Origin of the sequence: Escherichia sp. KTE114 (assembly GCF_000407765.1) — a bacterium.
Taxonomy (GTDB): Bacteria; Pseudomonadota; Gammaproteobacteria; order Enterobacterales; family Enterobacteriaceae; genus Escherichia; species Escherichia ruysiae.
The window spans coordinates 1,401,598-1,459,268 of record NZ_KE136626.1; the positions used below are offsets into that span (position 1 = coordinate 1,401,598).

At 51.4% G+C, this 57,671-nt stretch carries 47 protein-coding genes, 1 tRNA gene and 1 other RNA gene (2 of these 49 only partly in view); 33 read left to right on the forward strand and 16 right to left on the reverse strand.

Going from position 1 to position 57,671, the window contains the following annotated elements:
- Positions 1-887, reverse strand: partial view of a D-xylose ABC transporter ATP-binding protein gene (gene xylG, locus WC5_RS14135; RefSeq protein WP_016160044.1) — the 5' portion only. 655 nt of this gene lie to the left of the window's left edge; only the first 887 of its 1,542 coding nucleotides appear in the window; its start codon is at positions 885-887; its stop codon lies beyond the left edge, outside the window.
- Positions 888-963: 76 nt separating this feature from the next.
- Positions 964-1,956, reverse strand: coding sequence for a D-xylose ABC transporter substrate-binding protein (xylF, locus tag WC5_RS14130; RefSeq protein ID WP_000694881.1), 993 nt, complete (start codon positions 1,954-1,956; stop codon positions 964-966).
- Positions 1,957-2,322: 366 nt separating this feature from the next.
- On the opposite strand from xylF, the gene xylA reads away from it, so the two are divergent.
- The 4 genes from xylA to yiaA all read left to right on the forward strand — a co-directional run bounded on the left by xylA (position 2,323) and on the right by yiaA (position 6,163).
- Positions 2,323-3,645: a xylose isomerase gene (gene xylA / locus WC5_RS14125; RefSeq protein WP_001149552.1), complete on the forward strand. Its 1,323-nt coding sequence runs from the start codon at positions 2,323-2,325 to the stop codon at positions 3,643-3,645.
- Positions 3,646-3,716: 71 nt separating this feature from the next.
- A complete protein-coding gene (gene xylB / locus WC5_RS14120) occupies positions 3,717-5,171 on the forward strand; it encodes a xylulokinase (protein WP_000275355.1) in 1,455 nt (484 codons plus the stop codon).
- A gap of 167 nt (positions 5,172-5,338) precedes the next feature.
- Complete coding sequence (yiaB, locus tag WC5_RS14115; protein ID WP_010349691.1) at positions 5,339-5,680, forward strand: inner membrane protein YiaB; 342 nt, start codon at positions 5,339-5,341, stop codon at positions 5,678-5,680.
- A 45-nt stretch (positions 5,681-5,725) separates the two neighbouring features.
- Positions 5,726-6,163 carry an inner membrane protein YiaA gene (gene yiaA, locus WC5_RS14110; protein ID WP_010349690.1) on the forward strand — a complete coding sequence of 146 codons (438 nt, stop codon included), beginning with the start codon at positions 5,726-5,728 and terminating at the stop codon, positions 6,161-6,163.
- 41 nt (positions 6,164-6,204) lie between these two features.
- Here the strand turns inward: yiaA and WC5_RS14105 are convergent, their stop codons facing one another.
- Entirely contained in the window at positions 6,205-7,200 is a 996-nt protein-coding gene (locus tag WC5_RS14105) for an acyltransferase (RefSeq protein ID WP_001182629.1), read from the reverse strand.
- A gap of 174 nt (positions 7,201-7,374) precedes the next feature.
- On the opposite strand from WC5_RS14105, the gene WC5_RS14100 reads away from it, so the two are divergent.
- The 4 genes from WC5_RS14100 to hokA all read left to right on the forward strand — a co-directional run bounded on the left by WC5_RS14100 (position 7,375) and on the right by hokA (position 11,235).
- Positions 7,375-7,674, forward strand: a complete 300-nt coding sequence (locus WC5_RS14100) for a YsaB family lipoprotein (RefSeq protein ID WP_000980218.1) — start codon at positions 7,375-7,377, stop codon at positions 7,672-7,674.
- A gap of 94 nt (positions 7,675-7,768) precedes the next feature.
- Positions 7,769-8,680 (forward strand): glycine--tRNA ligase subunit alpha, encoded by a 912-nt coding sequence (glyQ, locus tag WC5_RS14095; RefSeq protein ID WP_001168544.1) that lies wholly within the window; start codon positions 7,769-7,771, stop codon positions 8,678-8,680.
- Between the two features lie 9 nt (positions 8,681-8,689).
- Entirely contained in the window at positions 8,690-10,759 is a 2,070-nt protein-coding gene (gene glyS, locus WC5_RS14090) for a glycine--tRNA ligase subunit beta (protein ID WP_016231534.1), read from the forward strand.
- Positions 10,760-11,082: 323 nt separating this feature from the next.
- Positions 11,083-11,235, forward strand: a complete 153-nt coding sequence (gene hokA, locus WC5_RS0122080) for a type I toxin-antitoxin system toxin HokA (RefSeq protein WP_001135738.1) — start codon at positions 11,083-11,085, stop codon at positions 11,233-11,235.
- Here the strand turns inward: hokA and WC5_RS25645 are convergent.
- The 3 genes from WC5_RS25645 to WC5_RS14080 all read right to left on the reverse strand — a co-directional run bounded on the left by WC5_RS25645 (position 11,212) and on the right by WC5_RS14080 (position 12,206).
- A complete protein-coding gene (locus WC5_RS25645) occupies positions 11,212-11,283 on the reverse strand; it encodes a hypothetical protein (RefSeq protein ID WP_219906482.1) in 72 nt (23 codons plus the stop codon). The two genes, hokA and WC5_RS25645, sit on opposite strands and share 24 nt — an antisense overlap.
- A 139-nt stretch (positions 11,284-11,422) precedes the next feature.
- Positions 11,423-11,635: a transcription antiterminator/RNA stability regulator CspE gene (gene cspE, locus WC5_RS14085; RefSeq protein ID WP_000014594.1), complete on the reverse strand. Its 213-nt coding sequence runs from the start codon at positions 11,633-11,635 to the stop codon at positions 11,423-11,425.
- 280 nt (positions 11,636-11,915) lie between these two features.
- Positions 11,916-12,206, reverse strand: coding sequence for an HTH-type transcriptional regulator (locus WC5_RS14080; RefSeq protein ID WP_010344962.1), 291 nt, complete (start codon positions 12,204-12,206; stop codon positions 11,916-11,918).
- Between the two features lie 431 nt (positions 12,207-12,637).
- Between WC5_RS14080 and WC5_RS14075 the strand changes: the two genes are divergently transcribed.
- On the forward strand, positions 12,638-13,348 hold the full coding sequence (locus WC5_RS14075) for a DUF3053 domain-containing protein (protein ID WP_000190517.1): 711 nt from the start codon (positions 12,638-12,640) through the stop codon (positions 13,346-13,348).
- Between the two features lie 49 nt (positions 13,349-13,397).
- Here the strand turns inward: WC5_RS14075 and ghrB are convergent, their stop codons facing one another.
- Together ghrB and WC5_RS14065 are read right to left on the reverse strand one after the other, a co-directional pair.
- A complete protein-coding gene (gene ghrB / locus WC5_RS14070; protein ID WP_000805002.1) occupies positions 13,398-14,372 on the reverse strand; it encodes a glyoxylate/hydroxypyruvate reductase GhrB in 975 nt (324 codons plus the stop codon).
- 103 nt (positions 14,373-14,475) lie between these two features.
- Entirely contained in the window at positions 14,476-15,135 is a 660-nt protein-coding gene (locus tag WC5_RS14065) for an OmpA family lipoprotein (RefSeq protein WP_000747625.1), read from the reverse strand.
- Positions 15,136-15,287: 152 nt separating this feature from the next.
- Between WC5_RS14065 and bisC the strand changes: the two genes are divergently transcribed.
- On the forward strand, positions 15,288-17,621 hold the full coding sequence (bisC, locus tag WC5_RS14060; RefSeq protein WP_010349683.1) for a biotin sulfoxide reductase: 2,334 nt from the start codon (positions 15,288-15,290) through the stop codon (positions 17,619-17,621).
- On the opposite strand, the gene WC5_RS14055 is transcribed toward bisC, so the two are convergent.
- Together WC5_RS14055 and tag are read right to left on the reverse strand one after the other, a co-directional pair.
- On the reverse strand, positions 17,590-18,030 hold the full coding sequence (locus WC5_RS14055) for an N-acetyltransferase (protein ID WP_000617463.1): 441 nt from the start codon (positions 18,028-18,030) through the stop codon (positions 17,590-17,592). The two genes, bisC and WC5_RS14055, sit on opposite strands and share 32 nt — an antisense overlap.
- Complete coding sequence (tag, locus tag WC5_RS14050) at positions 18,027-18,590, reverse strand: DNA-3-methyladenine glycosylase I (protein WP_016231536.1); 564 nt, start codon at positions 18,588-18,590, stop codon at positions 18,027-18,029. Before tag ends, WC5_RS14055 begins: the two co-directional genes overlap by 4 nt.
- A gap of 157 nt (positions 18,591-18,747) precedes the next feature.
- Here tag and WC5_RS14045 point away from each other — a divergent pair, with 157 nt between their 5' ends.
- The 10 genes from WC5_RS14045 (at position 18,748) to dppF (ending at position 29,919) form a co-directional block, all read left to right on the forward strand.
- Entirely contained in the window at positions 18,748-19,446 is a 699-nt protein-coding gene (locus tag WC5_RS14045; RefSeq protein WP_000584409.1) for an autotransporter outer membrane beta-barrel domain-containing protein, read from the forward strand.
- 228 nt (positions 19,447-19,674) lie between these two features.
- Positions 19,675-20,877, forward strand: coding sequence for an L-lactate MFS transporter (locus tag WC5_RS14040; RefSeq protein ID WP_000189031.1), 1,203 nt, complete (start codon positions 19,675-19,677; stop codon positions 20,875-20,877).
- A gap of 341 nt (positions 20,878-21,218) precedes the next feature.
- Positions 21,219-22,910, forward strand: a complete 1,692-nt coding sequence (gene eptB, locus WC5_RS14035; RefSeq protein ID WP_001269271.1) for a kdo(2)-lipid A phosphoethanolamine 7''-transferase — start codon at positions 21,219-21,221, stop codon at positions 22,908-22,910.
- A gap of 91 nt (positions 22,911-23,001) precedes the next feature.
- Positions 23,002-23,078, forward strand: a tRNA-Pro gene (locus tag WC5_RS14030).
- A gap of 33 nt (positions 23,079-23,111) precedes the next feature.
- Positions 23,112-23,246, forward strand: a non-coding RNA gene (locus tag WC5_RS23815) — RtT sRNA.
- Between the two features lie 831 nt (positions 23,247-24,077).
- Positions 24,078-25,685 (forward strand): dipeptide ABC transporter substrate-binding protein DppA, encoded by a 1,608-nt coding sequence (dppA, locus tag WC5_RS14025; protein ID WP_001222867.1) that lies wholly within the window; start codon positions 24,078-24,080, stop codon positions 25,683-25,685.
- A 307-nt stretch (positions 25,686-25,992) separates the two neighbouring features.
- The gene (gene dppB, locus WC5_RS14020) at positions 25,993-27,012 is read left to right on the forward strand and encodes a dipeptide ABC transporter permease DppB (protein WP_000938857.1); all 1,020 of its coding nucleotides are present in this window, start codon (positions 25,993-25,995) and stop codon (positions 27,010-27,012) included.
- Positions 27,013-27,021: 9 nt separating this feature from the next.
- Positions 27,022-27,924, forward strand: coding sequence for a dipeptide ABC transporter permease DppC (gene dppC, locus WC5_RS14015; RefSeq protein WP_000084683.1), 903 nt, complete (start codon positions 27,022-27,024; stop codon positions 27,922-27,924).
- 10 nt (positions 27,925-27,934) lie between these two features.
- On the forward strand, positions 27,935-28,918 hold the full coding sequence (gene dppD / locus WC5_RS14010) for a dipeptide ABC transporter ATP-binding protein (protein WP_001196445.1): 984 nt from the start codon (positions 27,935-27,937) through the stop codon (positions 28,916-28,918).
- Positions 28,915-29,919: a dipeptide ABC transporter ATP-binding subunit DppF gene (gene dppF / locus WC5_RS14005; RefSeq protein ID WP_000107036.1), complete on the forward strand. Its 1,005-nt coding sequence runs from the start codon at positions 28,915-28,917 to the stop codon at positions 29,917-29,919. Before dppD ends, dppF begins: the two co-directional genes overlap by 4 nt.
- Before the next feature lie 29 nt (positions 29,920-29,948).
- Here the strand turns inward: dppF and WC5_RS14000 are convergent, their stop codons facing one another.
- Complete coding sequence (locus tag WC5_RS14000) at positions 29,949-31,220, reverse strand: SLC5/6 family protein (protein ID WP_001153784.1); 1,272 nt, start codon at positions 31,218-31,220, stop codon at positions 29,949-29,951.
- A 480-nt stretch (positions 31,221-31,700) separates the two neighbouring features.
- On the opposite strand from WC5_RS14000, the gene WC5_RS13995 reads away from it, so the two are divergent.
- Positions 31,701-31,808 carry a type I toxin-antitoxin system toxin Ldr family protein gene (locus WC5_RS13995; protein WP_000170974.1) on the forward strand — a complete coding sequence of 36 codons (108 nt, stop codon included), beginning with the start codon at positions 31,701-31,703 and terminating at the stop codon, positions 31,806-31,808.
- Positions 31,809-31,894: 86 nt separating this feature from the next.
- Here WC5_RS13995 and bcsG read toward each other — a convergent pair whose 3' ends face one another.
- Genes bcsG through bcsE form a run of 3 tightly spaced genes read right to left on the reverse strand, consistent with a single transcriptional unit; the run spans position 31,895 to position 35,330 of the window.
- On the reverse strand, positions 31,895-33,574 hold the full coding sequence (gene bcsG / locus WC5_RS13990; RefSeq protein ID WP_000191630.1) for a cellulose biosynthesis protein BcsG: 1,680 nt from the start codon (positions 33,572-33,574) through the stop codon (positions 31,895-31,897).
- Complete coding sequence (bcsF, locus tag WC5_RS13985; protein WP_000988301.1) at positions 33,571-33,762, reverse strand: cellulose biosynthesis protein BcsF; 192 nt, start codon at positions 33,760-33,762, stop codon at positions 33,571-33,573. Before bcsF ends, bcsG begins: the two co-directional genes overlap by 4 nt.
- On the reverse strand, positions 33,759-35,330 hold the full coding sequence (gene bcsE / locus WC5_RS13980; RefSeq protein ID WP_001205752.1) for a cellulose biosynthesis c-di-GMP-binding protein BcsE: 1,572 nt from the start codon (positions 35,328-35,330) through the stop codon (positions 33,759-33,761). Before bcsE ends, bcsF begins: the two co-directional genes overlap by 4 nt.
- Before the next feature lie 258 nt (positions 35,331-35,588).
- Between bcsE and bcsR the strand changes: the two genes are divergently transcribed.
- The 9 genes from bcsR (at position 35,589) to WC5_RS13935 (ending at position 51,329) form a co-directional block, all read left to right on the forward strand.
- Positions 35,589-35,777 (forward strand): cellulose biosynthesis protein BcsR, encoded by a 189-nt coding sequence (gene bcsR / locus WC5_RS13975; RefSeq protein ID WP_001063311.1) that lies wholly within the window; start codon positions 35,589-35,591, stop codon positions 35,775-35,777.
- Positions 35,778-35,788: 11 nt separating this feature from the next.
- On the forward strand, positions 35,789-36,541 hold the full coding sequence (bcsQ, locus tag WC5_RS13970; RefSeq protein ID WP_000279495.1) for a cellulose biosynthesis protein BcsQ: 753 nt from the start codon (positions 35,789-35,791) through the stop codon (positions 36,539-36,541).
- The gene (bcsA, locus tag WC5_RS13965) at positions 36,538-39,156 is read left to right on the forward strand and encodes a UDP-forming cellulose synthase catalytic subunit (RefSeq protein ID WP_000025927.1); all 2,619 of its coding nucleotides are present in this window, start codon (positions 36,538-36,540) and stop codon (positions 39,154-39,156) included. The genes bcsQ and bcsA overlap by 4 nt, the downstream gene beginning before the upstream one ends.
- A 10-nt stretch (positions 39,157-39,166) precedes the next feature.
- Positions 39,167-41,506 carry a cellulose biosynthesis cyclic di-GMP-binding regulatory protein BcsB gene (gene bcsB, locus WC5_RS13960; RefSeq protein ID WP_024192197.1) on the forward strand — a complete coding sequence of 780 codons (2,340 nt, stop codon included), beginning with the start codon at positions 39,167-39,169 and terminating at the stop codon, positions 41,504-41,506.
- Between the two features lie 6 nt (positions 41,507-41,512).
- Positions 41,513-42,619 (forward strand): cellulose synthase complex periplasmic endoglucanase BcsZ, encoded by a 1,107-nt coding sequence (gene bcsZ, locus WC5_RS13955; RefSeq protein ID WP_024192198.1) that lies wholly within the window; start codon positions 41,513-41,515, stop codon positions 42,617-42,619.
- A complete protein-coding gene (bcsC, locus tag WC5_RS13950; RefSeq protein WP_016231540.1) occupies positions 42,601-46,074 on the forward strand; it encodes a cellulose synthase complex outer membrane protein BcsC in 3,474 nt (1,157 codons plus the stop codon). Before bcsZ ends, bcsC begins: the two co-directional genes overlap by 19 nt.
- Before the next feature lie 81 nt (positions 46,075-46,155).
- On the forward strand, positions 46,156-48,144 hold the full coding sequence (gene hmsP, locus WC5_RS13945) for a biofilm formation regulator HmsP (protein WP_001266371.1): 1,989 nt from the start codon (positions 46,156-46,158) through the stop codon (positions 48,142-48,144).
- Positions 48,145-48,326: 182 nt separating this feature from the next.
- Complete coding sequence (dctA, locus tag WC5_RS13940) at positions 48,327-49,613, forward strand: C4-dicarboxylate transporter DctC (RefSeq protein WP_000858209.1); 1,287 nt, start codon at positions 48,327-48,329, stop codon at positions 49,611-49,613.
- 219 nt (positions 49,614-49,832) lie between these two features.
- Entirely contained in the window at positions 49,833-51,329 is a 1,497-nt protein-coding gene (locus WC5_RS13935; RefSeq protein WP_001163168.1) for a M16 family metallopeptidase, read from the forward strand.
- A 95-nt stretch (positions 51,330-51,424) separates the two neighbouring features.
- Here the strand turns inward: WC5_RS13935 and kdgK are convergent, their stop codons facing one another.
- The gene (gene kdgK / locus WC5_RS13930) at positions 51,425-52,354 is read right to left on the reverse strand and encodes a 2-dehydro-3-deoxygluconokinase (RefSeq protein WP_000037563.1); all 930 of its coding nucleotides are present in this window, start codon (positions 52,352-52,354) and stop codon (positions 51,425-51,427) included.
- Between the two features lie 231 nt (positions 52,355-52,585).
- Here kdgK and pdeH point away from each other — a divergent pair, with 231 nt between their 5' ends.
- Together pdeH and WC5_RS13920 are read left to right on the forward strand one after the other, a co-directional pair.
- Positions 52,586-53,353, forward strand: a complete 768-nt coding sequence (gene pdeH, locus WC5_RS13925) for a cyclic-guanylate-specific phosphodiesterase (protein WP_000621120.1) — start codon at positions 52,586-52,588, stop codon at positions 53,351-53,353.
- A 69-nt stretch (positions 53,354-53,422) separates the two neighbouring features.
- Entirely contained in the window at positions 53,423-55,483 is a 2,061-nt protein-coding gene (locus WC5_RS13920) for an AsmA family protein (protein ID WP_010352115.1), read from the forward strand.
- A 296-nt stretch (positions 55,484-55,779) separates the two neighbouring features.
- On the opposite strand, the gene WC5_RS13915 is transcribed toward WC5_RS13920, so the two are convergent.
- The gene (locus tag WC5_RS13915; protein WP_001149024.1) at positions 55,780-57,102 is read right to left on the reverse strand and encodes an MFS transporter; all 1,323 of its coding nucleotides are present in this window, start codon (positions 57,100-57,102) and stop codon (positions 55,780-55,782) included.
- Positions 57,103-57,542: 440 nt separating this feature from the next.
- Between WC5_RS13915 and WC5_RS13910 the strand changes: the two genes are divergently transcribed.
- Positions 57,543-57,671 carry the 5' end (the start) of an IS110 family RNA-guided transposase gene (locus tag WC5_RS13910; protein WP_001022583.1) on the forward strand. The gene runs 894 nt beyond the window's last position, so 129 of the gene's 1,023 nt are visible here — the first part of the coding sequence; the start codon lies at positions 57,543-57,545; the stop codon falls past the right edge of the window.

Consider the following 57,671-nt stretch of genomic DNA (forward strand, 5'->3'; position numbering starts at 1 on the left):
ACCAGTCCGGCAATACCCAGTATTTCACCGCGTTTCAGAGAAAAAGAGACATCGTTAACCCGTTTAATATGACGATTAACCGGATGCCACGCCGTCAAGTGCTCAATACGTAATATTTCATCACCAGTGATATGCGGTTCGTTAGGGTAAAGTGCCGTTAATTCTCGCCCTACCATCATAGTGATAATATCGTCTTCGCTCATTCCGGCTGCATCACGTGTTCCTATATGCTGACCGTCGCGAATAACGCAAATCGTATCGGAAATTGCTTTAACTTCGTTGAGTTTGTGCGAAATATAGATACAGGCGATACCGTGTTGTTGCAGATCGCGAATAATATCCAGTAAAACCGTGGTTTCCAGCTCGGTTAATGAGGCTGTCGGTTCATCAAGAATTAATAAACGCACCTGCTTATTAAGCGCCTTGGCAATTTCAACCAGTTGTTGTTGCCCAAGCCCTAAATCGCCAACGCGGGCATCTGGTGAAATGGATAAACTGACCTGCGCTAATAGCTTCTGGCAGCGTAGCGTCATCTGGTCATAATCCATAATCCCATTGTGGGTTATTTCGTTACCCAGGAAGATATTTTCCAGCACGGTCAATTCTTTCACCAGGGCCAATTCCTGGTGAATGATGGCGATACCTTTGCGTTCGGTATCGCGGATGTGACTTGCCTGAATCTCTTCGCCAGCAAAAATAATTTCGCCTTCGTAGGAACCATGAGGATAAATTCCACACAGCACTTTCATCAGCGTTGATTTACCAGACCCATTTTCCCCACAGAGTGAGACGATTTCGCCAGCGTTTAGCCGCAAGCTGACGTTATCTATCGCCTTCACGGTGCCGAAGGTTTTGGTAATGTTCTTCATTTCAAGTAGATAAGACATAACGACTCCACCTAAGCCAATCAGTTCACGCGGCATGGAGAGAAATCACGCCCCAGTCAGCGCCGGGGCGTGACGCTTAAAGCTCGCTCTCTTTGTGGAATCCGTCTTTAATTACCGTATCTTTGATGTTGTTTTTATTAACATCGATTGGTGTCAGCAGGCGGGATGGAACATCTTTCAGACCATTATTCAGTGTGGTATCTGCTTTTGGTTCCTGACCATTGCCCAACTCAACGGCAATTTCTGCGGCAGTATTTGCCAACAACGTAATAGGTTTATACACCGTCATAGTTTGCGTACCGGCAGCAATACGTTTTATGCCCGCGAGATCCGCATCCTGACCGGAAATTGCCACTTTGCCTGATAAACCTTGAGCACTTAATGCCTGAATCGCCCCGCCAGCGGTAGCATCGTTTGAGGCAACAACCGCATCAATTTTGTTATTGTTGGCAGTTAGCGCATTTTCCATAATTTTCAGCGCATTTTCTGGTAACCAACCATCAACCCATTGGTCGCCAACGACTTTAATTTTTCCTGAGTCAACATAAGGTTTTAATACTTTCATTTGCCCGGCGCGAAATAGCTTGGCGTTGTTATCGACCGGGGAGCCACCCATCAGGAAATAATTGCCCTGTGGGACGATATCAACTAGGGCTTTTGCTTGCAGTTCGCCGACTTTTTCATTATCGAAAGAAATATAAAAATCTATATCTGCATCATTAATCATGCGGTCGTAAGCTAATACTTTTATACCTTCTTGTTTGGCTTCTTTTACAACGTTACTTAATACCTGACCGTTATATGGAATAATGACAAGAACGTCGACGCCCCGGTTAATCATGTTTTCAATCTGCGACATTTGGGTTTCTTCATTGCCATTCGCAGATTGCACAAATACTTTCGCACCGAGAGATTCTGCTTTTTTAACAAAGATATCCCGATCTTTTTGCCAGCGTTCAAGACGGAGATCATCAATCGCCATTCCTATTTTTACTTCTTTGGCGTGCGCTGCGACGTTAGTAAGCAGGAGTGAGGTGCAAAGGGTGAGTAAGATGTTCTTTATTTTCATGATTCAGAGGCCTTCTGTTGTTAGAGGTCAGCTTAAAAAGTAACAATCACCGCGATAAACGTAACCAATTTTTAGCAACTAAACAGGGGAAAACAATTACAGATTTTTATCTTTCGATTACGATTTTTGGTTTATTTCTTGATTTATGACAGAGATCTTACTTTTATTGATTAATTGTACTTGTTGCATTTTTCTATTCGAGAAATCACCCAATTTCATCATTCCATATTATTTTTGCGAGCGAGCGCACACTTGTGAATTATCTCAATAGCAGTGTGAAATAACATAATTGAGCAACTGAAAGGGAGTGCCCAATATTACGACATCATCCATCACACGCGGCATTACCTGATTATGGAGTTCATTATGCAAGCCTATTTTGACCAGCTCGATCGCGTTCGTTATGAAGGTCCGAAATCCTCTAACCCGTTAGCATTCCGTCATTACAATCCCGACGAACTGGTGTTGGGCAAGCGTATGGAAGACCACTTGCGTTTTGCCGCCTGCTACTGGCACACCTTCTGCTGGAACGGGGCGGACATGTTTGGTGTGGGCGCTTTTAATCGTCCGTGGCAGCAGCCTGGCGAAGCTCTGGCGCTGGCGAAGCGTAAAGCCGATGTCGCATTCGAGTTTTTCCACAAATTACATGTGCCGTTTTATTGCTTCCATGACGTGGATGTTTCCCCGGAAGGCACATCGTTAAAAGAGTACATCAATAACTTTGCGCAAATGGTCGATGTGCTGGCTGGCAAGCAAGAAGAGAGCGGTGTGAAACTGTTGTGGGGAACCGCTAACTGCTTTACTAACCCTCGCTATGGCGCGGGCGCGGCGACGAACCCAGATCCCGAGGTCTTTAGCTGGGCAGCTACACAAGTTGTTACCGCGATGGAAGCAACGCATAAACTGGGTGGTGAAAACTATGTGCTGTGGGGCGGTCGTGAAGGTTACGAAACTCTGTTGAATACCGATCTTCGTCAGGAGCGTGAACAGCTTGGTCGCTTTATGCAGATGGTGGTTGAGCATAAACATAAAATCGGTTTCCAGGGCACGCTGCTTATCGAACCGAAACCGCAAGAACCGACCAAACATCAATATGATTACGATGCCGCAACGGTTTACGGTTTCCTGAAACAGTTTGGCCTGGAAAAAGAGATTAAACTGAATATTGAAGCGAACCACGCGACGCTTGCGGGTCACTCTTTCTACCATGAAATTGCCACAGCCATTGCGCTTGGTCTGTTCGGTTCTGTCGATGCTAACCGTGGCGACGCGCAATTGGGCTGGGATACTGACCAGTTCCCGAACAGCGTGGAAGAGAACGCGCTGGTAATGTATGAAATCCTCAAAGCAGGTGGTTTCACGACCGGTGGTCTGAACTTTGATGCCAAAGTACGTCGTCAGAGCACTGATAAATACGATCTGTTCTACGGTCATATTGGGGCGATGGATACGATGGCGCTGTCACTGAAAATTGCAGCACGCATGATTGAAGACGGCGAACTGGATAAACGCGTAGCGCAGCGTTATTCCGGCTGGAATAGCGAACTGGGTCAGCAAATCCTGAAAGGCCAAATGTCATTGGCTGATTTAGCAAAATATGCTCAGGACAACAATCTGGCGCCGGTGCATCAGAGTGGACGCCAGGAGCAACTGGAAAATCTGGTAAATCATTATCTGTTCGACAAATAAAGGCTAATTGTGCAGTCCGCAAGCCCGGTTATCGGTAGCGATACCGGGCATTTTTTTAAGGAACAATCGCTATGTATATCGGGATAGATCTTGGCACATCGGGCGTAAAAGTTATTTTGCTCAACGAGCAAGGTGAAGTGGTCGCTTCGCAAACGGAAAAACTAACCGTTTCGCGTCCGCATCCACTCTGGTCGGAGCAAGATCCGGAACAGTGGTGGCTGGCGACTGGTCGCGCGATGAAAACCCTGGGTGAACAGCATTCTCTGCGAGACGTTAAAGCATTGGGTATTGCCGGGCAAATGCATGGTGCAACTTTACTTGATGCTCAGCAGCGGGTGCTACGTCCCGCCATTTTGTGGAACGACGGGCGCTGCGCGGAGGAGTGTGCTTTGCTGGAAGCGCGAGTTCCGCAGTCGCGGGATATTACAGGCAACCTGATGATGCCCGGATTTACCGCGCCTAAATTGCTGTGGATTCAGCGAAATGAGCCAGAGATATTCCTTCAGGTAGACAAAGTATTATTGCCGAAAGATTATTTGCGTCTGCGGATGACGGGAGAATTCGCCAGTGATATGTCTGATGCAGCTGGCACCATGTGGCTGGATGTCGCAAAGCGTGACTGGAGTGATGTTATGCTGGAGGCTTGCCAGTTATCTCGAGATCAGATGCCAGCATTATACGAAGGCAGCGAAATTACCGGCACTTTGCTACCTGAGGTTGCAAAAGCGTGGGGAATGAATGCAGTGCCGGTTGTTGCGGGCGGCGGCGATAATGCGGCTGGCGCGGTTGGTGTGGGTATGGTTGATGCCAACCAGGCAATGTTATCGCTGGGGACTTCAGGCGTTTATTTTGCGGTGAGCGAAGGTTTCCTAAGTAAGCCGGAAAGTGCCGTACATAGCTTTTGTCATGCATTGCCGCAGCGTTGGCATTTAATGTCTGTGATGTTGAGTGCGGCGTCGTGTCTGGACTGGGCGACGAAATTAACCGGTCTGAGTGATGTCCCTGTTTTAATTGCCGCAGCCCAGCAGGCCGATGAGAGCGTCGATCCTGTCTGGTTTTTGCCTTATCTTTCTGGCGAGCGTACGCCGCACAATAATCCACAGGCAAAGGGCGTTTTCTTCGGCCTCACCCATCAACACGGCCCCGCAGAACTGGCACGCGCGGTACTGGAAGGCGTGGGGTATGCGTTGGCGGATGGCATGGATGTCGTACATGCCTGTGGCATTCAACCGCAAAGCATTACACTGATTGGTGGCGGAGCGCGTAGCGAGTACTGGCGTCAGATGCTGGCGGATATTAGCGGTCAGCAACTGGATTACCGCACGGGGGGGGATGTGGGGCCAGCATTAGGCGCAGCAAGGCTGGCACAGATTGCGGTAAATCCAGATAAATCTCTCATTGAGTTGTTGCCGCAACTTCCTTTAGAACAGTCGCATCTGCCGAACGCGCAGCGTTATGCTGCTTATCAGCCACGGCGTGAAACGTTCCGTCGTCTCTATCAGCAACTTCTGCCGCTAATGGCATAATATTTCCCCCTGCCTTATGTGGCGGGGGATAATTTCCATCTATATATATTTAGAATGTATTAATTTTTTATATGGATTTATTCTGAAAATCATTTGTTAATGGTGTTTTTCAGTTTTGTCTTTCGTTGGTTACTCGTAATGTATCACCGGTAGATACGGAGATCGTTATGAAAACCTCAAAGACTGTGGCAAAACTATTATTTGTGGTCGGGGCGCTGGTTTATCTGATTGGATTATGGATCTCATGTCCATTGTTAAGTGGCAAAGGCTATTTTCTTGGCGTGTTAATGACGGGGACTTTTGGCAACTATGCCTATCTGCGCGCAGAGAAACTCGGGCAACTGGATGATTTCTTTATTCGCATTTGCCAGTTAGTTGCGTTAATCACTATCGGCCTTTTGTTTATTGGCGTTTTAAACGCACCCATTAACGCTTATGAAATGGTGATCTACCCGATTGCCTTTTTTGTTTGCTTGTTTGGTCAAATGCACTTGTTTCGCTCGGCATGATCGCCATAAAGCTCTTAATAGTTCAGGAATGAAAGGAAATCTGTGATGGAAAACAAAATATCAACCTATTCTCCGGCATTCAGTATTGTGTCATGGGTAGCTCTTGCTGGTGGTATCGTTACCTATCTGTTGGGGCTATGGAATGCAGAGATGCAGTTAAATGAAAAGGGATATTATTTTGCCGTATTGGTGTTAGGGCTGTTTTCGGCAGCTTCCTATCAAAAGACCGTTCGGGATAAGTATGAAGGTATTCCTACCACATCTATTTATTATATGACCTGCCTGGTGGTATTTATCATCTCTGTCGCGTTACTGATGGTAGGTCTGTGGAATGCAACGTTATTACTCAGTGAAAAAGGCTTTTATGGTCTGGCCTTCTTTTTAAGCTTGTTTGGTGCAGTAGCGGTGCAGAAAAATATCCGTGATGCCGGAATCAACGCCCCAAAAGAAACGATGGCTGCGCAGGAAGAATATAGCGAATAATCCAGGTAAGCCCGGTCAGCCCAGTGTGACCGGGTTTTTACTTAACTCACTAATCTGTTTTTATCGATTCGTTGCACCAGCACAGAAAGTAACAAGCTTGCTGCCAGCGTCGCGCAAAAGATCCAAATAATATCCAGTATTGGCCAGCTTTTAAGCTCAATACCACTGGTGCGCAGCGCATGGATAATCAACGCGTGGAACCCGTATATACCCAGAGAATGACGGGATATCAGTCCAAGCCCGCTAACAGTACGCGTATCCAGTGTATTTTTTACCAGAGTCAGTAACGCAATTGCGCAGATAAAAACCATCGGCCCACAGTAAAGATACCAGGTATCGGCAAAATTTCCGCGCCACCGTAATTCATATAATGTCCCACGAGAGATAATAAATACCCCGGCTATAAACAGTGCGGCGCTCATCCACGACAGTGGCTTATGTTGCGTGTCCATCATCCCAATGGCGCGGCCCAACATGCCATACAGGATGTAGTAAAAGGTATCGCCATTGATATATAAGTTAATTGGTAGCCATTCAAAACCGTCGATCTTCTGTGGCACAGTGTTTGGGTTGGCGATGATGCCAATCACCACCATTAGCACCAACAACATTTTACCGCCGACGTGCTTTACCTGAATCAGCGGCGAAACCAGATAAATCACCGCAATCGCGAAGAAAAACCATAAGTGATAAAACACCGGCTTTTGCAGAAGATTTTTCAGCGATAACTCCACATTGATGGAAGTAAACAGTGCAATGTAGAGCAGTGCGACAGTGCTATAAAACAGCAGGCATAAGCCGATACGTAAGAAATGACGCAGCTGGGCGCTACGTTCGCCAAAAAAGAGATAGCCGGAAATCATGAAAAATAGCGGTACGCTGACACGAGAGGCAGAATTTAGAATATTCGCGATATCCCAAGTGATGGGGTTAACACTATGGGCATTGGTCACATACCAGGTAGTGGTGTGAATCATCACCACCATTAAACACGCTATCCCTCGCAGGTTATCAATCCAGTAAATTTTGGGCTGCATCTGTGTCTCTGTATCTGGTTAAAAAAAGTCTGACCGATAAATCATTCGGTTGGCGCACTGGAATAATCTGAGTTTTATCACTACAGCTTATAGAGGCTTGAGGAAATTCGTAAGATATCAGCCACTATACCGATATAAATAATAAGACTCACCTGCAAACCAGACGGTAATTTAATGATGATGAACTATTTCTTTCCGGCAATGGTGCTTATGGTGTTAGTGGGATGCTCGACACCGCCACCCGTACAGAAAGCACAACGGATAAAAGTTGATCCTCTGCGTTCGTTGAATATGGAAGCCTTGTGCAAGGATCAGGCAGCAAAACGTTATAACACCGGCGAGCAAAAAATCGACGTCACCGCATTTGAACAGTTCCAGGGGAGTTACGAAATGCGCGGCTATACCTTTCGGAAAGAGCAGTTTGTCTGTTCTTTTGACGCAGATGGCCATTTTTTGCATCTTTCCATGCGTTAAGCCCTGCTTTTTCCCGTTTCGTACTGTATATCTTCCATCCAGCGGGTATACTGATCCCTTCCTTTAAATCCACACGTATCCAGCACGAAATAATATGCAAAAGTTTGATACCAGGACCTTCCAGGGCTTGATCCTGACCTTACAGGATTACTGGGCTCGCCAGGGCTGCACCATTGTTCAACCATTGGACATGGAAGTCGGCGCGGGAACCTCTCACCCAATGACCTGTCTGCGCGCGCTGGGGCCAGAACCGATGGCGGCTGCTTATGTCCAGCCTTCTCGTCGCCCGACCGATGGTCGCTACGGCGAAAACCCCAACCGCTTACAGCATTACTATCAGTTCCAGGTGGTGATTAAGCCATCGCCGGACAATATCCAGGAGCTGTACCTCGGTTCTCTGAAAGAGCTGGGCATGGATCCGACTATCCACGATATTCGTTTCGTGGAAGATAACTGGGAAAACCCGACGCTGGGTGCCTGGGGTCTGGGCTGGGAAGTGTGGCTGAACGGCATGGAAGTGACTCAGTTCACTTACTTCCAGCAGGTTGGTGGTCTGGAGTGTAAACCGGTTACCGGCGAGATCACCTATGGTCTGGAACGTCTGGCGATGTACATTCAGGGCGTAGACAGTGTTTATGACCTGGTCTGGAGCGACGGCCCGCTGGGTAAAACCACTTATGGCGACGTGTTCCATCAGAACGAAGTGGAGCAGTCCACTTATAACTTCGAATACGCGGACGTGGACTTCCTGTTCACCTGCTTCGAGCAGTACGAGAAAGAAGCGCAGCAGCTACTGGCACTGGAAAATCCGCTGCCGCTGCCTGCCTACGAGCGTATTCTGAAAGCCGCCCACAGCTTCAACCTGCTGGATGCGCGTAAAGCCATCTCCGTCACCGAGCGTCAGCGTTATATTTTGCGCATTCGCACCCTGACCAAAGCAGTGGCAGAAGCATACTACGCTTCCCGTGAAGCCCTCGGCTTCCCGATGTGCAACAAAGATAAGTAAGAGGCGGCTATGTCTGAGAAAACTTTTCTGGTGGAAATCGGCACTGAAGAGCTGCCACCAAAAGCACTGCGCAGCCTGGCTGAGTTCTTTGCTGCGAACTTTACTGCGGAGCTGGATAACGCTGGCCTCGCTCATGGCACCGTTCAATGGTTTGCTGCTCCGCGTCGTCTGGCGCTGAAAGTAGCTAACCTGGCGGAAGCGCAACCGGATCGTGAAATCGAAAAACGCGGCCCGGCGATTGCCCAGGCTTTCGACGCCGAAGGCAAACCGAGTAAAGCAGCAGAAGGCTGGGCGCGTGGCTGCGGGATCTCCGTTGACCAGGCCGAGCGTCTGACTACTGACAAAGGTGAATGGTTGCTGTATCGCGCTCACGTGAAGGGCGAAAGCACCGAGGCGCTTGTACCGAACATGGTAGCCACTTCGCTGGCGAAACTACCGATCCCGAAACTGATGCGCTGGGGCGCGTCTGACGTGCACTTTGTGCGTCCGGTGCACACCGTAACTTTGCTGCTGGGCGATAAAGTCATTCCGGCAACTATTCTGGGTATTCAGTCCGATCGCGTAATTCGCGGACATCGCTTTATGGGTGAGCCGGAAATTACCATCGACAATGCCGATCAGTATCCGGAAATTCTGCGTGAGCGCGGTAAAGTCATTGCCGATTACGAAGAGCGTAAAGCGAAGATTAAAGCCGATGCTGAAGAAGCGGCGCGTAAGATTGGTGGTAATGCTGACTTAAGCGAAAGCCTGCTGGAAGAAGTGGCTTCGCTGGTTGAATGGCCGGTTGTTCTGACCGCGAAATTCGAAGAAAAATTCCTCGCTGTACCGTCTGAAGCACTGGTTTATACCATGAAAGGTGACCAGAAATACTTCCCGGTGTATGCGAATGACGGCAAACTGCTGCCGAACTTTATCTTCGTTGCCAACATTGAGTCGAAAGATCCGCAGCAGATCATTTCCGGTAACGAGAAAGTCGTTCGTCCGCGTCTGGCGGATGCCGAGTTCTTCTTCAACACCGACCGTAAAAAACGTCTGGAAGATAACCTGCCGCGCCTGCAAACCGTACTGTTCCAGCAACAGTTGGGGACACTGCGCGATAAAACTGACCGCATTCAGGCTCTGGCTGGCTGGATCGCTGAACAGATTGGCGCTGACGTTAACCACGCAACTCGTGCGGGGCTGCTGTCCAAGTGTGACCTGATGACTAACATGGTCTTTGAGTTCACCGACACCCAGGGCGTTATGGGTATGCACTACGCGCGTCATGATGGTGAAGCGGAAGATGTCGCGGTGGCGCTGAACGAGCAGTATCAACCGCGCTTTGCTGGTGATTCCCTGCCGTCTAACCCGGTAGCCTGTGCGCTGGCGATTGCTGACAAGATGGATACCCTGGCGGGCATCTTCGGTATTGGTCAGCATCCAAAAGGTGATAAAGACCCGTTTGCACTGCGTCGTGCGGCGCTGGGCGTGCTGCGTATTATCGTTGAGAAGAACCTCAATCTTGATCTGCAAACGCTGACCGAAGAAGCGGTGCGCTTGTACGGTGATAAGCTGACTAACGCCAATGTGGTTGATGACGTTATCGACTTTATGCTCGGTCGCTTCCGCGCCTGGTATCAGGACGAAGGTTACACCGTCGACACCATCCAGGCGGTACTGGCGCGTCGTCCGACCCGTCCGGCTGATTTCGATGCCCGTATGAAGGCGGTATCGCACTTCCGTACGCTGGATGCAGCGGCAGCACTGGCGGCGGCGAACAAGCGTGTATCTAACATTCTGGCGAAATCAGACGAAGTGCTGAGCGATCGCGTGAATGCCTCCACCCTGAAAGAGCCGGAAGAAATTAAACTGGCGATGCAGGTGGTTGTATTGCGCGACAAGCTGGAACCGTACTTCGCTGAAGGTCGTTACCAGGATGCGTTGGTCGAGCTGGCTGAGCTGCGTGAACCGGTTGATGCCTTCTTCGATAAAGTGATGGTTATGGTTGATGATAAAGATCTGCGTATCAACCGCCTGACCATGCTGGAAAAACTGCGCGAACTGTTCCTGCGGGTTGCGGATATTTCTTTACTGCAGTAATAACTCCTTTATTAAAAAGTCTGCCAGATGGCAGACTTTTTTTATCACTAAATAATACAGCTACCTGTAATAATCTTCTGCTGAATAAAAATTATCTCATATATTAATTTCATGAGATTTTTTTTCGGAATTTATTAAGGAGAGGAAAAGAGGTTATTACGCTAAAATAAGTCTGGGTGCTTGAGACTGTTTGTCTCAGGTATTCACCAAAAGGCAGACAGAGAAAAGCCCCACCTGACTATAAATCAAAGTGAGGCTGCCCTATGCCTGAACACCATAAGGTTAGCCTCTTACTCGTTGGAAATCAACACAGGAGGCTGGGAATGCCGCAGAAATATAGATTGCTTTCTTTAATAGTGATTTGTTTCACGCTTTTATTTTTCACCTGGATGATAAGAGATTCACTGTGTGAATTGCATATTAAACAGGGAAGCTATGAGCTGGCGGCATTTTTAGCCTGCAATTTGAAAGAGTAAGAGTCTTCGGCGGGAAATTATTCCCGCCTTTCTTACGGCGTTGCGCATTCTCATTGCACCCAAATTTATTCTTTATAAAAATAATAATAGATTATATTACGCGATCGATTATTCATTTCCTGAAAAACAAATAAAAAAATCCCCGCCAATTGGCAGGGATCTTAGATTCTGTGCTTTTAAGCAGAGATTACAGGCTGGTTACGTTACCAGCTGCCGGGCCTTTAGCGCCGCTTTCGATGGTGAAGGACACTTTCTGACCTTCGTCCAGAGATTTGTAACCATCGTTCTGGATAGCAGAGAAGTGTACGAACACGTCTTTAGAGCCATCGTCAGGAGTGATGAAGCCGAAGCCTTTGTCAGCGTTGAACCATTTTACGATACCAGTCATTTTACCGGACATAGTGTATTACCTTTAATAATTAAGTGTGCCTTTCGGCGATATGGCGTGCTTTACAGATTTTGAAGCGTTAAAGGAATGTGCACTACGAGGGGTATCAACGATAACTCTTGAAGGGACTTGCCTTACTACACTGCTTTAATGGTCTGTACGTCAAACCGTTGATGTGCATTAAGCCACGCATTGAATGGTGATGCAACAATTATTTTCCATATTTATGATTAATTGGTCGGAAAACGGTCCTGTCATCAGGACCGTAAACATCAATACAGTGGATAAAAGTCTATTCCATCAACTGTTTACTTAATGCTGGGTTGGCCTGGATCAGGCGCATCAATTTTAGTTCGGCACTGGAAGGCTTTACGCGTCTGGACTCCCATTCTTTCACCATGGCTACTGATACGCCCAAAACCCGGGCGAAATCATCAATTTTTAACCCTGTCCCTTTACGTAATTGCTCAATTTCGGTACAAGGCGTTGTTCTGTGCGTCAGGGTAATCTTTTGCGTTTCATCTTTAAAAACAATTTGTTCCAGGCTACTCAACAGCTCATGCATTGGATCTTTATATTCCATTGAAAACTCCTCAAATCACACTGCGGGATCGTGAATTTCATCGAAGCTCATTAAGAATAGTCGGGAAAAGCAGACACAGCGGGGAGAAACCCGTGAGTGATTTAAGTATGATTCGATTCAGCTGCTAAGTTGCCGTGACTTATAGTCGCCTAACAATATGATTAATGCCGATATATTTCGTTGCGTCCTGGGATTGTAAAGATTCCGAAAATTTGGCTACCAAGAGAAGGGAGGGGCTGGCCACAAAAACGCAATAGTAATGCCTGTTTTTAACAATAAAACAACAAATTAACTCTTCTTCATTTTCTACATCATTTTCCCAGGAAGATTATGCATAAAGGGTATCCTGTAAGCCTGTCCTGGACTATCCTTGTCAGCGTCAGACACGCGTGTGTCGTTGTGCGCTTTTTTTGGGTGAAAGGAGTAAGAAAATGGCGACAGGAAAGTCCTGCTCTCGCTGGTTTGCGCCTCTTGCGGCGTTATTAATGGTAGTTAGCCTGAGTGGGTGTTTTGATAAAGAAGGCGATCAGCGTAAAGCGTTTATCGACTTCCTGCAGAATACAGTGATGCGTAGCGGTGAACGTCTACCAACCCTGACTGCCGATCAGAAAAAACAGTTTGGTCCTTTTGTCTCTGATTACGCGATCCTGTATGGCTATTCCCAACAGGTTAATCAGGCGATGGATTCCGGTCTGCGTCCGGTTGTAGACAGCGTTAACGCGATTCGCGTACCACAGGATTATGTCACGCAAAGTGGTCCACTGCGTGAAATGAACGGATCTCTGGGCGTACTGGCGCAACAATTGCAAAATGCGAAGTTGCAGGCCGATGCCGCACACTCTGCGCTAAAACAGACCGATGACCTGAAACCGGTCTTTGATCAGGCATTCACTAAAGTAGTGACGACCCCAGCTGATGCGTTGCAACCGCTGATTCCGGCGGCTCAAACGTTTACGCAGCAACTGGTGATGGTGGGGGACTACATCGCTCAACAAGGTACTCAGGTGAGCTTTGTCGCGAATGGCATCCAGTTCCCGACTTCACAGCAGGCGAGTGAATATAACAAACTGATTGCGCCATTACCGGCACAGCATCAGGCGTTTAATCAGGCCTGGACTACGGCAGTTACTGCAACCCAATAAAGAGTAAAAGCCCGAGCGATTATCGGGCTTTACTCCACGCAGTCGCGGCTTAGTCCGCGACGTGCGGATTCACACAGTTCTTCTCAACCTTCCCCTGCAACGCATTAATCAAATTATCCACGGCACAGGCAGCCATGCCATAACGCGTCTCATGAGTGGCTGAACCAATATGCGGTACTGCAACGACATTTGCCATTGAGAGCAACGGCGAATCTACTGGCAATGGCTCTTGTTCGAAGACATCCAGACCAGCGGCGTGAATTTCCCCTTTCTGCAACGCTGCAATCAGCGCATTTTCGTCAACTACCGGGCCACGCCCTGCATTAATGAAAATAGCGGAGGATTTCATTTTGGCGAATTGTTCCGCGCCAAACAGGTGATGAGTTTCTTCAGTTAGCGGCAGGATCAGGCAAACGAAATCTGATTCTTGTAACAGCGTATCCAGATCGCAGTAGCGGGCGTTAAAGCGTTCTTCTGCTTCTTTATGGTGGCGGCGAGCGTTATAGAGAATTGGCATGTTGAAGCCAAAATGCGCGCGCTGTGCCAGCGCCATGCCGATCCGTCCCATCCCGACAATGCCCAGTGTTTTATGGTGAACATCAATGCCGTACCAGTCCGGGCCGATATTGGCGGTCCATTCACCTGCTTTTACGCGTTCTGCTACCTCCACAACCCGGCGAGCGGTAGATAACACCAGCGCCATCAGCGTATCGGCGACGGTTTCTGTTAATACGGTTGGCGTATGCATCAGCAGGATTTTTCGGGCGTTAAGCGCGTCGACATCGAAATTGTCATAGCCGACGGAGATAGTTGATGTGGCACGCAGTTTTGGCATCTTTTCCAGCAATGCGGCATCAACATTCTCGTTTGAACCCAGTAAACCTTCAGCTTCGGCAAAAATCGCCGCGTTTTGTTCGATGGTTTGTGGATTGAGGTTTGCTACCTGGTGAACGGTGAAATGCTCTTGCAGGCGTTGCAGTAGATCATCAGGTAAGGCTTTGTAGAGGATAACGGACGGCTTCATTCTTCTCTCCATTCACTGATAAGGCGATCACCTTAGCCTGAAACATGATGAAGGAAAACTGAAGAATGCCAGGTGATTTCTGCATCACCCGGCATGAAAGGGATTAGAGCGGGCTTAAAGTGATTTCTACGCGGCGGTTTTGCGCTTTTCCTTCTGCGGTGCTGTTGCTGGCGATCGGATTAGCCGGGCCAAGACCCTGAGTACGGATGCGGCTGGCGTCCACGCCCTGGGTGATCAACGCGCTGGCAACGGAATCCGCACGCTGCTGGGAGAGACGCATGTTCAGGTCGTGACCACCCGTGCTGTCGGTGTAACCAATCACGTTAACCGCTGTTTTCGGATACTCTTTCAGCACCATTGCCACGCCAGTCAGCGTGTTAGCACCAGCCGGTTTCAGAGTTGCGCTGCTGCTGTCAAAGGTCACATTGTTCGGCATGTTAAGGATAATGTTGTCCCCGCTACGGGTTACGCTAACGCCGGTGCCGCGCATTTTGTCACGCAGCTTCGCTTCCTGCACATCCATGTAATAACCAACGCCGCCGCCCAGGGCCGCGCCAGCGGCTGCGCCAATAAGCGCACCTTTACCGCGATCTTTCTTCGAAGAAGAGAGTGCGCCAATACCCGCGCCAACGAGAGAGCCCAGACCTGCACCGATAGCAGATTTACCTGCTTCACGTTCGCCGGTGTAAGGGTTAGTTGTACAGCCAGATACCGCCAGAGCGCCGCTCACGACGGCAGCAATAAGATAAACACGTTTCTTCATTGTTAATCCTTAATAACCTTTTTATTCTTGTTCACGGGTGCCGTGGCGGGAGATTATGCCGTGTGAACATGAAGATTATTCCTGGGAATACTCGGAAATTTGTAAGTAATATTTAACTGCTCAATACATCTAACCTTTCAGGAGCCTTCGGTTTGGCCAATTCATCCTCACGTTATTCCGTTCTTACTGCCGCCCACTGGGGACCCATGCTGGTTGAAACCGACGGCGAAACCGTGTTTAGCTCGCGTGGCGCGTTAGCAACAGAGCTGGAAAACTCCTTGCAGAGCGCGGTTCGCGACCAGGTTCACAGCAATACGCGGGTGCGATTTCCAATGGTGCGCAAAGGCTTTCTCGCGTCTCCAGAAACCCCACAAGGCATTCGTGGGCAGGATGAATTTGTTCGCGTGAGTTGGGATGAGGCGCTGGAGCTCATCCACCATCAACATAAACGTATTCGTGATGCTTATGGACCGGAGTCGATTTTTGCTGGTTCCTACGGCTGGCGTTCAAACGGTGTATTGCATAAAGCGTCAACTTTATTACAACGCTATATGGCGCTGGCAGGCGGTTATACCGGACATCTGGGGGATTATTCGACCGGCGCGGCACAGGCGATCATGCCGTATGTCGTGGGGGGTAGCGAAGTCTATCAGCAGCAGACCAGCTGGCCGCTGGTGCTGCAACATAGCGATGTGGTGGTGCTGTGGAGTGCTAACCCTCTAAATACGCTGAAAATTGCGTGGAATGCGTCTGATGAGCAGGGACTTTCTTATTTTTCCGCATTGCGTGATAGCGGGAAAAAGCTGATCTGCATTGATCCAATGCGATCGGAAACCGTCGATTTCTTTGGCGATAAAATGGAGTGGATAGCGCCACATATGGGCACCGATGTGGCGCTAATGCTGGGGATCGCCCATACGCTGGTGGAAAATGGCTGGCACGACGAGGCGTTTCTGGCGCGTTGCACCACGGGTTATGACATCTTCGCTTCTTATTTGCTGGGTGAGAACGACGGAATAGCGAAAACCGCCGAATGGGCGGCGGAGATTTGCGGCATTTCAGCGGAGAAAATTCGCGAGCTGGCGGCTATTTTCCACCAAAACACTACGATGCTGATGGCGGGATGGGGAATGCAGCGCCAGCAGTTTGGTGAGCAAAAACACTGGATGATCGTCACGCTGGCGGCAATGTTGGGGCAAATCGGCACACCCGGTGGCGGTTTTGGCCTTTCTTACCATTTTGCTAATGGCGGCAATCCGACCCGCCGCGCTGCGGTGCTCTCTTCCATGCAGAGTAGTTTGCCTGGCGGCACCGATGCAGTAGATAAAATCCCCGTTGCCCGTATCGTTGAAGCATTAGAAAACCCCGGTGGCGCATATCAACACAACGGCATGAACCGACATTTTCCGGATATTCGTTTTATCTGGTGGGCGGGCGGCGCCAACTTTACTCATCATCAGGATACTAACCGCTTGATCCGCGCCTGGCAAAAACCAGAGCTGGTGGTGATATCTGAATGCTTCTGGACGGCGGCGGCGAAACACGCCGATATTGTCCTCCCTGCAACCACCTCGTTTGAGCGTAATGATCTCACTATGACCGGAGATTACAGCAATCAGCATCTGGTGCCGATGAAACAAGTGGTGCCACCGCGTGATGAAGCACGTAATGATTTTGATGTTTTTGCTGAATTAAGCGAACGGTGGGAAAAGGGCGGTTATGCGCGATTTACGGAAGGAAAAAGTGAGCTGCAATGGCTGGAAACGTTTTATAACGTCGCCCGGCAGCGTGGGGCAAGTCAGCAGGTACAATTGCCGCCATTTGATGAATTTTGGGAAGCCAACCAATTAATTGAGATGCCGGAAAACCCAGACAGTGAGCGGTTTATTCGCTTCGCCGATTTCTGCCGCGATCCGCAGGCTCATCCGTTAAAAACCGCCAGCGGCAAGATTGAAATATTCTCGCAGCGCATTGCGGATTATGGTTACCGGGATTGTCCGGGACATCCAACGTGGCTGGAGCCGGATGAGTGGCAGGGCAATGCCGAACCGGAACAGTTGCAGGTACTTTCTGCTCACCCGGCACATCGTCTGCACAGTCAGCTGAATTACAGTTCTCTACGCGAATTGTATGCGGTGGCAAATCGTGAACCTGTCACCATTCACCCAGAGGATGCGCGGGCGCGCGGCATACAAGATGGCGATACAGTTCGGGTGTGGAACTCGCGCGGGCAAATCCTTGCCGGAGCAGTCATTAGCGAAGGTATTAAGCCAGGCGTGATTTGTATTCACGAAGGTGCATGGCCAGATCTGGATTTATCTGCTGGCGGCATTTGTAAAAATGGTGCGGTTAACGTGCTAACTAAAGACCTTCCCAGCTCGCGGCTGGGGAATGGCTGTGCGGGTAACACGGCGCTGGCGTGGCTGGAAAAATATAATGGCCCGAAGCTGTCGCTTACGGCGTTTGATCCGCCTGCCAATCCATAATCCAGGTAGGGAGTTGGGTTTCCTCCTGCCATGCGCAGTCGACAATATGAAACCCCTGCGCATGGTAAAAATCTAGCGCCGGTTGGTTTTTTTGATAAACCTCCAGCAACAAATGGGGATGGCGCTGCTGTACATATTGCATCAGCGCCTTACCGATACCGCGCCTGATGGCCTTCGGTGCAACGAACATTGCTGCCAGAAATCGTCCCTCCATAATGCTGACAAAACCGAGAAATTCACCATCGTCTTCCCACACCCAGTTTTGCGCGTTGGCAAGATATGCATCACGTACCAGCGGAATGCAGTCACGCCAATAGCTTGTTTCTATAAAGGGATGTCCCCAGCTTGTGCTTTCCAGCCATAACTCCAGAATCGCGGGCAGTTCCGAACGTTGCGCTTCCCGAATCATGTTTTGTTCTCCGGATGGCAACAGCAGCTAACCACATGATCATTCACCAGCCCACATGCCTGCATAAAGGAGTAACAAATCGTCGAGCCAACAAACTTAAAGCCGCGTTTTTTCAGAGCCTTGGAGAGCGCGTCGGAGGCGGGCGTTGAAGTAGGGATTTCGCTCAATGTTCTGGCTTGTGTCACTTGTGGCTGGTGGTTTACGAACGACCAGACAAAGTCGGCAAACGGTTCGCCGTTTTGCTCCATTTGCAGGTAAGCGCGCGCATTGCCGATAATGGCCTGGATTTTTCCACGATGGCGAATAATCCCGGCATCCTGTACCAGTCTTTCGATATCGTCTTCCTCCATTGCCGCAACCTTGACGGGATCAAACTGATGAAAACAAGCGCGATAATTTTCACGTTTTTTGAGGACGGTAATCCAGGATAACCCAGCCTGTTGTCCTTCAAAGCAGATCATTTCGAACAGTTTTTTACTGTCGGTTTCAGGCACGCCCCACTCATTATCGTGGTAGGCAATATAAAGTGGATCCTGACTCACCCAGCCGCAACGTTCCATACTTTCCCTCGTTATATACCCGGTCGTAAAAATTTCACCTGCTTCTCTTGACGCATCGGTGAAAAAGTCAATATTTAATACAGGGCTAATATGCCCGATATCCTTCATACAATGACAATAATATCGCCGAATTCGGCTCTTTCCTGGAGTCGTGTTAATGATCATAAAAAAATGCGGTGGCCACTGGACGTTAAGTTTGCTGGCGAGCGTTGTAACCAGTTCTCTTTTTCTCAACACAGCTTATGCCTGGCAACAAGAATATATCGTTGATACGCAGCCTGGACATACTACGGAGCGTTATACCTGGGATAGCGATCACCAACCTGATTACAATGATATTTTGTCGCAACGTATTCAAAGTAGCCAAAGGGCGCTGGGACTGGAAGTCAATCTGGCGGAGGATACGCCTGTGGATGTGACCAGCAGTATGAGTATGGGCTGGAATTTCCCTTTATATGAACATGTTACAACAGGCCCAGTCGCCGCATTGCATTATGATGGTACGACCAATTCGATGTATAACGAGTTTGGCGACAGCACTGCAACATTGACCGATCCGTTATGGCATGCCAGCGTCAGTACATTAGGCTGGCGTGTTGATTCCCGGCTTGGTGATTTTCGTCCCTGGGCGCAAATCAGCTATAACCAGCAATTTGGCGAGAATATCTGGAAGGCTCAATCAGGCCTGAGCCGCATGACGGCGACAAATCAGAACGGCAACTGGCTTGATGTGACGGTGGGAGCCGATATGTTGCTTAATCCAAATATTGCCGCTTATGCCGCGTTATCTCAGGCAGAAAACAGCAACAATAATAATGATTATTTGTATAGCATGGGCGTTAGCGCCAGATTTTAACTTGTCATTTACAATTCAAGGCCGTGTATAACAATCATTGTGCTGATAGTGGGTACTAACTGACATAATTATTATTGCGGTGAATATTTGTCACGTCATTCATTCCTGAACTAAGGCATTTCATTCCGTTCTGATGGCATTTCATGCCGTTTTTCCCCTGGCATAAAGTGCACTTCGATATGGTTGTCGGCAGAGACCTTTCCTTTTTATTAATGCAGGAACACTGCCATGACACCTTCCAACTATCAACGTACGCGCTGGCTGACGCTTATCGGTACTATTATTACCCAGTTTGCCCTGGGGTCGGTTTATACCTGGAGCCTGTTTAACGGTGCACTTTCCGCCAAACTAGATGCACCGGTAAGCCAGGTGGCATTTTCTTTTGGCCTGTTGAGTCTGGGACTGGCAATTTCTTCTTCTGTCGCGGGAAAATTACAGGAACGTTTTGGCGTTAAACGCGTCACTATGGCTTCCGGTATTTTGCTGGGATTAGGCTTCTTCCTGACCGCGCATTCCAACAACCTGATGATGCTGTGGCTGAGTGCCGGTGTGCTGGTCGGTCTGGCAGATGGAGCGGGTTACTTGCTGACGCTCTCTAACTGCGTGAAGTGGTTCCCGGAACGTAAAGGTTTGATCTCCGCATTCGCTATTGGTTCCTATGGCCTGGGTAGCCTGGGGTTCAAATTTATCGACACGCAACTGCTGGAAACGGTCGGTCTGGAAAAAACCTTTATAATTTGGGGGGCGATTGCGCTGGTGATGATTGTTTTTGGTGCGACCTTAATGAAAGATGCGCCGAAACAGGCAGTCAAAACCCATAATGGTGTGGTGGAAAATGATTTCACTCTGGCAGAGTCGATGCGAAAACCACAATACTGGATGTTAGCGGTGATGTTCCTGACTGCCTGCATGAGCGGTCTGTATGTAATTGGGGTGGCGAAAGATATCGCCCAGAGTCTGGCGCATCTTGATGCAATTTCCGCAGCCAATGCAGTGACGGTTATTTCTATTGCTAACCTTTCTGGTCGTCTGGTGTTGGGTATTCTGTCTGACAAAATTGCTCGTATTCGGGTCATCACCATTGGACAGGTAGTTTCGCTGGTGGGCATGGCGGCACTACTGTTTGCTCCACTCAATGCGTTAACGTTCTTCGCAGCGATTGCCTGCGTGGCCTTTAACTTCGGCGGTACAATCACGGTGTTCCCGTCACTGGTCAGCGAGTTCTTTGGACTTAATAATCTGGCGAAAAACTACGGTGTAATTTACCTCGGTTTCGGTATTGGTAGTATTTGCGGCTCGATTATTGCCTCACTGTTTGGCGGTTTCTATGTGACCTTCTACGTGATTTTCGCCCTGCTGATTCTGTCTCTGGCACTTTCTACGACTATTCGCCAACCAGGACTCAGAGCGTTTCGTGAGGTGCATGGTTAAGTTTGGCGACTGGTTTCAGTCTCGTCCTGAGATAGAGTGGCACATTTTTCACCGTGAATGAGCCAATGTATCAAAACAATTCAGGATGAGTCATTGATAAAGTCGGGGCCAGTTAGCTGGCCCTTTTAAGTGTTCAATTAATGAAAGTCTCCTTTCATACTTGTATTTTTGTAAATTTGTGCTTCACGCACACTCTTTCCCCACACTTTTTCCCTTTGCTGTGGTCTACTTATCAGCGTGTGCAGATTTTCCTTATCTGACGACCTTCGCACTTTTCCCTTGCCTGGCTTGAAAGGCCATTATGCAGGGTGTTATCACCTGTTTTTCCAGGGTTTGTTTGCATGAGATATATCAAAACGATAACGCAGCAAAAGCTAAGCTTTTTGCTCGCTGTCTATATTGGTTTGTTTATGAATTGCGCAGTCTATTTCCGTCGGTTTGATGGTTACGCGCATAACTTCACTTTTCTTAATGGTGTCTCGGCGGTTATCGAACTGGCAGGGACGGTTCTGGCAACCTTCTTCTTTTTACGCTTAATTTCACTCTTTGGCAGAACGGCCTGGAAAGTGCTGGCTTCATTGCTGGTGCTGATTTCTGCCGGAGCCAGTTACTACATGACATTTATGAACGTCATGATTGGCTACGGGATTGTCGCTTCGGTGATGACCACCGACATCGACCTGTCGAAAGAAGTGGTTGGCTGGACACTTATCGCATGGGTTGTACTGGTGAGTATTATCCCGTTGCTCTTTATCTGGATGAACCGCTCACAAGACACCTTCTGGCGTCAGCTTTGTACCCCGAAAACACGCTGGCGTAGCGCGCTTACTGTGCTGTTAGCAGGCTTGCTGGTATGGGGCCCAATCCGTCTTATGGATGTAGCACAAAAGCGTGCAGACCGCATGGCTGGGGTGGATATGCCAAGTTATGGCGGGGTGCTGGCGAACTCTTATTTACCCTCGAACTGGCTTTCTGCGCTGGGTCTGTACGCCTGGGCACAAGTGGATGAATCTTCTGACAATCGTTCGTTGATGAATCCGGCGAAAAAATTCACCTATACCCCGACGCAAAATCTCGACGACACCTATGTGATTTTCATTATTGGTGAAACCACGCGTTGGGATCATATGGGGATGCTGGGTTACGAGCGTGATACCACGCCGAAGCTGGCGAAAGAGAAAAATCTGGTGATGTACCGTGGTTATTCTTGCGATACCGCGACTAAATTATCACTACGCTGTATGTTTGTTCGTGAGGGCGGAACGGAAGATAACCCTCAACGTACGCTCAAAGAGCAGAACGTATTTGCGGTTCTCAAGCAGTTGGGTTTTAGCTCTGATTTGTACGCCATGCAGAGCGAGATGTGGTTCTACAGCAATACCATGGCTGACAACATTGCCTACCGTGAGCAAATCGCGGCTGAGCCACGTAACCGTGGGAAAGCGGTAGACGACATGTTGCTGGTTAATGAAATTGAACGTTCTCTGGAGAAAAAACCAGAAGGTAAGCATCTGATTGTGCTGCATACCAAAGGGTCGCACTACAACTATACTCAGCGTTATCCACGTGAGTTTGCCCAGTGGAAGCCAGAGTGTTATGCAATTGATCGCAAATGTCCAAGAGCGCCGATGATTAACTCATACGATAACTCCATTACCTACGTAGATCATTTTATCGACTCGGTGATCGACAGATTCCGCGATAAGAAGGCCATTATTTTCTATGCAGCGGACCACGGTGAGTCGATTAACGAGCGTGAGCACTTGCATGGTACACCACGCGAATATGCACCACCGGAGCAGTTCCGCGTACCGATGATGGTCTGGATGTCAGATAAATATCTGGAAAATCCGGCCAATGCGCAGGCATTCGCGCAGTTGAAAAAAGAAGCCGATATGAAAGTACCGCGCCGTCACGTAGAGCTGTACGACACCATCATGGGCTGTCTCGGCTATACTTCACCGGATGGTGGAATTAACGAAAACAACAACTGGTGTCACATCCCGCAAGCGAAGACCGTTGTGGCTAACTAAACGGCCTGCTGACTTTCTCGCCGATCAAAAGGCATTTTGCTATTAAGGGATTGACGAGGGCGTATCTGCGCAGTAAGATGCGCCCCGCATTCGGTGATTGGCGCAGCCTGGTAGCGCACTTCGTTCGGGACGAAGGGGTCGGAGGTTCGAATCCTCTATCACCGACCAATTTAGAAAAACCAGCCTACGGGCTGGTTTTTTGCTTTCTGCAACCTGAAGAGGATGAGAACCTCCGGGGGCAGGGAGGTTCGACTCGAGCGAAGCGAGAGAACGTTGCGCCAGCAACGGCCCGCAGGGCGAGCCACGAAGTGGCGAGTAATCCTCTGGCACCGACCAAATTCGAAAAGCCTGCTCAACGAGCAGGCTTTTTTGCATCTGTGCCCGCTCGAACCCAGGCCTGATAAGACGCAGCAGCGTCGCATCAGACAAATGTGCCAGCCCATTGTCGGATGCGGCGTGAACGCCTTATCCGACCTACAGGGTTGTACTAATTCAATAAATTGCATCTCTTCCGGTAGGCCTGATAAGACGCGCCAGCGTCGCATCAGGCAAATGTGCCAGCCCATTGTCGGATGCGGCGCGACCGCTTTATCCAACCTACACACCACACATTTCCCTGCCAAATTTGCGCCCCACATCTCACTATCCATTAACGGATTTGTGACAGAATCCATTGTCTTTTTTTATATTTGCTTAAATCTTTTTTTGCGTTACTTATGACTGGCGCTGGCATTTTCCGCTGTGCGTTTTAGCGTTCATGGTATTAATCGCTCAGATATCCACCTTTCCCTCAGATTTTTTTCATTAAATGCATAAAACTTAATCACCAATTGTTGCTAAATATTAAGCTGATTGTTCTGGTTATGTTGGAGTAGCACAAATTTCTCTGCTGCAAATAGCGGTTTGAAGTTTTTTTAATCTTTGTTTGTGGATTCTCACCGTTGGTGTAAATCCCGGTTGGCTGTATTGACGTTTTCACATTCTGTTGACAGATTGTAGGTCACGAGGGGCATTTTATGGAGGATCCGCACTGTTACACTGATGTTAATTAGTACGGCATCCCCACCTCATAACGTTGACCCGACCGGGTAAAAAACAAAAAAGGTCAGGCAGCGACAACCCACTGCAAAGGGTTAAAACAACAAACATCACAATTGGAGCAGAATAATGCGTATTTCCTTGAAAAAGTCAGGGATGCTGAAGCTTGGTCTCAGCCTGGTGGCTATGACCGTCGCAGCAAGTGTTCAGGCTAAAACTCTGGTTTATTGCTCAGAAGGTTCGCCAGAAGGGTTTAACCCGCAGCTGTTTACCTCCGGCACCACCTATGACGCCTCTTCCGTACCGCTTTATAACCGCCTGGTTGAATTTAAAATCGGCACCACCGAAGTGATCCCGGGCCTCGCTGAAAAGTGGGAAATCAGCGAAGACGGTAAAACCTATACCTTCCATCTGCGTAAAGGTGTGAAGTGGCATGACAATAAAGAATTCAAACCGACGCGCGAACTGAACGCCGATGACGTGGTGTTCTCGTTTGATCGTCAGAAAAACGCGCAAAACCCATACCATAAAGTCTCTGGCGGCAGCTACGAATACTTCGAAGGCATGGGCTTGCCGGAGTTGATCAGCGAAGTGAAAAAGGTGGACGATAACACCGTTCAGTTCGTGCTGACTCGCCCGGAAGCGCCGTTCCTCGCTGACCTGGCAATGGACTTCGCCTCTATTCTGTCAAAAGAATATGCTGACGCGATGATGAAAGCCGGTACGCCGGAAAAACTGGACCTCAACCCGATCGGCACCGGCCCGTTCCAGTTACAGCAGTATCAAAAAGATTCCCGTATTCGCTACAAAGCGTTTGATGGCTACTGGGGCACCAAACCGCAGATCGACACGCTGGTCTTCTCTATTACTCCTGACGCTTCCGTGCGTTACGCGAAATTGCAGAAAAATGAATGCCAGGTGATGCCGTACCCGAACCCGGCAGATATTGCCCGCATGAAGCAGGATAAATCCATCAACCTGATGGAAATGCCGGGGCTGAACGTCGGTTATCTCTCGTATAACGTGCAGAAAAAACCACTGGATGATGTGAAAGTTCGCCAGGCTCTGACCTACGCGGTGAACAAAGACGCGATCATCAAAGCGGTTTATCAGGGCGCGGGTGTAGCAGCGAAAAACCTGATCCCGCCAACCATGTGGGGCTATAACGACGACGTTCAGGATTACACCTATGATCCTGAAAAAGCGAAAGCCTTGCTGAAAGAAGCCGGTCTGGAAAAAGGTTTCTCCATCGACCTGTGGGCGATGCCGGTACAACGTCCATATAACCCGAATGCTCGCCGCATGGCGGAGATGATTCAGGCGGACTGGGCGAAAGTCGGCGTGCAGGCCAAAATCGTCACCTACGAATGGGGTGAGTACCTCAAGCGCGCGAAAGATGGCGAGCATCAGACGGTAATGATGGGCTGGACTGGCGACAACGGGGATCCGGATAACTTCTTCGCCACCCTGTTCAGCTGTGCCGCCTCTGAACAAGGCTCCAACTACTCAAAATGGTGCTACAAACCGTTTGAAGATCTGATTCAACCGGCGCGTGCCACCGACGACCACAACAAGCGCGTTGAACTGTACAAACAAGCACAGGTGGTGATGCACGATCAGGCTCCGGCACTGATCATCGCTCACTCCACCGTGTTTGAACCGGTACGCAAAGAAGTTAAAGGCTATGTGGTTGATCCATTAGGCAAACATCACTTCGAAAACGTCTCTATCGAATAATTAAAAGTCATACAAGACTGATGGCAAAGGCAAAACTGCCTGATGCGCTCCGCTTATCAGGCCTACGAAAATTCTGCAATGTATTGAGTTTGCACGATTTTGTAGGTCGGATAAGGCGTTTACACCGCATCCGGCATGAACAAAGCGCACTTTGTCAACAATCTGCATACCCGGTGGCGCTGTGCCTCTAAGTGCAACGCCATCCGGCAGCAATACTTCATTCCCTGTCCGGCACGGGCGGGAATTGATTGGTGAGCAATACAGACACGCAGTTCCAGGCTGCGGGTCACTATAGAGAATCCGGGTTATGTTGCAGTTTATTCTCCGACGTTTGGGACTCGTCATCCCCACGTTTATCGGTATTACCCTTCTCACTTTTGCCTTTGTCCACATGATCCCCGGCGATCCGGTGATGATCATGGCGGGCGAACGTGGGATCTCCCCAGAGCGTCACGCACAGCTGCTGGCTGAACTCGGTTTAGATAAACCGATGTGGCAGCAGTACCTCCACTATATTTGGGGCGTTATGCACGGTGATTTAGGCATTTCGATGAAAAGCCGCATCCCGGTTTGGGAAGAGTTCGTGCCGCGCTTCCAGGCCACGCTGGAACTTGGCGTCTGCGCGATGATTTTTGCTACGGCAGTCGGCATTCCGGTTGGTGTGCTGGCTGCGGTTAAACGTGGTTCCATTTTCGATCACACGGCGGTTGGTCTGGCGCTGACCGGTTACTCAATGCCAATCTTCTGGTGGGGCATGATGCTGATCATGCTGGTTTCGGTGCACTGGAACCTGACGCCCGTCTCCGGTCGCGTGAGCGATATGGTGTTCCTCGATGATTCCAATCCGTTAACCGGTTTTATGCTGATTGACACCGCCATCTGGGGTGAAGACGGCAACTTTATCGATGCCGTCGCCCATATGATCTTACCTGCGATGGTGCTGGGCACAATTCCGCTAGCGGTCATTGTGCGTATGACACGCTCCTCGATGCTGGAAGTGCTGGGCGAGGATTACATCCGCACCGCGCGTGCCAAGGGATTGACCCGGATGCGGGTGATTATCGTCCATGCGTTGCGTAACGCCATGCTGCCGGTGGTAACCGTTATTGGCCTACAGGTCGGGACGCTGCTGGCGGGGGCGATTCTGACCGAAACCATCTTCTCGTGGCCCGGTCTGGGGCGCTGGTTGATTGACGCGCTGCAACGCCGCGATTATCCGGTGGTGCAGGGCGGCGTATTGCTGGTGGCGACGATGATTATCCTCGTCAACCTGCTGGTTGATCTGCTGTACGGCGTGGTGAACCCGCGTATTCGTCATAAGAAGTAAGGGAACATCATGTCACAGGTTACTGAAAATAAAGTGATTACTGCACCGGTGCCGATGACCCCTTTACAGGAGTTCTGGCACTATTTTAAACGCAACAAAGGCGCGGTCGTCGGACTGGTTTATGTCGTCATCGTGCTGTTTATCGCGATCTTTGCCAACTGGATTGCACCCTATAACCCGGCGGAACAGTTCCGCGATGCGCTGCTCGCCCCGCCAGCCTGGCAGGAAGGCGGCAGCATGGCGCACTTGCTGGGCACTGATGACGTCGGTCGTGATGTGATGTCGCGCCTGATGTACGGCGCACGCTTGTCGCTGCTGGTCGGTTGTCTGGTGGTGGTGTTATCGCTGATTATGGGCGTTATTCTCGGCCTGATCGCCGGCTACTTCGGCGGCCTGGTCGATAACATCATCATGCGCGTGGTCGATATCATGCTGGCGCTGCCAAGCCTGCTGCTGGCGCTGGTGCTGGTGGCTATCTTCGGCCCGTCGATTGGTAACGCCGCGCTGGCGCTGACCTTCGTTGCCTTGCCGCACTATGTCCGCTTAACCCGCGCCGCCGTGCTGGTGGAGGTGAACCGCGACTACGTGACCGCTTCCCGCGTTGCGGGAGCCGGGGCGCTGCGGCAGATGTTTATCAATATTCTTCCCAACTGCCTTGCGCCGCTGATTGTCCAGGCGTCGCTCGGTTTCTCTAACGCCATTCTCGATATGGCTGCTCTTGGTTTCCTCGGCATGGGGGCGCAACCGCCAACGCCGGAGTGGGGCACGATGCTCTCCGACGTGTTGCAGTTCGCGCAAAGCGCCTGGTGGGTCGTGACCTTCCCTGGTCTGGCGATCCTGCTGACGGTGCTGGCATTTAACCTGATGGGTGACGGTCTGCGTGACGCGCTCGATCCCAAACTGAAGCAGTAAGAGGTTCGAGATGGCGTTATTAAATATAGATAAATTATCGGTGCATTTCGGTGACGAAAGCGCACCATTCCGCGCCGTAGACCGCATCAGCTACAGCGTGAAACAGGGCGAAGTGGTCGGGATTGTGGGTGAATCCGGTTCGGGTAAATCGGTCAGTTCACTGGCGATTATGGGGCTGATTGATTATCCGGGTCGCGTGATGGCGGAAAAGCTGGAATTTAACGGCCAGGATTTGCAGCGTATCTCGGAAAAAGAGCGCCGCAATCTGGTGGGTGCCGAAGTGGCGATGATCTTCCAGGACCCGATGACCAGTCTCAACCCGTGCTACACGGTGGGTTTCCAGATTATGGAAGCGATTAAGGTGCATCAGGGCGGTAACAAAAGTACCCGCCGTCAGCGGGCAATTGACCTGCTGAATCAGGTCGGCATTCCCGATCCGGCGTCGCGTCTGGATGTTTACCCGCATCAGCTTTCCGGCGGCATGAGCCAGCGTGTAATGATCGCGATGGCAATTGCCTGTCGGCCAAAACTGCTGATTGCGGATGAACCGACCACCGCGCTGGACGTGACCATTCAGGCGCAAATCATCGAACTGCTGCTGGAGCTACAGCAGAAAGAGAATATGGCGCTGGTGTTAATTACCCATGACCTGGCGCTGGTGGCGGAAGCGGCACATAAAATCATCGTGATGTATGCAGGTCAGGTGGTGGAAACGGGTGATGCTCACGCCATCTTCCGTGCGCCGCGTCATCCGTATACTCAGGCATTGCTGCGTGCGCTGCCGGAATTTGCTCAGGACAAAGAACGTCTGGCGTCGTTGCCTGGCGTGGTTCCCGGCAAGTACGACCGCCCGAACGGCTGCCTGCTTAATCCGCGCTGCCCCTACGCGACTGACAAATGCCGCGCCGAAGAACCGGCGCTGAATATGCTCGCTGACGGGCGTCAGTCCAAATGCCATTACCCACTTGATGATGCCGGGAGGCCCACACTATGAGTACGCAAGAGGCCACCTCGCAACAACCGCTGTTGCAGGCTATCGACCTGAAAAAACATTATCCGGTGAAGAAAGGTATGTTCGCACCGGAACGTCTGGTGAAGGCGCTGGATGGTGTTTCGTTTAACCTTGAACGTGGCAAAACGCTGGCAGTAGTGGGCGAATCTGGCTGCGGTAAATCGACCCTCGGTCGGTTGCTGACGATGATTGAAACGCCCACCGGCGGCGAGCTGTATTACCAGGGGCAGGATCTGCTTAAGCACGATCCGCAGGCGCAGAAGCTGCGTCGGCAGAAAATCCAGATTGTCTTTCAGAACCCTTACGGTTCGCTGAATCCGCGTAAAAAAGTTGGGCAAATTCTCGAAGAGCCGCTGCTTATTAACACCAGCTTAAGCAAAGAACAGCGTCGGGAAAAAGCCCTGTCGATGATGGCGAAAGTCGGCCTGAAAACCGAGCATTACGACCGCTATCCGCACATGTTCTCCGGCGGTCAGCGTCAGCGTATCGCCATTGCCCGAGGTCTGATGCTCGACCCGGATGTGGTGATTGCCGATGAGCCGGTTTCTGCGCTGGACGTCTCAGTGCGTGCGCAGGTGCTGAATCTAATGATGGATTTGCAGCAGGAACTGGGGCTTTCTTATGTCTTTATCTCCCACGACCTGTCGGTGGTGGAGCACATTGCTGATGAAGTGATGGTGATGTACCTGGGCCGCTGCGTGGAGAAGGGAACGAAAGACCAAATCTTCAATAACCCGCGCCATCCGTACACTCAGGCGCTACTTTCCGCGACGCCGCGCCTGAATCCGGACGATCGCCGCGAGCGCATCAAGCTCACCGGTGAACTGCCAAGCCCGCTGAATCCACCGCCGGGTTGCGCCTTCAACGCCCGCTGTCGTCGGCGCTTCGGCCCCTGCACCCAGTTGCAGCCGCAGCTAAAAGACTACGGCGGTCAACTGGTAGCTTGTTTTGCTGTTGATCAGGATGAAAATCCGCAGCGTTAACTCACAAAACCGGGGCCATGCGCTCCGGTTTACTCAATCAACTTCAACAGTGGCGACAAGCACAGCAAAATGCCGTAAAAGAGAATCAGCCAGGCTTTAAACCCGCGAAGTTTTTCCAGTTGTGTGACTTTAGAGATCAGGAAAAACGGAATGAGGCACGACACAATGCCATACAACGGACTTCCCATCTGAAAGAACACCAGCACCGATACCCGAAATGAAACCCAAATCGTCAACGTAATGACGATAAAAGCGCAAATTGCCAGAGTCAGCATGTGCGAGTTAATTTTTTGGGTATCAATAATTCGGCTTAACAGATTGAGAATAATGCCTTTAATGGCCTCGTGGAAACCGAGGTAAATGCCAAAGAATGCGGTCAGTACGGCAAAGATATTCAGCACCGTAGAGGTGATATGAATGATATGCCCAGGGATCACCTGCGCCGCCAGTGCCAGTGCCGAGATATTTTGTTCAAAGGCAGAAACGGCTTCTTCGTGGCTAATTGAGAAGGTAAACGAAAAGGCAAAAAACAGGATCACCGCGATGAGCGTGATATAACTAATTCGGTGGGTACGCAGCGCGAGCCGGGTTGCCAGTACTTTATCCGCTTCCCGTTTACGATAGGCAATATTCATTGGGTTAAGTACCTGAATAAATACCGCAGAAAAGAAGCAAAATGGAATGGTAAGCAGGACATCGCGGAAAAAGACGGAGGCTTGCGGGAAGGCGGTTATATTGGCGAAATTCCAGTGCGGGATCATCGCAAAACCGAACACGACAATAATCCCTACTTTGACCACCACCATTGGCCCAGAAATCTTAAACAGTAATCGTTCACCACCAGACGCAATCGCCACCAGTACGGCGAAAATGGCGACTTTATAAAATAGAGATTGAGAAAGATCAGCATCGGTTAAACCGAAGGTTTTCAGGTACGAGGCGCTGTCGAAAACCACGGAGAGGGAATAGATAAAAATTCCGTGGATAATCATCAAAAAGTAGATAACGCCGAGAAATATTCCCCAGTTCTTCCCCAGGTAATGACTGATAATATCGGTGTAGTCATTACAGGAGTCACTTTCAGATAGTGTCTTTAAATAAATATCCTGCACTACCCAGGTTGCCGGATAAGCAATAATGGCGGCGGTAATAAATACCCAAATTCCCTTTAGCCCAATTTGTACTGGCATCAGCACCGTTCCGGCACCAATTGCCATTCCTATGCATAATAAAACCCAGCCGAAGTCATATCGCGTAAATGGTAATTTTTGATCGCGTAGTTGTAATGTGTTGTCCTGCATAAAGTCCTGTCCAGAAAGAAGTCAGCCCCGCAAAGATGGTTATCCCCCGTTTCTCTTGCGCAACAGGCGGAGAAGTCGAATACGCAGTGTGCTAAGAATGAGGCAACGGATTCACCGGGGAGAATCGCGAGGAGCGCAATTCTACAAAATTGCGCATTTCACTACCAGCCTGGTGTCAGATCGCGGGTAATGCGTAAAGTGAAAATTCTGCAAACATGAAAATAAGCTGGAATGTATCGCGCAAAGTGAAAAACAGGCAGGTGCCAGGGGCAGAAAGCGTCAGTAGAATCTGCCGCAAGCCGGAGGGTTCCGGTGAGGCGCAATGTTGCGGGGGCTTTATCCCTGGTGGCATTGGTTGCTGGAGAGAGAAAACCCCCGCACGTTGCAGGTATATACCTGACAACATCACGGGGGCCATTCTTGCATCTAGACCATTCAAGAATAGCCGCGAAACGTTGTCATTACAACACAGGCGGCTATATGACGCTCGCGCAGTTAGGCATGGCCTTCTGGCACGATTTAGCGGCTCCGGTCATTGCTGGCATTCTCGCCAGCCTGATCGTGAGCTGGCTGAATAAGCGGAAGTAACGTGTCGTGCGGGCGTCAGGCTGCCGTAATGGCAATTTGCGCCCGGACCAGGCCGCAGGGGTAAAACTCTGCGGCCTTTTTCGCGTTTACTGCGGGTATGGCACCCAATCGCCGCCGTTCAGGCGAACGTACGGTTTATCCTGATATTGAATCACCACCGCGTTTGAGTTCTCGGATACCGGTGCTGTTTGTGGCAATCCGCTGGTGAGTTTTTTCCAGTCAACATTGTCTTCGGTGAAAATTTTACCATCGAGAACGCGAACAACCAGATCAGAAATTGCCAGGAAACTGCTTGGTTGGTCGATGACAATCGGAGCCCCCTGATGTGGTGCCTTCATGCCGAAGAATTTCACGCCAACGGGGACATCAGTAATTGATGGACTAGGGATATCACGTAGGCCAGATACCTGCATTCTGTCGCCTTTCAGCGCGCCGCCGTGTTCTGGCACGACCACCACCATTACTTTACGGTCAGATTTCTCCAGCTCGGTAAAGAATGCATCCAGTTCATCAAAGAACTTCTGCGCCCGCGCTTTATAGTCCGCTGTTTTACTGACGCCAGGATAATGGTTGCCATCATGCAGAGGGAGCGTGTTGTAGAACGTGGCGCTACGGGAGTTTTTATCTTTTTCAGTAACTTCCAGCCAGCGGTTAAGTACGGCGGTATCGTCATAAACTGGCGAACCATCAAAGCCCAGCAAAATAACCGGTAGATTCGTTTGATCCATCAATTCTGTCTGCATACCGCCATTTTCGCGCACTTCTTTCAGGAAGCCGCCGAATTGACCGTTATGCCCCATCATCAGATGCTGGGTAAAGCCCAGTTTTGACAAGTTATCGAACAGATAGCAGTCATTATTGGCTGGTTGATACAGATTGGTGTGCGAAGTTTGCCCACAACTGGCGCGCAGCAGACGAATCGCCGCTGGGCCGCTGTATGAGGTCGCAGAGTTGAATTTCTTGAACTCTATATCGAAATGCGACCATAACGGATGCGACATTAACCCGGCAGCCTCAATGTCCGACCAGGAGAGTGAGCAGATGTTGATGACCAGCAATTCAAATGGCTGTGCATCTGCCGGAAGCGCGGATGGGAAGGTCGATTTACGTTTCGCTTCGGCGTTATAGAAATTATTCAGCCATGCATTAAGATTCGCCGTTGTCGGCGGCGCGGTTTGCGCAGGCATATCACCCACCACCGGCGTACCTCCTGCGGCTGCGACCGTTGCCGCTGCATTACCGCCCGTCGTTGTCACCGTCGTGGTCGGTTGACCGGCTGGCCACAGGGAGAAACTTGGTCCAGCCAGCGTAAGTACGTTCAACCATACCAGAATAGCGACGACAAATATGGTGATACGAATCCATTGTGACAGGAACAACCACGCCACTAACAATACAAAAATGGCTCCGATCATCTGCCAGTTAATAAAGCGAGTAACGAGGTCGATTAAATAATCGCTACTGAAACCAGCCACTTGCGAACCCTGACTCATGATACTTTCCGGGCCTGGCAGCCAGGTGTCGTGCCAGAACAATGCAAAACCGATTGGCAGGGCTATCCAGTGGCGTAGACGGTGCAGGCTATAGCGCGGAATAGGCATTAGCAGGAACGCGGCAAACACCAGGTTAAGCAGCGGATGGAAGTTAAGATATCCCGCCCATAACAGGCCAAATTTGACCAGAAAATATAAGTTCCAGCCAGAAAGGCCGCGCCAGTATTGCCAGAGGGAAGAAGGCATAGCGGTGTTTTGGGTAAATTGAGTCATTTTTTGATTGCCCTGGCTTTTTCCGCACGGCGTAATGTACCGGCCGGTTTTACATAACGAGGTTTAGCAAATAACAAACGCAAAGTGTCACGAATACGCCGCAGAGAATGCCGCGCCAGATAGCCCAGCGGGAAAAATATCAGTGCGCAAACGATAATAATTTCAATGATATCGCTGATGGTCATCATGATGAACGCTCCACAGCATCATCCAATAATCGCAGTGGTTCAGGTATGCGTCGCCAGTTGCGACCATCGTGTTCGGCATTGATGACTGGCGTGGAACCCTGCGTTAAAGGCAGCGGCATCCCCCATTGTTCCGGGGCGAGTAAACGCATTTGCACCAGCTCGGCGCTGATTTGGTCATCTTCAAACCAGACCATGCGGTTAGAGAAAATGTCGCCAGTAGGTAGTGGGAAAATATGATTCAATGCGGTATCCAGATCGTTAATCCGGCAGAAAGAGAGGAACAGCACCAGTCGATTGCCGCCAATCGTCATAATATCGCCGGTACGATTAGGGCGACACAGCGTCAGAGCTTGTTCAACGCGAATGCCAGGCACCGGGCGCAAAGCCACCAGAACGCCTTTCCCGTGAGCGGGTAACAGGGTGTTATTCATCATATTATTGACCGCGTCACAGAATACATCCCACTTCTGGAACCCCCGCAGTTTAATCGGCTGAGTCATCGACAACAGCGTGGTGATATCTTCCGGTACATAGCGGCTGAACTTCTGTCCCTGCACGCTTTCAATCATTGTCAGACAGCGAGAGAGCGGGGCGTTCCATGGAATAACCATATTTGCGCCGCAGGCCAACAGTAAACGTTCGTCGGTGGCGCGCAGGCTGGCAATATTTTCCCGCACGAGAATTTTCAACGCGCTACCACGCTGGCGACGCAATGTATGAATACTGCGGGCCAGCGGTTCAATTTGCCCATTTTGCTGCAAAGAGAACACGACCGTCGCGGCCTGAGAGGTACGCGCTTCATTGAACAGCGTTTCGTTATTGTCGAATAGCTTCCAGTGTTCCGATAGCGGTGGCGCGCCTTCCAGTACGGCAATATTACTGAGAATACGTTTTTCATCGCTGCGTGGTTGGATCTCCGCCTCTTCGCGCTGAACTAACGCCCAGACGCCATTTTGATGCTGGACGGTCAGTTGCTGACGGGCGCTGACGCCTTTTTCGTTACACCAAAAAGCAATATCCAGCAGATGCTGATCGCCCTGAAAACGCAAACTGGCAAGTCCAAAAAGCGAACGGTACTCCTCCAGTAACAATGAAAATTGTTTATCGTTATTATTTCCGGGATTAATTACCAGCAGTGAACAATGGTTTAGCCTGCACCATTTATTCATTTTTTCCAGCCATAGGCGAAGGCGCTCGGCAGGAATGTTTTGCCATGCGTTATTTGCGCAAACAAGAATGAACAGGTAATTATTGGGAACAACTGAACATTGTAAATCACGGGGCAAATAGTATAGACCTTTTTCATGATTTAGCATTGAAAATAATTTTATTTTTTCTGGTCCTTGAGAATCATCTAATTTGAAAATTTTCTCGGGATCGCTATCCATGCTAATGACCGCGACTTGCGCGGTTTCAGCTTGAGAAGCCATCGTTTGATTCACCAGGCTAATAGCATCTTCTTGACGATCGACGTTAAACCACCAGACGCCGCCTGCTGGCATATGTCGCAGCTCATCCCATAAGGATGAGATACCGATAGAGAATACGGGGTCCACAGTGTCCCTCAAGTCGCCATTTTGTCTGATTATCAGTTTACTAGCGAAAGCTAAGAAATAAACCTACCATTGAAATTAAAACTTATCAGATTTAGCATGTGAATCAATTTAACAGGCCAGAAACCTTGTGATATCAGCCTTTTCGTTTTTTAGTTTTTCTGTTGCGTAACGGAAAGTCAAAAAATGAGCGGGTTTCTGTGCTGCCATAAGCAATAAAGCGGCGAAATTGTCTTGCTGTGTAATATGTTTATTTTATAGGGATCAACCATAATGAATAACAACGAACCCGATATTCTGCCTGATCCCGCGATAGGCTATATCTTCCAGAATGATATTTTGGCGTTAAAACAGGCTTTTTCACTGCCTGATATTGATTATGCCGATATTTCCCAACGAGAGCAGTTGGCTGCGGCATTAAAACGTTGGCCGTTGCTGGCTGAGTTTGCGCAAAAAAAGTAGGGGTGTGGTGAATGGCCGTTCTGGGATTGCAGGGGATGCGGGGTGGCGTGGGGACGACAACGATTACCGCCGCGTTAGGCTGGTCATTGCAAATGTTGGGAGAAAATGTCCTGCTGGTGGATGCCTGCCCGGACAATTTGCTGCGCCTGTCATTCAACGTTGATTTTTCTCACCGCCAGGGCTGGGCAAGAGCCATGCTGGATGGCCAGGACTGGCGTGATGCCGGGCTACGCTATACCTCGCAGCTCGATCTGCTGCCCTTTGGTCAACTGACTCTCGAAGAACACGAAAATCCCCAGCACTGGCAAACACGGCTGGGCGAGATTTGTAGCGGTATTCAGCAACTAAAGACCAGCGGGCGTTATCAATGGATTTTGATCGATTTACCACGCGACGCCTCGCAGATAACGCATCAAATCATGAGCCTGTGCGATCACACCTTGGCAATCGTCAACGTGGATGCTAACTGTCATATTCGGCTGCATCAGCAGGCACTGCCCGCTGGCGCGCATATTTTGATTAATGATTTTCGTGTAGGCAGCCAGGTTCAGGACGATATTTATCAGCTATGGTTGCAAAGCCAGCGGCGCTTGTTGCCAATGTTGATCCATCGTGATGAAGCGATGGCTGAATGTCTGGCGGCGAAACAACCGTTGGGCGAATACCGTAGCGATGCGTTGGCGGCAGAAGAAATTCTGACGCTGGCGAACTGGTGTCTGTTGAACTATTCCGGGCTGAAAACGCCAGTCGGGAGCGCATCATGAGTATCCTGACCCGGTGGTTGCTTATCCCGCCGGTTAACGCACGTCTTATTGGGCGTTATCGGGAATATCGTCGTCATGGCGCGTCGCCTTTCAGCGCGACGCTCGGCTGTTTCTGGCTGATCCTTGCCTGGATTTTTATTCCGCTGGAGCACCCGCGCTGGCAGCGTATTCGTGCGCAACATAAAATCCTGTTCCCTCATATCAACGCCTCGCGCCCGCGTCCGTTGGATCCTGTGCGCTATGTCATCCAGACCTGCTGGTTGCTGATCAGTGCTTCGCGCAGAGAAACGCCGAAACCGCGCTGGCGGTCGTTTTCACGCTTGCAGAATATTCGTGGGCGTTATCATCAATGGATGGATGAATTGCCGGCTCGCTTCAGCCATAACACGCAACATCTTGATGAGAAAAAAGAGCTGGGACATCTGAGCGCCGGAGCGCGGCGTTTTATTCTTGGCATCATTGTGACATTCTCGCTGATTCTGGCGCTGATTTGCGTCACCCAGCCGTTTAACCCGCTGTCGCAGTTTATCTTCCTGATGTTGCTGTGGGGTGTGGCATTAATGGTACGGCGAATGCCGGGACGCTTCTCTGCACTGATGCTGATTGTGCTGTCGCTGACCGTCTCTTGCCGTTATATCTGGTGGCGCTACACCTCCACGCTGAACTGGGATGATCCGGTCAGTCTGGTGTGCGGTTTAATTCTGCTGTTCGCTGAAACTTACGCATGGATTGTGCTGGTGCTCGGCTACTTCCAGGTCGTATGGCCGTTGAATCGTCAGCCAGTGCCGTTGCCGAAAGATATGTCGCTGTGGCCGTCGGTGGATATTTTTGTGCCGACGTACAACGAAGATCTCAGCGTGGTGAAAAACACTATCTATGCCTCGCTGGGTATCGACTGGCCGAAAGATAAGCTAAATATCTGGATCCTCGATGACGGTGGCAGGGAGGAGTTTCGCCAGTTTGCACAAAACGTAGGGGTGAAATATATCGCCCGTACCACTCATGAACATGCGAAAGCGGGCAATATCAACAATGCGCTTAAATATGCCAAAGGCGAGTTTGTGTCGATTTTCGACTGCGACCACGTGCCAACGCGCTCGTTCCTGCAAATGACCATGGGTTGGTTCCTGAAAGAAAAACAACTGGCGATGATGCAGACGCCGCACCACTTCTTCTCGCCGGACCCGTTTGAACGCAACCTGGGGCGTTTTCGTAAAACGCCGAACGAAGGCACGCTGTTCTACGGTCTGGTGCAGGATGGCAACGATATGTGGGATGCCACTTTCTTCTGCGGTTCTTGTGCGGTGATCCGCCGTAAACCGCTGGATGAGATTGGCGGTATTGCCGTCGAAACGGTAACTGAAGATGCGCACACTTCTTTGCGTTTGCACCGTCGTGGCTACACCTCCGCGTATATGCGCATTCCGCAGGCGGCGGGGCTGGCGACCGAAAGTCTGTCAGCGCATATCGGTCAGCGTATTCGCTGGGCGCGCGGGATGGTGCAAATCTTCCGCCTTGATAACCCGCTCACCGGTAAAGGGCTGAAGTTCGCGCAACGGCTGTGCTACGTCAACGCCATGTTCCATTTCTTGTCGGGCATTCCACGGCTGATCTTCCTGACTGCGCCGCTGGCGTTCCTGCTGCTTCATGCCTATATCATCTACGCACCTGCGTTGATGATCGCCCTGTTTGTGCTGCCGCACATGATCCACGCCAGCCTGACTAACTCGAAGATTCAGGGCAAATATCGCCACTCATTCTGGAGTGAAATCTACGAAACAGTGCTGGCATGGTATATCGCACCACCGACGCTGGTGGCGCTGATTAACCCGCACAAAGGCAAATTTAACGTCACCGCCAAAGGTGGACTGGTGGAAGAAGAGTACGTCGACTGGGTGATCTCGAGACCGTACATCTTCCTCGTGCTGCTCAACCTGGTTGGTGTCGCTGTTGGCATCTGGCGTTACTTCTATGGTCCGCCAACCGAGATGCTCACCGTGGTCGTCAGTATGGTGTGGGTGTTCTACAACCTGATTATTCTCGGCGGCGCGGTAGCGGTATCGGTTGAAAGTAAACAGGTTCGTCGTTCGCATCGTGTTGAGATGACGATGCCAGCGGCAATTGCCCGCGAAGATGGTCACCTTTTCTCCTGCACGGTTCAGGACTTCTCCGACGGTGGACTGGGGATCAAAATCCACGGTCAGGCGCAGATCCTCGAAGGGCAGAAAGTGAATCTGCTGCTCAAACGCGGTCAACAGGAATACGTCTTCCCGACCCAGGTGGCACGCGTGATGGGTAACGAAGTCGGGCTGCAATTGATGCCGCTCACCACCCAGCAACATATCGATTTTGTGCAGTGTACGTTTGCCCGTGCGGATACATGGGCGCTCTGGCAGGACAGCTACCCGGAAGATAAGCCGCTGGAAAGTCTGCTGGATATTCTGAAGCTCGGCTTCCGTGGCTACCGCCATCTGGCGGAATTTGCACCTTCTTCAGTGAAGGGTATTTTCCGTGCGCTGACTTCTCTGGTTTCCTGGGTTGTTTCGTTCATTCCGCGCCGCCCGGAGCGGAGCGAAACGGTACAACCATCGGATCAGGCTTTGGCTCAACAATGATGATAACGCGATGAAAAGAAAACTATTCTGGATTTGTGCAGTGGCAATGGGGATGAGCGCATTCCCCTCTTTTATGACGCAGGCGACGCCAGCAACGCAACCACTGATCAATGCTGAGCCAGTTGTTCCTGCCCAGACGGAACAAAATCCGCAGGTGGGGCAGGTGATGCCGGGCGTGCAGGGAGCGGATGCGCCAGTCGTCGCGCAGAACGGCTCTTCGCGTGATGTGAAGCTGACCTTTGCGCAAATCGCGCCGCCGCCGGGCAGCATGGTGCTGCGTGGTATCAACCCGAACGGCAGCATTGAGTTTGGTATGCGCAGCGACGAAGTGGTGACGAAGGCGATGCTCAATCTCGAATACACGCCATCGCCGTCATTGCTGCCAGTTCAGTCGCAGTTAAAAGTTTATCTCAATGATGAACTGATGGGCGTGCTGCCAGTGACTAAAGAGCAGTTGGGCAAAAAGACGCTGGCGCAAATGCCGATTAACCCGCTGTTTATTACCGACTTCAACCGCGTGCGGCTGGAGTTTGTCGGTCATTATCAGGATGTGTGCGAAAACCCAGCCAGCACTACACTTTGGCTGGATGTCGGGCGCAGTAGTGGACTGGATCTGACGTATCAATCACTGAATGTGAAGAATGACCTGTCGCACTTCCCGATTCCGTTCTTTGACCCACGCGATAACCGTGCTAACACCTTGCCGATGGTCTTTGCGGGCGCGCCGGATGTTGCTCTGCAACAGGCTTCCGCCATTGTTGCCTCGTGGTTTGGTTCCCGTTCCGGCTGGCGTGGGCAGAACTTCCCGGTACTCTATAACCAGCTTCCCGATCGCAATGCGATTGTTTTTGCGACTAACGACAAACGCCCGGACTTCCTGCGCGATCATCCGGCGGTAAAAGCCCCGGTGATTGAGATGATCAACCACCCGGAAAATCCTTACGTCAAACTGCTGGTCGTGTTTGGTCGTGACGACAAAGACCTGTTGCAGGCAGCGAAAGGTATCGCCCAGGGCAATATTTTGTTCCGTGGCGATAGCGTAGTGGTGAATGAAGTCAAACCGCTGCTGCCGCGTAAGCCATACGATGCACCGAACTGGGTGCGTACCGATCGTCCTGTCACCTTTGGCGAACTAAAAACCTATGAAGAGCAGTTACAGTCCAGCGGTCTGGAACCAGCAGCGATTAACGTTTCGCTAAATCTGCCGCCAGATCTCTACCTGATGCGCAGTACCGGTATTGATATGGATATCAACTATCGCTACACCATGCCGCCGGTGAAAGACAGCTCGCGGATGGATATCAGCCTGAACAACCAGTTCCTGCAATCATTTAACCTGAGTAGCAAACAGGAGGCGAACCGCCTGCTGCTGCGTATTCCGGTATTACAAGGTTTGCTGGACGGCAAAACGGATGTCTCTATTCCGGCGTTGAAGCTGGGGGCGACCAACCAGCTGCGCTTCGACTTTGAGTACATGAACCCGATGCCGGGCGGATCGGTGGATAACTGTATTACCTTCCAGCCGGTGCAGAACCATGTGGTGATTGGCGACGACTCTACCATCGACTTCTCGAAGTATTACCACTTCATCCCGATGCCGGATCTGCGCGCGTTTGCCAATGCGGGTTTCCCGTTCAGCCGGATGGCGGATTTATCGCAAACCATCACCGTAATGCCGAAAGCGCCCAACGAAGCACAGATGGAAACGCTGCTAAATACCGTTGGCTTTATCGGCGCGCAGACGGGCTTCCCGGCGATTAACCTGACCGTGACCGATGATGGCAGCACCATTCAGGGTAAAGATGCCGACATCATGATCGTCGGTGGTATCCCGGACAAATTAAAAGACGACAAGCAGATTGACATGCTGGTACAGGCCACCGAAAGCTGGGTGAAAACGCCAATGCGCCAGACGCCATTCCCCGGCATTGTGCCGGACGAAAACGACCGCGCGGCAGAAACTCAGTCAACGCTGACCTCTTCCGGCGCGATGGCAGCGGTGATTGGCTTCCAGTCACCGTATAACGACCAGCGCAGCGTGATTGCTCTCCTGGCTGACAGTCCGCGCGGTTACGAAATGCTTAACGATGCGGTGAACGATAGCGGCAAACGCGCCACCATGTTCGGCTCGGTAGCCGTGATCCGTGAATCTGGCGTTAACAGTTTGCGTGTCGGCGACATCTATTACGTTGGACATCTGCCGTGGTTCGAACGTTTGTGGTATGCACTGGCTAATCACCCGATTCTGTTGGCGGTGCTGGCGGCAATCAGCGTGGTGTTGCTGGCCTGGGTACTGTGGCGTCTGCTGCGTATCATCAGCCGTCGTCGTCTTAACCCGGATAATGAGTAATTGATGATGAATGTTTTGCGTAGTGGAATCGTGACGATGCTGCTGCTGGCTGCCTTTAGTGTTCAGGCAGCCTGTACCTGGCCTGCCTGGGAGCAGTTTAAAAAGGATTACATCAGTCAGGAGGGGCGCGTCATTGACCCCAGTGATGCGCGCAAAATTACCACCTCCGAAGGGCAAAGTTACGGCATGTTCTTTGCTCTGGCGGCTAACGACCGTGCTGCTTTCGATAACCTTCTCGACTGGACACAGAACAATCTTGCCCAGGGCTCGTTAAAAGAGCATTTGCCCGCCTGGCTATGGGGCAAGAAAGAGAATGCGAAGTGGGAAGTGCTGGACAGCAACTCAGCCTCTGACGGCGATATCTGGATGGCCTGGTCACTGCTGGAGGCCGGTCGATTGTGGAAAGAGCAACGTTATACTGACATTGGCAGCGCGTTGTTAAAACGCATTGCGCAAGAGGAAGTGGTGACAGTGCCGGGGCTGGGCTCCATGCTGCTACCGGGCAAAGTGGGCTTTGCCGAGAATAACACCTGGCGTTTTAACCCGAGTTATCTGCCTCCGACGCTGGCGCAGTATTTCACCCGCTTTGGCGCACCGTGGACCACGTTGCGCGAAACCAATCAACGTTTATTGCTGGAAACCGCCCCGAAAGGCTTTTCGCCAGACTGGGTACGTTATGAGAAAGACAAAGGCTGGCAGTTAAAGCCAGAGAAAACGCTGATCAGCAGTTACGACGCTATTCGCGTCTATATGTGGGTTGGCATGATGCCCGACAGCGATCCGCAAAAAGCGCGGATGCTCAACCGTTTTAAACCGATGGCGACATTCACCGAGAAAAACGGCTATCCGCCGGAGAAAGTCGATGTCGCTACGGGTAAAGCGCAGGGTAAAGGGCCAGTCGGCTTTTCTGCGGCTATGTTGCCATTTCTTCAGGATCGTGATGCCCAGGCCGTACAGCGTCAGCGTATTGCAGATAACTTTCCTGGTAGCGATGCCTATTACAACTATGTGTTGACCCTGTTTGGACAAGGCTGGGATCAACACCGTTTCCGCTTCTCGACAAAAGGTGAGTTATTACCTGACTGGGGCCTGGAATGCGCAAATTCACACTAAATATTCTTACGCTTTCCCTCGGTCTGGCCGTGATGCCGATGGTCGAGGCGGCACCAACCGCCCAGCAACAGTTGCTGGAACAGGTTCGTGTGGGCGAAGCGACCCACCGCGAAGACCTGGTGCAGCAGTCGCTGTATCGTCTGGAACTTATTGATCCGAATAACCCGGATGTCGTTGCCGCCCGTTTCCGTTCTCTGTTACGTCAGGGCGATGTTGATGGTGCGCAAAAACAACTCGAACGATTGTCGCAATTAGCGCCGAGTTCAAATGCGTATAAATCATCGCGTACCACAATGCTACTTTCCACGCCGGATGGTCGTCAGGCACTGCAACAGGCACGATTGCAGGCCACCACCGGTCATGCGGAAGAAGCCGTGGCGGGTTACAACAAACTATTCAACGGAGCGCCGCCAGCAGGTGACATTGCCGTCGAGTACTGGAGTACGGTAGCGAAAATTCCGGCTCGCCGTGGCGAAACGATTAATCAGCTAAAACGCATCAATGCGGATACGCCGGGCAATACAGGTTTGCAAAACAATCTGGCGCTATTGCTGTTTAGCAGCGATCGCCGTGACGAAGGTTTTGCCGTACTGGAACAGATGGCGAAATCGAACGCCGGGCGCGAGGGGGCTTCTAAAATCTGGTACGGGCAGATAAAAGATATGCCCGTCAGCGACGCCAGCGTGTCGGCGCTGAAAAAATATCTCTCTGTTTTTAGCGATGGCGATAATGTAGCGGCTGCGCAATCGCAACTGGCAGAACAACAAAAGCAACTGGCCGATCCTAATTTCCGCGCCCGTGCGCAAGGTTTAGCCGCTGTGGACTCAGGCATGGCAGGTAAAGCCATTCCCGAACTGCAACAGGCGGTGCGCGCTAACCCGAAAGACAGTGAAGCCTTGGGGGCGCTGGGGCAGGCGTATTCCCAGAATGGCGATCGTGCTAATGCGGTGGCGAATCTGGAAAAAGCCCTCGCGCTGGAGCCGCACAGCAGCAACAACGACAAGTGGAACAGTCTGCTGAAGGTGAACCGCTACTGGCTGGCGATCCAGCAGGGCGATGCTGCGCTGAAAGCCAATAATCCCGACCGGGCAGAACGCCTGTTCCAGCAGGCGCGCAATGTCGATAACGCCGACAGCTATGCGGTACTGGGGCTGGGTGATGTGGCGATGGCACGTAAAGATTACCCCGCTGCCGAACGCTATTATCAGCAGACTTTGCGTATGGACAGCGGCAACACCAACGCCGTGCGCGGGCTGGCGAATCTTTATCGCCAGCAGTCGCCGGAAAAAGCTGAAGCGTTTATCGCCTCGCTCTCTGCCAGCCAGCGGCGCAGCGTTGATGACATCGAACGCAGCCTGCAAAACGACCGCTTATCACAGCAGGCGGAGGCACTGGAAAATCAGGGTAAATGGGCACAGGCGGCAGCACTTCAGCGTCAGCGGCTGGCGCTCGATCCCGGCAGTGTGTGGATTACTTACCGGCTTTCGCAGGATCTCTGGCAGGCCGGGCAACGCAGCCAGGCCGATACGTTAATGCGCAGCCTGGCGCAACAGAAGCCGAACGACCCGGAGCAGGTTTACGCTTACGGACTGTATCTTTCCGGTCACGACCAGGACAGAGCCGCGCTGGCGCATATCAACAGCCTGCCGCGCGCGCAGTGGAACAGCAATATTCAGGAACTGGCAAACCGCCTGCAAAGCGATCAGGTACTGGAAACCGCCAGCCGCCTGCGTGAAAGCGGTAAAGAGGCAGAAGCGGAAGCGATGCTGCGCCAGCAGCCACCGTCCACGCGCATTGACCTCACCCTGGCCGACTGGGCACAGCAGCGACGTGATGACACCGCTGCCCGCGCGGCGTATCAGAATGTCCTGACGCGGGAGCCAGCTAACGTTGATGCCATTCTTGGCCTGACAGAAGTGGATATCGCCGCCGGCGACAAAGCGGCGGCACGCAGCCAGCTGGCGAAACTGCCCGCCACTGACAATACCTCTCTGAATACACAGCGGCGCGTGGCGCTGGTACAGGCGCAGCTTGGCGATACCGCAGCGGCGCAGCAGACGTTTAACAAGCTGATCCCGCAGGCAAAATCTCAGCCGCCGTCGATGGAAAGTGCGATGGTACTGCGTGATGGTGCAAGGTTTGAAGCGCAGGCGGGCGAGCCAAAGCAGGCACTGGAAACCTACAAAGACGCGATGGTCGCATCCGGTGTGACGCCGACGCGTCCGCAGGATAACGACACCTTTACCCGTCTGACCCGTAACGACGAGAAAGATGACTGGCTGAAGCGCGGCGTGCGCAGCGATGCGGCAGATCTCTATCGCCAGCAGGATCTTAACGTCACCCTTGAGCACGACTACTGGGGATCGAGCGGCACCGGTGGTTACTCCGACCTGAAAGCGCACACCACCATGTTGCAGGTGGATGCACCGTATTCTGACGGACGGATGTTCTTTCGCAGTGATTTCGTCAATATGAACGTCGGCAGTTTTTCTGCCGACGCTGAGGGTAAATGGGATAACAACTGGGGCACCTGTACGTTGCAGGACTGTAGCGGCAACCGCAGCCAGTCGGACTCCGGCGCCAGCGTGGCGGTCGGCTGGCGAAATGACGTCTGGAGCTGGGATATCGGCACCACGCCGATGGGCTTCAACGTGGTGGATGTGGTCGGCGGCATCAGTTACAGCGACGATATCGGGCCGCTTGGTTACACCGTTAACGCCCATCGTCGCCCCATCTCCAGTTCCTTGCTGGCCTTCGGCGGACAGAAAGACTCCCCGGGTAATACCGGGAAAAAATGGGGCGGTGTGCGTGCCGATGGCGTGGGGCTAAGTCTGAGCTACGATAAAGGTGAAGCGAACGGCGTCTGGGCATCCCTTAGCGGCGACCAGTTAACCGGCAAAAATGTCGAAGATAACTGGCGCGTGCGCTGGATGACGGGCTATTACTATAAGGTCATCAACCAGAATAATCGCCGCGTTACCATTGGCCTGAACAATATGATCTGGCATTACGACAAAGACCTGAGTGGGTACTCACTCGGTCAGGGCGGTTACTACAGCCCGCAGGAATACCTGTCGTTTGCCATACCGGTGATGTGGCGTGAGCGGACGGAAAACTGGTCGTGGGAGCTGGGCGCGTCTGGCTCGTGGTCGCATTCGCGCACCAAAACCATGCCGCGTTATCCGCTGATGAACCTGATCCCGACGGACTGGAAAGAGGATGCCGCCAGCCAGACCAACGACGGCGGCAGCAGTCAGGGCTTTGGCTACACGGCGCGGGCGTTACTTGAGCGTCGCGTCACGTCCAACTGGTTTGTCGGCACGGCGATTGATATCCAGCAGGCGAAAGATTATGCGCCAAGCCATTTCCTGCTCTACGTGCGGTATTCCGCCGCCGGATGGCAGGGCGACATGGATTTACCGCCGCAGCCGCTGATACCTTACGCCGACTGGTAAGTTTTCAGATAGCGCCTCTCTTAATGCCGCTGCGATCGGGTATACTCGGGCGGCAATCTGGGATTTCCGGGGGGAGACAATTTGCGCGTTAGTCGCTCGTTAACAATTAAGCAGATGGCAATGGTGGCGGCCGTTGTCATGGTGTTCGTTTTTGTTTTTTGCACTGTTTTGCTGTTTCATCTGGTACAGCAGAATCGCTATAACACGGCTACGCAACTGGAAAGCATTGCTCGCTCTGTCCGCGAACCCTTATCTTCCGCCATTTTGAAAGGTGATATTCCTCAGGCGGAAGCTATTCTTGCCAGCATAAAACCAGCGGGCGTGGTCAGTCGCGCCGACGTGGTGCTGCCTAATCAGTTCCAGGCACTGCGTAAAAGTTTTATTCCAGAGCGCCCGGTGCCGGTGACGTTCACCCGACTGTTTGAGTTACCGGTACAAATCTCGCTGGGCGTCTACTCGCTGGAACGTCCTGCTACCCCGCAGCCGATTGCCTATCTGGTGTTACAGGCAGATTCCTTCCGCATGTACAAGTTCGTGATGAGCACTGTCTCTACGTTAGTGACCATTTACTTACTTTTATCGCTGATCCTGACGGTGGCGATTAGCTGGTGCATTAATCGACTGATATTACATCCTTTACGCAATATCGCTCGCGAGCTAAACGCCATTCCACCGCAAGAGATTGTCGGTCATCAACTGGCCTTGCCGCGTCTGCACCAGGACGACGAAATCGGTATGCTGGTGCGCAGTTACAACCTCAATCAGCAACTGTTGCAGCGGCATTATGAAGAACAGTGCGAAAACGCGATGCGTTTCCCGGTGTCGGATTTGCCAAACAAAGCCTTGCTGATGGAGATGCTGGAACAGGTGGTCGCACGTAAACAAACCACCGCACTGATGATCATCACTTGTGAAACGCTACGTGATACTGCTGGCGTGCTGAAAGAGGCGCAGCGGGAAATCCTGCTACTGACGCTGGTGGAGAAAATTAAATCGGTGCTGTCGCCACGCATGATCCTCGCACAGGTCAGTGGCTATGACTTCGCTGTGATCGCTAATGGTGTACAGGAACCGTGGCACGCTATCACATTAGGTCAGCAAGTGCTCACTATCATGAGTGAACGCTTGCCGATTGAACGTATTCAGCTACGTCCGCACTGTAGCATCGGTGTGGCGATGTTCTATGGCGATCTCACTGCCGAACAACTTTATGGTCGTGCTATTTCGGCGGCATTTACCGCTCGTCATAAAGGGAAGAATCAGATTCAGTTCTATGATCCACAGCAGATGGAAGAAGCTCAACAACGGTTGACGGAAGAGAGCGATATCCTTAATGCACTGGAAAATCATAAGTTTGCTATTTGGCTACAGCCACAGGTGGAGATGACCAGCGGCAAACTCGTCAGCGCGGAAGCGTTGCTGCGCATCCAGCAAGCGGATGGCACCTGGGAACTGCCGGATGGCTTAATCGATCGTATTGAGTCCTGTGGGCTGATGGTTACCGTTGGTCATTGGGTGCTGGAGGAATCCTGTCGACTGCTTGCTGCCTGGCAAGAGCGCGGCATTATGTTGCCATTATCGGTGAATCTCTCGGCGCTACAGTTGATGCACCCAAATATGGTGCCGGATATGCTGGGGTTATTAACTCGTTATCGTATTCAGCCTGGAACGTTGATCCTGGAGGTCACGGAAAGCCGACGCATTGATGACCCTCACGCGGCGGTGGCGATCCTCCGTCCGCTGCGCAACGCCGGCGTACAGGTGGCGCTGGATGATTTCGGCATGGGTTACGCAGGGCTGCGTCAGTTGCAGCATATGAAATCGTTGCCAATAGACGTGCTGAAAATCGACAAAATGTTTGTTGAGGGCTTGCCGGAAGATAGCAGCATGATTGCTGCAATTATCATGCTGGCACAAAGCCTGAATCTGCAAATGATTGCTGAAGGCGTAGAAACGGAAGCACAACGCGACTGGCTGGCAAAAGCAGGTGTTGGTATTGCCCAGGGCTTCCTTTTTGCCCGTCCACTCCCCATAGAAATCTTCGAAGAGAGTTACCTGGAAGAAAAGTAGCTACCCCAAACTGATTACAAAACTTTAAAAAGTGCTGGTTTGTGCGAGCCAGCTCAAACTTTTTAACCTTTTTGTTTCAATTATGATCCAGGTACATTTCTGTGATGTTGTCTGGGTGTTATTTTAAGGCCGCAGGTACCCCATAACCTTACAAGACCTGTGGTTTTACTAAAGGACACCCTATGAAAACCTCTCTGTTTAAAAGCCTTTACTTTCAGGTCCTGACAGCGATAGCCATTGGTATTCTCCTTGGCCATTTCTACCCTGAGATAGGCGAGCAAATGAAACCGCTTGGCGACGGGTTCGTTAAGCTCATTAAGATGATCATCGCTCCTGTCATCTTTTGTACCGTCGTAACGGGCATTGCGGGCATGGAAAGCATGAAGGCGGTCGGTCGTACCGGCGCAGTCGCACTGCTTTACTTTGAAATTGTCAGTACCATCGCGCTGATTATTGGTCTTATTATTGTTAACGTCGTGCAGCCTGGCGCCGGAATGAACGTCGATCCGGCAACGCTTGATGCGAAAGCGGTAGCAGTTTACGCCGATCAGGCAAAAGACCAGGGCATTGTCGCCTTTATTATGGATGTCATCCCGGCTAGCGTCATTGGGGCATTTGCCAGCGGTAACATCCTGCAGGTGCTGCTGTTTGCCGTACTGTTTGGTTTTGCGCTCCACCGTCTGGGCAGCAAAGGCCAACTGATTTTTAACGTCATCGAAAGTTTCTCGCAGGTCATCTTCGGCATCATCAATATGATCATGCGTCTGGCACCCATCGGTGCGTTTGGGGCGATGGCGTTTACCATCGGTAAATACGGCGTCGGCACATTGGTGCAACTGGGGCAGCTCATTATCTGCTTCTACATCACCTGTATCCTGTTTGTAGTGCTGGTACTGGGTTCAATCGCTAAAGCGACCGGTTTCAGTATCTTCAAATTTATCCGCTACATCCGTGAAGAACTGCTGATTGTGCTGGGAACATCATCTTCCGAGTCGGCGCTGCCGCGTATGCTCGACAAGATGGAAAAACTCGGCTGCCGGAAGTCGGTGGTGGGGCTGGTTATCCCGACAGGCTACTCGTTTAACCTTGATGGAACATCGATATACCTGACGATGGCGGCGGTATTTATCGCCCAGGCCACTAACAGTGAGATGGATATCGTCCACCAAATTACGCTGTTAATTGTGTTGCTGCTCTCTTCCAAAGGGGCGGCTGGGGTAACGGGCAGTGGCTTTATCGTGCTGGCGGCGACACTCTCTGCGGTGGGCCATTTGCCGGTGGCGGGTCTGGCGCTGATCCTCGGTATCGACCGCTTCATGTCAGAAGCCCGTGCGCTGACTAACCTGGTCGGTAACGGCGTAGCGACCATCGTAGTTGCTAAGTGGGTTAAAGAGCTGGACCACAAAAAACTGGATGATGTGCTGAATAATCGTGCGCCGGATGGCAAAACGCACGAATTATCCTCTTAATCTCACCACTTATGCCCGCACTCCCTTCCCCGAGTGCGGGTGTTTGCGCATAATTGCCCCCTGTGCCCGAACTTACCACCTGGGTGAGTTCGGGTTTATTTCACTTCCTCCGTGACATTTTCATGTTCTTGCGGTCTAACACGAAGTGTTTTTAACGTCATTTAGGCTGACCGATAGCGGGCAGTCTTTTATTACCAGGATAGTTGATCAGGGGTTCACATGCAGGGCACAAAAATTCGACTTTTAGCGGGCGGTTTGCTGGTGATGGCCACTGCTGGCTATGTGCAGGCAGATGCGCTCCAGCCTGATCCAGCATGGCAACAGGGGACGCTCGCCAACGGTTTACAGTGGCAAGTGCTGACCACGCCCCAGCGTCCCAGCGATCGTGTTGAAATTCGCCTGCTGGTTAATACCGGTTCGCTCGCCGAAAGCACCCAACAGAGCGGTTACAGTCATGCCATTCCTCGTATTGCGCTGACGCAAAGCGGTGGTCTGGAAGCGGCACAGGCACGTTCATTGTGGCAGCAGGGGATCGACCCTAAGCGCCCGATGCCGCCGGTGATCGTCTCTTACGACACCACGCTGTTTAATCTGAGTTTGCCAAATAATCGTAACGATCTACTGAAAGAGGCGCTCTCTTATCTGGCGAATGCGACCGGCAAGCTGACCATCACACCAGAAACGGTTAACCATGCGCTGCAAAGCCAGGATATGGTGGCAACCTGGCCTGCCGACACTAAAGAAGGCTGGTGGCGCTATCGCCTGAAAGGATCAACTTTGTTAGGTCACGATCCTGCCGATCCGCTGAAAAATCCCGTTGAAGCGGAAAAGATTAAAGATTTCTATCAGAAATGGTACACCCCGGATGCAATGACGCTGCTGGTGGTGGGAAACGTGGATGCGCGCTCGGTTGTCGACCAAATCAACAAAACGTTTGGCGAACTGAAAGGCAAACGTGAAACGCCAGCTCCGGTGCCGACGCTTTCTCCGCTGCGTGCGGAAGCGGTGAGTATTATGACTGACGCGGTGCGTCAGGACCGGTTATCTATCATGTGGGATACGCCGTGGCAGCCGATTCGTGAATCAGCCGCACTGCTGCGCTACTGGCGTGCGGACCTGGCCCGTGAGGCGCTGTTCTGGCATGTTCAGCAAGCGTTAAGCGCCAGTAACAGCAAAGACATCGGCCTTGGATTTGATTGCCGAGTGCTGTATCTGCGTGCGCAATGTGCCATCAACATTGAGTCACCAAACGACAAGCTGAACAGCAACCTTAATCTGGTGGCGCGTGAACTGGCGAAAGTCCGCGACAAAGGTCTGCCGGAAGAAGAGTTCAACGCCCTGGTCGCGCAAAAGAAACTGGAGCTGCAGAAACTGTTTGCCGCCTATGCACGGGCTGATACCGATATTCTGATGGGTCAGCGGATGCGTTCACTGCAAAATCAGGTTGTCGATATCGCACCGGAGCAATATCAGAAACTGCGTCAGGATTTCCTTAACAGCCTGACGGTGGAGATGTTAAATCAGGATCTGCGTCAGCAGTTGTCGAACGACATGGCGTTAATTCTGCTACAGCCGAAAGGCGAGCCGGAATTTAACATGAAATCGTTGCAGGCTGCCTGGGATCAAATCATGGCGCCATCGGCCACGGCTGCGGCGACGTCTGTCGCCACGGATGATGTGCATCCTGAAGTGACGGATATTCCACCTGCACAGTAATGCCTGATGGTGATGAGTTAGCACAACCATCAGGTATTTATGGATGAGCTGGATAGAGGGGTAACACTTTATCCAGCCTTTTGCATATGCTGCTTTTACGCTGGCATCGCCTCACGCGGGATAATCGCGCCGCGATACTGGATAACCGTACTTGCAGTCAAATGTCCGCGTTTTGCCGCTTCTTCTGCACTTCCCCCGGTCAGGCGTACCGCCAGATAACCGGCGCTGAAAGAGTCACCCGCAGCGGTGGTGTCGATCACTTTTTCTTTCGGCAGTTTCACCGCTGGAACATCCACTAACCCTTCGCCAGCAATAGAAACCAGGCAAGAATCCGCCCCGCGTTTTACTACCACTTCTTTCACGCCTGCGTTATGGGTGCGCGCAATGACGTCTTCCACCGGCTGTTGACCCCACAGCGCGTCTTCATCGTCCAGCGTCAGGAAGGCGATATCTGTGCATTCCAGCATTTGCTGGTACACCTGCTGCGTCTCTTCTTTGCTGGCCCACAGGCGCGGACGGTAGTTATTGTCGAAAATGACCTTCCCGCCGTTGGCGCGGCATTCGCGCAGCAGAGAAAGCAGCTTCTCGCGGCTGGTCGGGCTTAAGATCGCCAGGCTAATCCCGCTAAGGTAAAGGTAATCGAAATTCGCCAGCTCTTCACAAATCGCTGCTGACTGCTCGCTCTCCAGCCAGAATTTAGCTGCGGCTTCGTTACGCCAGTAGTAGAAAGTGCGTTCGCCAGTGCTATCGGTTTCAATGTAGTAAAGACCCGGCAGGCGGTTTTCCATCCGTTGGGTCAGGGAAGTATCGACGTTCTCGCCGTGCCAGGCGTCCAGCATCTGCTGACTAAAACTGTCCGTCCCCAGCGCCGTTACGTAGTGAACGGTTAATGCCGCAGGATCGACCTGACGAGCGATGTAGACGGAAGTATTCAGGGTATCGCCGCCGAAACCGCGCTTAACGTCTGCGCCTTTCTCGGAAAGCTCAATCATGCATTCGCCAATCACGGCAATCTTTTTGGACATAGTCGTGAACCTGATCTGTAAAAAATTAGCGTTAGTTTGCGCTGTGGTGGTTTGCTGGTCAACTATATTAAAACGCTGTTCCATTATTTTTTTGAGCCAGAACGTATTCCTGGAAGATTCCGTCGTTGTGTGGGCAAATTAACTTCTCTCTGGCGGTAAAGTTCTGCCGTGGCGCGCCGATAATATTTGTCGAGTCCGGGCAGCATCACTTTTAAACACAGGACATCTTCGATGATAAGGCAGGTTATCCAGCGAATAAGCAACCCTGAAACAAGCATCGAGAGCTTGCAGGAACGGCGTTTTTGGTTGCAGTGTGAGCGCGTTTATACCTGGCAGCCGATTTACCAGACTTCCGGACGATTGATGGCCGTGGAGCTTTTAACCATTGTCACGCATCCTGATAATCCCTCGCAACGGCTGCCGCCAGATCGTTATTTTGCCGAAATCACCGTCAGGCATCGTATGGATGTGGTGAAAGAACAGATTGATTTACTGGCGAAAAAAGCTGCGTTCTTCGTTGAGCACGGCCTGCTGGCATCGGTTAATATTGATGGACCTACGCTTCTTGCCCTACGTCAGCAGCCGGAAATTTTGCGTCAGATTGACCGTCTTCCCTGGCTGCGTTTCGAACTGGTGGAACACATCCGTCTACCGAAAGATTCAACGTTTGCTTCGATGTGCGAATTTGGCCCACTGTGGCTGGATGATTTTGGCACCGGGATGGCAAATTTCTCTGCGCTAAGTGAAGTGCGTTACGACTACATCAAAATCGCTCGCGAACTGTTTGTGATGTTGCGCCAGTCGCCAGAAGGTCGCACGCTCTTTTCCCAGCTTTTGCATTTGATGAACCGCTACTGCCGTGGGGTGATCGTCGAAGGTATCGAGACTGAGGAAGAATGGGGCGATGTGCAAAATTCTCCCGCATTCGCCGCACAAGGCTGGTTTCTTTCACGTCCGGCACCAATAGAAACGCTGGACTCAGTGGCGCTGGCTCTGTAAGCCCCCTCATTTTCTGCCTGGCTGGACTATCTTTAGGACTGGCACAGGAAGAATGTGAGGAAGCGAACTATGAGCAAAGCAGGCAAAATAACCGCTGCGATTTCAGGGGCTTTCTTGTTGTTGATCGTCGTGGCGATCATTTTGATTGCAACGTTTGACTGGAACCGTCTCAAACCGACCATCAACCAGAAAGTCTCTGCGGAACTGAATCGCCCCTTCGCCATCCGTGGCGATCTGGGTGTGGTGTGGGAACGGCAAAAGCAGGAAACCGGCTGGCGTAGCTGGGTGCCGTGGCCTCATGTACACGCACAAGACATCATTCTCGGCAACCCGCCGGATATTCCCGAAGTGACGATGGTACATTTACCGCGCGTAGAAGCGACGCTGGCTCCGCTGGCGTTGCTGACTAAAACGGTCTGGCTGCCGTGGATCAAGCTGGAAAAGCCCGACGCGCGCCTGATTCGCCTCTCGGAAAAGAACAACAACTGGACGTTTAATCTCGCCAACGATGACAACAAAGACGCGAATGCGAAGCCGTCGGCGTGGTCGTTCCGCCTGGATAATATTCTGTTCGATCAAGGTCGGATCGCCATTGATGACAAAGTAAGCAAAGCGGATCTGGAAATTTTTGTCGATCCGTTAGGTAAGGCGCTGCCGTTCAGCGAAGTTACCGGATCGAAAGGTAAAACGGATAAAGAGAAGGTGGGCGATTACGTTTTTGGCCTGAAAGCGCAGGGGCGTTATAACGGCGAACCGCTCACGGGTACGGGAAAAATAGGCGGTATGCTGGCGCTGCGTGGCGAAGGAACACCGTTTCCGGTGCAGGCTGATTTTCGCTCCGGTAATACCCGTGTTGCTTTTGATGGCGTCGTGAATGACCCAATGAAAATGGGCGGCGTCGATTTACGGCTTAAATTTTCCGGCGATTCGCTGGGTGATCTCTATGAACTGACAGGCGTTCTGCTGCCCGATACCCCACCGTTTGAAACCAATGGTCGGCTGGTAGCGAAAATCGACACTGAAAAATCGTCGGTCTTTGATTATCGCGGCTTTAACGGGCGTATTGGTGATAGTGATATTCACGGTTCTCTGGTCTACACCACCGGCAAGCCGCGACCAAAGCTGGAAGGTGACGTTGAGTCGCGGCAGTTACGGCTGGCTGATTTGGGGCCGTTGATTGGCGTTGATTCCGGGAAAGGGGCAGAAAAGTCGAAACGGTCTGAACAGAAGAAGGGCGAAAAAAGCGTTCAGCCTGCGGGCAAAGTGCTGCCTTATGACCGCTTCGAAACCGATAAATGGGACGTTATGGATGCCGATGTTCGCTTCAAAGGCCGACGTATCGAGCATGGCAGCAGTTTGCCGATTAGCGATCTTTCAACCCATATCATCCTCAAAAACGCTGACCTGCGCCTGCAACCGCTGAAATTTGGTATGGCGGGCGGCAGCATTGCGGCGAATATTCATCTGGAGGGGGACAAAAAACCGATGCAGGGGCGGGCGGATATACAGGCTCGTCGACTGAAGCTGAAGGAGCTGATGCCGGATGTAGAACTGATGCAGAAAACGCTGGGAGAAATGAACGGCGATGCTGAACTGCGTGGTAGCGGTAACTCGGTGGCGGCGCTTTTAGGCAACAGTAACGGCAACCTGAAACTGTTGATGAATGACGGGCTGGTGAGCCGTAACCTGATGGAGATTGTTGGGCTGAACGTCGGAAACTACATTGTCGGTGCGATTTTCGGTGATGATGAGGTGCGGGTGAACTGCGCGGCGGCGAATCTGGATATCGCTAACGGTGTGGCACGCCCGCAGATTTTTGCTTTCGATACTGAGAACGCGTTGATTAACGTTACCGGCACGGCAAGTTTTGCTTCGGAGCAACTGGATTTGACTATTGATCCGGAGAGCAAAGGGATTCGTATTATCACGTTGCGTTCGCCGCTGTATGTGCGTGGCACGTTTAAGAACCCGCAGGCTGGCGTGAAAGCCGGGCCGTTGATTGCTCGTGGTGCTGTTGCGGCGGCGCTGGCAACGCTGGTGACGCCTGCGGCGGCGTTACTGGCGCTGATTTCGCCTTCAGAAGGTGAAGCTAATCAGTGCCGGATGATTTTGTCGCAGATGAAGAAGTGATGAGGGGGGATTGTGTTTGCTGGTGAGTTCGGAAACAGCGTGTTCCCCTCACCCTAACCCTCTCCCCAAAGGGGCGAGGGGACTGTTTTGTGTGTGTTGAAACAACGAGTACCGCTTTTCCGTTCACTTTCTGGCGAGGGAACTGTTTCGTGCGTGTTGAAACAGCGAGAGCCGCTTTTCCGTTCACTTTCTGGGGGGGGAGGGCTGTTATGTTCGCGATGTAACATCTCGCTCCGCTTTTCTCCCTCTCCCTTTCAGGGAGAGGGCTGGGGTGAGGGTGGCAGCCCGCACGATACTTACAAAGACTGATGTCGCGTCTCATGCGTCAGCAGCAGGGCAATTAACGTCAAGCCAGCCATTGCCGCCAGATATAACCCCACTGCACCTAACCCGTAGTTAGTCTGCAACCAGGCTGCGATATACGGCGCAACGGAAGCCCCAAGAATCGACGATACGTTGTAAGAGAACGATGCCCCGGTGTAACGCACTTCCGTCGGGAACAGCTCTGGCAACAGCGCGCCCATCGGCCCGAAGGTCAGTCCCATCAGACTTAACCCCAACAGCAGGAAGGCAAAAACCAGAATTGGGTTACCAGAACCGAGCAACGGGTTAAAGGCGAACAGCGCGAACAGGATGATAAGCGTCGTGATGATTACCATGCTTTTACGACGCCCAAAGGCATCTGCCAGCAATCCGGCGACTGGCACCATCACACCAAAACCAATTACTGCCATCATCAGCATCCACAGCACTTCGTTACGCGGCAGGCCAAGCCCAACTGGCGCGGCGGCGGTACTAAAGGTCATAGAGTAGACCGTCATGATGTAAAACAGCGTATAGGTTGCCAGCATAATGAACGTACCCAGTACGGTTACGCGAACATGTTTGGTCAGCAGCGTACCCAGCGGGATCTTCACCTGTTTTTTCGCTTTAGCGACTTTCTCAAACACCGGCGACTCATGCAGCGACACGCGAACATACAGGCCGATAATGACCAGCACCGCCGAGAAGATAAATGGCACACGCCAGCCCCAGCTCATAAACTGCTCGTCGGTCAGTAGCCAGGAAAGCAGCAAGAAAGTGCCGTTGGCAAAGAAGAAGCCAATCGGTGCGCCCAGCTGTGGGAAGGAGCCATACAGTGCACGTTTGCGCGGTGGGGCGTTTTCAGTCGCCAGCAGCGCCGCGCCGCCCCATTCACCGCCTAAGCCCAGCCCCTGACCAAATCGAGCCAGCGCCAGCAACAGCGGGGCGAAAATACCAATCGTGGCGTAGCCCGGCAACAGACCAATCACCACCGTCGAAATCCCCATCGTTAGCAAAGAGGCGACCAGTGTCGCTTTACGTCCAACGCGATCGCCGAAATGACCAAATACGGCAGAGCCGATGGGGCGCGCGACGAAGGCAATGGCGAAGGTGGCAAGCGATTGTAGGGTCGCTGCCGCCGGGTCGCCCTGCGGGAAGAAGATATGCGGGAACACAATGACGGCTGCAGTGGCGTAAATGTAAAAGTCGAAGAACTCAATGGCCGTGCCAATGAGAGAGGCGACAAGGACTTTATTACGCGAGTTTACCGGCGTGAATTCCTGGTTATTTTCGAGTGTTGTGGCGGTTGCTTGCATAATCTTTTCTTATTTTTTGGCTAACGAATAGCCATATTACGCACAGCAAAAGTGATATTTCAATGTGTAACAAATCGCGAAAATGGTCAAAAACCAAGCAAAAAGGGGATAATGTTTAGGCTAATGATTTTTCTTCTATGAAATGCTTCACACAATTTCATAAATAGTCAATAAAACTGGTTTCAGGTTAAATAAAAGTTACCGACTGGATTTATATGCTGGGGTTATGAGTTGGAATGAAATTGTTTGCTCCTAAATAGATGGCTTAAGAGGCTCTGGGAAGAGTTTCAAGAGGTTATGTGCGCATTATAGCCGGATGCGATGCTGGCGCATCTTATCCGGCCTACGGGGAGTCAGGCCGATGTGATGGACACCTCCCGCCTTACGGCATCAATGTGCCAGACTGAGGTGTACTCAGTTCCCGGGTGGAGGTGTCCGTCATGAATATTAAGCGTATTGGTCTCGATCTTGCAAAAAATGTTTTCCAGATCCACGGCGTCGATCACCATGAAAAAGTGGTACTGCGAAAAACCCTGCGCCGTGCCCACATGATGACGTTTTTCTCCGGC

Bases quoted from the DNA above. Each gene is read 5' to 3' on its own strand.
- xylF (WP_000694881.1), bottom strand. From the start codon at position 1,956: ATGAAAATAAAGAACATCTTACTCACCCTTTGCACCTCACTCCTGCTT.
- xylA (WP_001149552.1), top strand. From the start codon at position 2,323: ATGCAAGCCTATTTTGACCAGCTCGATCGCGTTCGTTATGAAGGTCCG.
- xylB (WP_000275355.1), top strand. From the start codon at position 3,717: ATGTATATCGGGATAGATCTTGGCACATCGGGCGTAAAAGTTATTTTG.
- yiaB (WP_010349691.1), top strand. From the start codon at position 5,339: ATGAAAACCTCAAAGACTGTGGCAAAACTATTATTTGTGGTCGGGGCG.
- yiaA (WP_010349690.1), top strand. From the start codon at position 5,726: ATGGAAAACAAAATATCAACCTATTCTCCGGCATTCAGTATTGTGTCA.
- WC5_RS14105 (WP_001182629.1), bottom strand. From the start codon at position 7,200: ATGCAGCCCAAAATTTACTGGATTGATAACCTGCGAGGGATAGCGTGT.
- WC5_RS14100 (WP_000980218.1), top strand. From the start codon at position 7,375: ATGATGATGAACTATTTCTTTCCGGCAATGGTGCTTATGGTGTTAGTG.
- glyQ (WP_001168544.1), top strand. From the start codon at position 7,769: ATGCAAAAGTTTGATACCAGGACCTTCCAGGGCTTGATCCTGACCTTA.
- glyS (WP_016231534.1), top strand. From the start codon at position 8,690: ATGTCTGAGAAAACTTTTCTGGTGGAAATCGGCACTGAAGAGCTGCCA.
- hokA (WP_001135738.1), top strand. From the start codon at position 11,083: ATGCCGCAGAAATATAGATTGCTTTCTTTAATAGTGATTTGTTTCACG.
- cspE (WP_000014594.1), bottom strand. From the start codon at position 11,635: ATGTCCGGTAAAATGACTGGTATCGTAAAATGGTTCAACGCTGACAAA.
- WC5_RS14080 (WP_010344962.1), bottom strand. From the start codon at position 12,206: ATGGAATATAAAGATCCAATGCATGAGCTGTTGAGTAGCCTGGAACAA.
- WC5_RS14075 (WP_000190517.1), top strand. From the start codon at position 12,638: ATGGCGACAGGAAAGTCCTGCTCTCGCTGGTTTGCGCCTCTTGCGGCG.
- ghrB (WP_000805002.1), bottom strand. From the start codon at position 14,372: ATGAAGCCGTCCGTTATCCTCTACAAAGCCTTACCTGATGATCTACTG.
- WC5_RS14065 (WP_000747625.1), bottom strand. From the start codon at position 15,135: ATGAAGAAACGTGTTTATCTTATTGCTGCCGTCGTGAGCGGCGCTCTG.
- WC5_RS14055 (WP_000617463.1), bottom strand. From the start codon at position 18,030: ATGATTCGGGAAGCGCAACGTTCGGAACTGCCCGCGATTCTGGAGTTA.
- tag (WP_016231536.1), bottom strand. From the start codon at position 18,590: ATGGAACGTTGCGGCTGGGTGAGTCAGGATCCACTTTATATTGCCTAC.
- WC5_RS14045 (WP_000584409.1), top strand. From the start codon at position 18,748: ATGATCATAAAAAAATGCGGTGGCCACTGGACGTTAAGTTTGCTGGCG.
- WC5_RS14040 (WP_000189031.1), top strand. From the start codon at position 19,675: ATGACACCTTCCAACTATCAACGTACGCGCTGGCTGACGCTTATCGGT.
- eptB (WP_001269271.1), top strand. From the start codon at position 21,219: ATGAGATATATCAAAACGATAACGCAGCAAAAGCTAAGCTTTTTGCTC.
- dppA (WP_001222867.1), top strand. From the start codon at position 24,078: ATGCGTATTTCCTTGAAAAAGTCAGGGATGCTGAAGCTTGGTCTCAGC.
- dppB (WP_000938857.1), top strand. From the start codon at position 25,993: ATGTTGCAGTTTATTCTCCGACGTTTGGGACTCGTCATCCCCACGTTT.
- dppC (WP_000084683.1), top strand. From the start codon at position 27,022: ATGTCACAGGTTACTGAAAATAAAGTGATTACTGCACCGGTGCCGATG.
- dppD (WP_001196445.1), top strand. From the start codon at position 27,935: ATGGCGTTATTAAATATAGATAAATTATCGGTGCATTTCGGTGACGAA.
- dppF (WP_000107036.1), top strand. From the start codon at position 28,915: ATGAGTACGCAAGAGGCCACCTCGCAACAACCGCTGTTGCAGGCTATC.
- WC5_RS14000 (WP_001153784.1), bottom strand. From the start codon at position 31,220: ATGCAGGACAACACATTACAACTACGCGATCAAAAATTACCATTTACG.
- WC5_RS13995 (WP_000170974.1), top strand. From the start codon at position 31,701: ATGACGCTCGCGCAGTTAGGCATGGCCTTCTGGCACGATTTAGCGGCT.
- bcsG (WP_000191630.1), bottom strand. From the start codon at position 33,574: ATGACTCAATTTACCCAAAACACCGCTATGCCTTCTTCCCTCTGGCAA.
- bcsF (WP_000988301.1), bottom strand. From the start codon at position 33,762: ATGATGACCATCAGCGATATCATTGAAATTATTATCGTTTGCGCACTG.
- bcsR (WP_001063311.1), top strand. From the start codon at position 35,589: ATGAATAACAACGAACCCGATATTCTGCCTGATCCCGCGATAGGCTAT.
- bcsQ (WP_000279495.1), top strand. From the start codon at position 35,789: ATGGCCGTTCTGGGATTGCAGGGGATGCGGGGTGGCGTGGGGACGACA.
- bcsA (WP_000025927.1), top strand. From the start codon at position 36,538: ATGAGTATCCTGACCCGGTGGTTGCTTATCCCGCCGGTTAACGCACGT.
- bcsB (WP_024192197.1), top strand. From the start codon at position 39,167: ATGAAAAGAAAACTATTCTGGATTTGTGCAGTGGCAATGGGGATGAGC.
- bcsZ (WP_024192198.1), top strand. From the start codon at position 41,513: ATGAATGTTTTGCGTAGTGGAATCGTGACGATGCTGCTGCTGGCTGCC.
- bcsC (WP_016231540.1), top strand. From the start codon at position 42,601: ATGCGCAAATTCACACTAAATATTCTTACGCTTTCCCTCGGTCTGGCC.
- dctA (WP_000858209.1), top strand. From the start codon at position 48,327: ATGAAAACCTCTCTGTTTAAAAGCCTTTACTTTCAGGTCCTGACAGCG.
- WC5_RS13935 (WP_001163168.1), top strand. From the start codon at position 49,833: ATGCAGGGCACAAAAATTCGACTTTTAGCGGGCGGTTTGCTGGTGATG.
- kdgK (WP_000037563.1), bottom strand. From the start codon at position 52,354: ATGTCCAAAAAGATTGCCGTGATTGGCGAATGCATGATTGAGCTTTCC.
- pdeH (WP_000621120.1), top strand. From the start codon at position 52,586: ATGATAAGGCAGGTTATCCAGCGAATAAGCAACCCTGAAACAAGCATC.
- WC5_RS13920 (WP_010352115.1), top strand. From the start codon at position 53,423: ATGAGCAAAGCAGGCAAAATAACCGCTGCGATTTCAGGGGCTTTCTTG.
- WC5_RS13915 (WP_001149024.1), bottom strand. From the start codon at position 57,102: ATGCAAGCAACCGCCACAACACTCGAAAATAACCAGGAATTCACGCCG.